The 55,690-nt window shown below is 69.3% G+C and carries 57 protein-coding genes (1 of these 57 cut by a window edge); 33 read left to right on the plus strand and 24 right to left on the minus strand.

Going from position 1 to position 55,690, the window contains the following annotated elements; genetic code table 11:
- The first annotated feature begins 155 nt into the window (after positions 1-155).
- Complete coding sequence (locus B7R24_RS12745; RefSeq protein ID WP_116419357.1) at positions 156-1,523, plus strand: 8-oxoguanine deaminase; 1,368 nt, start codon at positions 156-158, stop codon at positions 1,521-1,523.
- A 66-nt stretch (positions 1,524-1,589) separates the two neighbouring features.
- Here B7R24_RS12745 and fbaA read toward each other — a convergent pair whose 3' ends face one another.
- Together fbaA and B7R24_RS12755 are read right to left on the minus strand one after the other, a co-directional pair.
- Positions 1,590-2,615, minus strand: a complete 1,026-nt coding sequence (gene fbaA, locus B7R24_RS12750) for a class II fructose-bisphosphate aldolase (RefSeq protein WP_116419358.1) — start codon at positions 2,613-2,615, stop codon at positions 1,590-1,592.
- 42 nt (positions 2,616-2,657) lie between these two features.
- A complete protein-coding gene (locus B7R24_RS12755) occupies positions 2,658-3,653 on the minus strand; it encodes a LacI family DNA-binding transcriptional regulator (protein WP_253259463.1) in 996 nt (331 codons plus the stop codon).
- Between the two features lie 168 nt (positions 3,654-3,821).
- On the opposite strand from B7R24_RS12755, the gene B7R24_RS12760 reads away from it, so the two are divergent.
- From B7R24_RS12760 to B7R24_RS12785, 6 genes are all read left to right on the plus strand, one after another.
- Entirely contained in the window at positions 3,822-4,847 is a 1,026-nt protein-coding gene (locus B7R24_RS12760; protein ID WP_116419360.1) for a substrate-binding domain-containing protein, read from the plus strand.
- A 126-nt stretch (positions 4,848-4,973) separates the two neighbouring features.
- Positions 4,974-5,969 carry an ABC transporter permease gene (locus tag B7R24_RS12765; protein ID WP_116419361.1) on the plus strand — a complete coding sequence of 332 codons (996 nt, stop codon included), beginning with the start codon at positions 4,974-4,976 and terminating at the stop codon, positions 5,967-5,969.
- Positions 5,966-6,760, plus strand: a complete 795-nt coding sequence (locus tag B7R24_RS12770) for an ATP-binding cassette domain-containing protein (protein WP_116419362.1) — start codon at positions 5,966-5,968, stop codon at positions 6,758-6,760. The genes B7R24_RS12765 and B7R24_RS12770 overlap by 4 nt, the downstream gene beginning before the upstream one ends.
- On the plus strand, positions 6,753-7,667 hold the full coding sequence (locus B7R24_RS12775; protein WP_216363690.1) for a PfkB family carbohydrate kinase: 915 nt from the start codon (positions 6,753-6,755) through the stop codon (positions 7,665-7,667). Before B7R24_RS12770 ends, B7R24_RS12775 begins: the two co-directional genes overlap by 8 nt.
- Entirely contained in the window at positions 7,664-8,326 is a 663-nt protein-coding gene (locus B7R24_RS12780) for a nucleoside/nucleotide kinase family protein (protein WP_116419363.1), read from the plus strand. Before B7R24_RS12775 ends, B7R24_RS12780 begins: the two co-directional genes overlap by 4 nt.
- A complete protein-coding gene (locus tag B7R24_RS12785; protein ID WP_172582815.1) occupies positions 8,323-9,264 on the plus strand; it encodes an aldose 1-epimerase family protein in 942 nt (313 codons plus the stop codon). Before B7R24_RS12780 ends, B7R24_RS12785 begins: the two co-directional genes overlap by 4 nt.
- A 19-nt stretch (positions 9,265-9,283) precedes the next feature.
- Here the strand turns inward: B7R24_RS12785 and B7R24_RS12790 are convergent, their stop codons facing one another.
- The 3 genes from B7R24_RS12790 to B7R24_RS12800 are packed head-to-tail and all read right to left on the minus strand — an operon-like array spanning position 9,284 to position 12,594.
- On the minus strand, positions 9,284-10,651 hold the full coding sequence (locus tag B7R24_RS12790; protein ID WP_216363691.1) for an alpha-amylase family protein: 1,368 nt from the start codon (positions 10,649-10,651) through the stop codon (positions 9,284-9,286).
- On the minus strand, positions 10,648-11,673 hold the full coding sequence (locus B7R24_RS12795; RefSeq protein WP_116419366.1) for an NADPH:quinone reductase: 1,026 nt from the start codon (positions 11,671-11,673) through the stop codon (positions 10,648-10,650). Before B7R24_RS12795 ends, B7R24_RS12790 begins: the two co-directional genes overlap by 4 nt.
- Before the next feature lie 42 nt (positions 11,674-11,715).
- Positions 11,716-12,594, minus strand: coding sequence for a LysR family substrate-binding domain-containing protein (locus tag B7R24_RS12800; protein WP_116419367.1), 879 nt, complete (start codon positions 12,592-12,594; stop codon positions 11,716-11,718).
- Positions 12,595-12,647: 53 nt separating this feature from the next.
- Here B7R24_RS12800 and B7R24_RS12805 point away from each other — a divergent pair, with 53 nt between their 5' ends.
- Together B7R24_RS12805 and B7R24_RS12810 are read left to right on the plus strand one after the other, a co-directional pair.
- Positions 12,648-13,094: a DUF5997 family protein gene (locus B7R24_RS12805; protein WP_116419368.1), complete on the plus strand. Its 447-nt coding sequence runs from the start codon at positions 12,648-12,650 to the stop codon at positions 13,092-13,094.
- A 112-nt stretch (positions 13,095-13,206) separates the two neighbouring features.
- Positions 13,207-14,373, plus strand: a complete 1,167-nt coding sequence (locus tag B7R24_RS12810; protein WP_116419369.1) for a VIT1/CCC1 transporter family protein — start codon at positions 13,207-13,209, stop codon at positions 14,371-14,373.
- On the opposite strand, the gene B7R24_RS12815 is transcribed toward B7R24_RS12810, so the two are convergent.
- On the minus strand, positions 14,370-14,861 hold the full coding sequence (locus B7R24_RS12815; RefSeq protein ID WP_116419370.1) for an FBP domain-containing protein: 492 nt from the start codon (positions 14,859-14,861) through the stop codon (positions 14,370-14,372). The genes B7R24_RS12810 and B7R24_RS12815 overlap by 4 nt on opposite strands.
- A 5-nt stretch (positions 14,862-14,866) precedes the next feature.
- Positions 14,867-16,762, minus strand: a complete 1,896-nt coding sequence (nhaA, locus tag B7R24_RS12820; RefSeq protein ID WP_116419371.1) for a Na+/H+ antiporter NhaA — start codon at positions 16,760-16,762, stop codon at positions 14,867-14,869.
- Between the two features lie 138 nt (positions 16,763-16,900).
- Here nhaA and B7R24_RS12825 point away from each other — a divergent pair, with 138 nt between their 5' ends.
- Together B7R24_RS12825 and B7R24_RS12830 are read left to right on the plus strand one after the other, a co-directional pair.
- Complete coding sequence (locus tag B7R24_RS12825) at positions 16,901-17,887, plus strand: LacI family DNA-binding transcriptional regulator (protein WP_116419460.1); 987 nt, start codon at positions 16,901-16,903, stop codon at positions 17,885-17,887.
- A gap of 110 nt (positions 17,888-17,997) precedes the next feature.
- A complete protein-coding gene (locus tag B7R24_RS12830) occupies positions 17,998-18,657 on the plus strand; it encodes a PadR family transcriptional regulator (protein WP_116419461.1) in 660 nt (219 codons plus the stop codon).
- Positions 18,658-18,730: 73 nt separating this feature from the next.
- Here B7R24_RS12830 and B7R24_RS12835 read toward each other — a convergent pair whose 3' ends face one another.
- Complete coding sequence (locus tag B7R24_RS12835) at positions 18,731-19,219, minus strand: glutathione peroxidase (RefSeq protein ID WP_116419372.1); 489 nt, start codon at positions 19,217-19,219, stop codon at positions 18,731-18,733.
- 75 nt (positions 19,220-19,294) lie between these two features.
- Here B7R24_RS12835 and B7R24_RS12840 point away from each other — a divergent pair, with 75 nt between their 5' ends.
- Together B7R24_RS12840 and B7R24_RS12845 are read left to right on the plus strand one after the other, a co-directional pair.
- Positions 19,295-20,104 (plus strand): thymidylate synthase, encoded by an 810-nt coding sequence (locus B7R24_RS12840; RefSeq protein ID WP_116419373.1) that lies wholly within the window; start codon positions 19,295-19,297, stop codon positions 20,102-20,104.
- A gap of 67 nt (positions 20,105-20,171) precedes the next feature.
- Complete coding sequence (locus B7R24_RS12845) at positions 20,172-20,777, plus strand: dihydrofolate reductase (protein WP_116419374.1); 606 nt, start codon at positions 20,172-20,174, stop codon at positions 20,775-20,777.
- A 20-nt stretch (positions 20,778-20,797) separates the two neighbouring features.
- Here the strand turns inward: B7R24_RS12845 and B7R24_RS12850 are convergent, their stop codons facing one another.
- Positions 20,798-21,664: an HpcH/HpaI aldolase/citrate lyase family protein gene (locus tag B7R24_RS12850; RefSeq protein ID WP_116419375.1), complete on the minus strand. Its 867-nt coding sequence runs from the start codon at positions 21,662-21,664 to the stop codon at positions 20,798-20,800.
- Between the two features lie 303 nt (positions 21,665-21,967).
- Here B7R24_RS12850 and B7R24_RS12855 point away from each other — a divergent pair, with 303 nt between their 5' ends.
- From B7R24_RS12855 to B7R24_RS12870, 4 genes are all read left to right on the plus strand, one after another.
- Positions 21,968-23,134 carry a LolA family protein gene (locus tag B7R24_RS12855; RefSeq protein WP_116419376.1) on the plus strand — a complete coding sequence of 389 codons (1,167 nt, stop codon included), beginning with the start codon at positions 21,968-21,970 and terminating at the stop codon, positions 23,132-23,134.
- Positions 23,131-24,234, plus strand: a complete 1,104-nt coding sequence (locus B7R24_RS12860; RefSeq protein ID WP_116419377.1) for an ABC transporter ATP-binding protein — start codon at positions 23,131-23,133, stop codon at positions 24,232-24,234. Before B7R24_RS12855 ends, B7R24_RS12860 begins: the two co-directional genes overlap by 4 nt.
- Positions 24,221-25,075, plus strand: coding sequence for an ABC transporter permease (locus B7R24_RS12865; protein WP_253259457.1), 855 nt, complete (start codon positions 24,221-24,223; stop codon positions 25,073-25,075). Before B7R24_RS12860 ends, B7R24_RS12865 begins: the two co-directional genes overlap by 14 nt.
- Positions 25,076-25,142: 67 nt before the next feature.
- On the plus strand, positions 25,143-25,856 hold the full coding sequence (locus B7R24_RS12870) for a hypothetical protein (protein ID WP_367302626.1): 714 nt from the start codon (positions 25,143-25,145) through the stop codon (positions 25,854-25,856).
- 47 nt (positions 25,857-25,903) lie between these two features.
- Here B7R24_RS12870 and B7R24_RS12875 read toward each other — a convergent pair whose 3' ends face one another.
- On the minus strand, positions 25,904-26,815 hold the full coding sequence (locus tag B7R24_RS12875) for a LysR family transcriptional regulator (RefSeq protein ID WP_116419463.1): 912 nt from the start codon (positions 26,813-26,815) through the stop codon (positions 25,904-25,906).
- Between the two features lie 187 nt (positions 26,816-27,002).
- Here B7R24_RS12875 and B7R24_RS12880 point away from each other — a divergent pair, with 187 nt between their 5' ends.
- The 6 genes from B7R24_RS12880 to B7R24_RS12905 all read left to right on the plus strand — a co-directional run bounded on the left by B7R24_RS12880 (position 27,003) and on the right by B7R24_RS12905 (position 35,245).
- Positions 27,003-30,452 (plus strand): bifunctional proline dehydrogenase/L-glutamate gamma-semialdehyde dehydrogenase, encoded by a 3,450-nt coding sequence (locus B7R24_RS12880; RefSeq protein ID WP_116419379.1) that lies wholly within the window; start codon positions 27,003-27,005, stop codon positions 30,450-30,452.
- Between the two features lie 102 nt (positions 30,453-30,554).
- Entirely contained in the window at positions 30,555-31,571 is a 1,017-nt protein-coding gene (locus tag B7R24_RS12885) for a hypothetical protein (RefSeq protein WP_116419380.1), read from the plus strand.
- A gap of 9 nt (positions 31,572-31,580) precedes the next feature.
- A complete protein-coding gene (locus B7R24_RS12890) occupies positions 31,581-32,159 on the plus strand; it encodes a hypothetical protein (protein ID WP_116419381.1) in 579 nt (192 codons plus the stop codon).
- 99 nt (positions 32,160-32,258) lie between these two features.
- Positions 32,259-33,890, plus strand: coding sequence for an ABC transporter substrate-binding protein (locus B7R24_RS12895; protein ID WP_116419382.1), 1,632 nt, complete (start codon positions 32,259-32,261; stop codon positions 33,888-33,890).
- Positions 33,891-33,974: 84 nt separating this feature from the next.
- A complete protein-coding gene (locus B7R24_RS12900) occupies positions 33,975-34,724 on the plus strand; it encodes a LysR family transcriptional regulator substrate-binding protein (protein ID WP_116419383.1) in 750 nt (249 codons plus the stop codon).
- Between the two features lie 5 nt (positions 34,725-34,729).
- Positions 34,730-35,245 (plus strand): GNAT family N-acetyltransferase, encoded by a 516-nt coding sequence (locus B7R24_RS12905; protein ID WP_253259458.1) that lies wholly within the window; start codon positions 34,730-34,732, stop codon positions 35,243-35,245.
- Positions 35,246-35,344: 99 nt separating this feature from the next.
- Here B7R24_RS12905 and B7R24_RS12910 read toward each other — a convergent pair whose 3' ends face one another.
- From B7R24_RS12910 to B7R24_RS12940, 7 genes are all read right to left on the minus strand, one after another.
- Complete coding sequence (locus B7R24_RS12910; protein WP_116419384.1) at positions 35,345-35,932, minus strand: YdeI/OmpD-associated family protein; 588 nt, start codon at positions 35,930-35,932, stop codon at positions 35,345-35,347.
- Positions 35,933-36,091: 159 nt separating this feature from the next.
- The gene (locus B7R24_RS12915) at positions 36,092-37,744 is read right to left on the minus strand and encodes an MFS transporter (protein ID WP_216363692.1); all 1,653 of its coding nucleotides are present in this window, start codon (positions 37,742-37,744) and stop codon (positions 36,092-36,094) included.
- Positions 37,737-38,477, minus strand: coding sequence for a PadR family transcriptional regulator (locus B7R24_RS12920; protein WP_116419385.1), 741 nt, complete (start codon positions 38,475-38,477; stop codon positions 37,737-37,739). The genes B7R24_RS12915 and B7R24_RS12920 overlap by 8 nt, the downstream gene beginning before the upstream one ends.
- A gap of 42 nt (positions 38,478-38,519) precedes the next feature.
- Positions 38,520-39,368 carry a glycosyltransferase family 2 protein gene (locus B7R24_RS12925; RefSeq protein WP_116419386.1) on the minus strand — a complete coding sequence of 283 codons (849 nt, stop codon included), beginning with the start codon at positions 39,366-39,368 and terminating at the stop codon, positions 38,520-38,522.
- Entirely contained in the window at positions 39,365-40,510 is a 1,146-nt protein-coding gene (locus B7R24_RS12930; protein ID WP_116419387.1) for a glycosyltransferase, read from the minus strand. The genes B7R24_RS12925 and B7R24_RS12930 overlap by 4 nt, the downstream gene beginning before the upstream one ends.
- Complete coding sequence (locus B7R24_RS12935; RefSeq protein WP_116419388.1) at positions 40,507-41,709, minus strand: glycosyltransferase; 1,203 nt, start codon at positions 41,707-41,709, stop codon at positions 40,507-40,509. The genes B7R24_RS12930 and B7R24_RS12935 overlap by 4 nt, the downstream gene beginning before the upstream one ends.
- Positions 41,706-42,902: a glycosyltransferase gene (locus B7R24_RS12940; protein WP_116419389.1), complete on the minus strand. Its 1,197-nt coding sequence runs from the start codon at positions 42,900-42,902 to the stop codon at positions 41,706-41,708. Before B7R24_RS12940 ends, B7R24_RS12935 begins: the two co-directional genes overlap by 4 nt.
- Positions 42,903-43,097: 195 nt before the next feature.
- Between B7R24_RS12940 and B7R24_RS17625 the strand changes: the two genes are divergently transcribed.
- The 3 genes from B7R24_RS17625 to B7R24_RS12955 are packed head-to-tail and all read left to right on the plus strand — an operon-like array spanning position 43,098 to position 46,752.
- Positions 43,098-44,234 carry a WcbI family polysaccharide biosynthesis putative acetyltransferase gene (locus B7R24_RS17625; protein WP_172582816.1) on the plus strand — a complete coding sequence of 379 codons (1,137 nt, stop codon included), beginning with the start codon at positions 43,098-43,100 and terminating at the stop codon, positions 44,232-44,234.
- Entirely contained in the window at positions 44,231-45,346 is a 1,116-nt protein-coding gene (locus B7R24_RS12950) for a hypothetical protein (protein WP_116419390.1), read from the plus strand. Before B7R24_RS17625 ends, B7R24_RS12950 begins: the two co-directional genes overlap by 4 nt.
- A complete protein-coding gene (locus B7R24_RS12955; protein ID WP_116419465.1) occupies positions 45,343-46,752 on the plus strand; it encodes a glycosyltransferase family 2 protein in 1,410 nt (469 codons plus the stop codon). Before B7R24_RS12950 ends, B7R24_RS12955 begins: the two co-directional genes overlap by 4 nt.
- A 28-nt stretch (positions 46,753-46,780) precedes the next feature.
- On the opposite strand, the gene B7R24_RS12960 is transcribed toward B7R24_RS12955, so the two are convergent.
- From B7R24_RS12960 to B7R24_RS12970, 3 genes are read right to left on the minus strand one after another with little or no spacing between them, the layout of a single operon-like run.
- On the minus strand, positions 46,781-47,491 hold the full coding sequence (locus B7R24_RS12960; protein ID WP_253259459.1) for an AAA family ATPase: 711 nt from the start codon (positions 47,489-47,491) through the stop codon (positions 46,781-46,783).
- Between the two features lie 23 nt (positions 47,492-47,514).
- On the minus strand, positions 47,515-48,024 hold the full coding sequence (locus B7R24_RS12965; protein WP_116419391.1) for a GNAT family N-acetyltransferase: 510 nt from the start codon (positions 48,022-48,024) through the stop codon (positions 47,515-47,517).
- Positions 48,025-48,081: 57 nt separating this feature from the next.
- A complete protein-coding gene (locus tag B7R24_RS12970; RefSeq protein WP_116419392.1) occupies positions 48,082-48,687 on the minus strand; it encodes a dihydrofolate reductase family protein in 606 nt (201 codons plus the stop codon).
- Positions 48,688-48,817: 130 nt separating this feature from the next.
- Between B7R24_RS12970 and B7R24_RS12975 the strand changes: the two genes are divergently transcribed.
- The gene (locus B7R24_RS12975) at positions 48,818-50,125 is read left to right on the plus strand and encodes an aminotransferase class V-fold PLP-dependent enzyme (RefSeq protein WP_116419393.1); all 1,308 of its coding nucleotides are present in this window, start codon (positions 48,818-48,820) and stop codon (positions 50,123-50,125) included.
- Positions 50,122-50,583: a Fe-S cluster assembly sulfur transfer protein SufU gene (gene sufU / locus B7R24_RS12980; RefSeq protein WP_116419394.1), complete on the plus strand. Its 462-nt coding sequence runs from the start codon at positions 50,122-50,124 to the stop codon at positions 50,581-50,583. The genes B7R24_RS12975 and sufU overlap by 4 nt, the downstream gene beginning before the upstream one ends.
- A 25-nt stretch (positions 50,584-50,608) precedes the next feature.
- On the opposite strand, the gene B7R24_RS12985 is transcribed toward sufU, so the two are convergent.
- Positions 50,609-51,295: an esterase/lipase family protein gene (locus tag B7R24_RS12985; RefSeq protein WP_116419395.1), complete on the minus strand. Its 687-nt coding sequence runs from the start codon at positions 51,293-51,295 to the stop codon at positions 50,609-50,611.
- Positions 51,292-51,465, minus strand: a complete 174-nt coding sequence (locus B7R24_RS17630) for a hypothetical protein (RefSeq protein ID WP_172582817.1) — start codon at positions 51,463-51,465, stop codon at positions 51,292-51,294. Before B7R24_RS17630 ends, B7R24_RS12985 begins: the two co-directional genes overlap by 4 nt.
- 226 nt (positions 51,466-51,691) lie before the next feature.
- On the opposite strand from B7R24_RS17630, the gene B7R24_RS12990 reads away from it, so the two are divergent.
- The 4 genes from B7R24_RS12990 (at position 51,692) to B7R24_RS13005 (ending at position 54,623) form a co-directional block, all read left to right on the plus strand.
- The gene (locus B7R24_RS12990) at positions 51,692-52,504 is read left to right on the plus strand and encodes a hypothetical protein (RefSeq protein ID WP_216363694.1); all 813 of its coding nucleotides are present in this window, start codon (positions 51,692-51,694) and stop codon (positions 52,502-52,504) included.
- On the plus strand, positions 52,501-52,917 hold the full coding sequence (locus B7R24_RS12995; protein ID WP_116419396.1) for a phage holin family protein: 417 nt from the start codon (positions 52,501-52,503) through the stop codon (positions 52,915-52,917). The genes B7R24_RS12990 and B7R24_RS12995 overlap by 4 nt, the downstream gene beginning before the upstream one ends.
- Positions 52,914-53,492: a DUF3618 domain-containing protein gene (locus B7R24_RS13000; RefSeq protein WP_116419397.1), complete on the plus strand. Its 579-nt coding sequence runs from the start codon at positions 52,914-52,916 to the stop codon at positions 53,490-53,492. The genes B7R24_RS12995 and B7R24_RS13000 overlap by 4 nt, the downstream gene beginning before the upstream one ends.
- Before the next feature lie 66 nt (positions 53,493-53,558).
- Positions 53,559-54,623 carry a YihY/virulence factor BrkB family protein gene (locus tag B7R24_RS13005; protein ID WP_116419398.1) on the plus strand — a complete coding sequence of 355 codons (1,065 nt, stop codon included), beginning with the start codon at positions 53,559-53,561 and terminating at the stop codon, positions 54,621-54,623.
- 116 nt (positions 54,624-54,739) lie between these two features.
- Here the strand turns inward: B7R24_RS13005 and B7R24_RS13010 are convergent, their stop codons facing one another.
- Both B7R24_RS13010 and B7R24_RS13015 read right to left on the minus strand, forming a co-directional pair.
- A complete protein-coding gene (locus B7R24_RS13010; protein WP_116419399.1) occupies positions 54,740-55,177 on the minus strand; it encodes a hypothetical protein in 438 nt (145 codons plus the stop codon).
- Positions 55,177-55,449 carry a hypothetical protein gene (locus tag B7R24_RS13015; RefSeq protein WP_116419400.1) on the minus strand — a complete coding sequence of 91 codons (273 nt, stop codon included), beginning with the start codon at positions 55,447-55,449 and terminating at the stop codon, positions 55,177-55,179. Before B7R24_RS13015 ends, B7R24_RS13010 begins: the two co-directional genes overlap by 1 nt.
- A gap of 214 nt (positions 55,450-55,663) precedes the next feature.
- Here B7R24_RS13015 and B7R24_RS13020 point away from each other — a divergent pair, with 214 nt between their 5' ends.
- On the plus strand, positions 55,664-55,690 hold the 5' portion of the coding sequence (locus tag B7R24_RS13020; RefSeq protein WP_172582819.1) for an HNH endonuclease signature motif containing protein. The gene runs 1,545 nt beyond the window's last position; only the first 27 of its 1,572 coding nucleotides appear in the window; the start codon lies at positions 55,664-55,666; its stop codon lies off the right edge, out of view.

The raw sequence follows: 55,690 nt of genomic DNA on the forward strand, positions 1-55,690 counted from the left end.
CGCGGTGTCGACTTCGGGTGGTGTGGCGGGTGGTTTCATGACTCCAGTCAAACACCAACCACTGACATTACCTCAACAAAAACACCCCGAAACAGACCAATCCAGAAAATACTTTCTGAGAGTTTTCAACGACCCCCGACCGCTACCGTGATCTCATGACTAACCGGCGCACGATCATCCACAGTGCCCACATCGTGACGGTCGATGCGGCCGACAGCGAGTTCAGCGACGGCCACCTGATCATCGATGACGACACGATCGTGGCGGTCGGCCCCGGCATGCCCTCCGGGCAGTGGAGCAGCCACCCCCACACCACGACCATCGACGCGCACGGCCATCTCATCACCCCCGGGCTCATCAACACCCACCACCACCTCTACCAGTGGCTGACCAGGGGTTACGCTCAGGACGCTATTCTCTTCGACTGGCTCACCTCGCTGTACCCGCTCTGGTCGCGAATCGATGCTGAGCTCGTCGAGGTCGGTGCACTGGGCGCGATGGCGGTGGCAGCACGCTCCGGATGCTCGACCGTCGGTGACCACCACTACGTCTTCCCCAGCGGTGCCGGCGACATTCTCGGCGGAATCGTGAGCGCCGCGACGCAGCTGGGCGTGCGGCTGCACGCCACCCGCGGCTCGATGGATCTGGGCAGGAGCGCAGGAGGCCTCCCTCCCGACTTCGCGGTGGAGACAATCGACGCAATCCTCGCCGCGAGCGACCTCGCGATCGACCGCTACCACGACGCCGGCCCCGGCTCGATGACGCAGATCGCGCTCGCCCCGTGTTCGCCTTTCTCGGTGACGGCCGATCTGCTTCGCGAGTCCGCGGCCCTGGGTCGTGCCCGCGGGGTGCGGTTGCACACACACGGTTCCGAGACCGTGGAGGAGGACGAGTTCTGTCGGTCGACGTTCGGCAAGACGCCCACGCAGTACCTCGAAGACCTCGGCTGGCTCGGCGCCGACGTGTGGATGGCGCACTGCGTTCACCTCGACGAGCACGCGATCGGCCGTTTCGCCGCAACGGGCACGAGCGTGGCGCACTGCCCGTCGTCGAACGCCCGGCTCGCCGCCGGAATCGCCCCTGTGCCCGCAATGCTCGATGCGGGTGTCACGGTAGGGCTCGGTGTCGACGGTGCCGCGTCGAACGAGTCCGGGCAGCTGGGAAGCGAGATCCGTATGGCCGTGCTGATGAACCGGCTCGGTTCGGGTGCGACCCGGATGACCGGCCGAACCGCGCTCCGCATGGCGACTATGGGCGGCGCACGAACGCTCGGTCGAGACTCCGAGATCGGGTCACTCGAGGTGGGAAAGCTCGCGGATGTCGCCGTCTGGAAGGTCGATGGGGTCGAGCACGCGGGAATCCTCGACCCCGTGGCCGCGCTCACCCTGGGTGCGCAGCCGCCCCTGGCACTGCTGCTGGTGAACGGAGAGACGGTGGTTCAGGATGCCCGCCTCACCCGAGTGGACGAAGAGCGGGTTGCGCGAGCGGTTGCCCGGGAATCCGCGAGCCTGCGCCTGCGCTGACCCGGGCTCTCGGCGAGCAACGCGGCGCCGAGAGGACCCAGCATGAGAGTGGGTGCGGTGCGGGGGCTACCGACCCATCGAGCGGCCGGCCGAACCGAGCATCTCGGTCGCCTCGACGACGCGTGCGGCCATCGCGTGCTCGGCGGGCTTGCCCCACGAGCGCGGGTCGTAGGCCTTCTTGTTGCCGAATGCCCCGTCGATCTTCAGTACCTGGTCGTATTTCGAGATCATGTGCCCGGCGATCGAGCGCGTGAACGCATACTGCGTGTCGGTGTCGATGTTCATCTTGATGACGCCGTTGGCGACGGCAGCGGCGATGTCTGAACGCGATGACCCCGACCCTCCGTGGAACACCAGGTCGAACGGCTTGTCACGCCCGACTTCGGAACCGATCACGCTCTGGATCTCGCCGAGGATCTCCGGCCGGAGGTTCACGGCGGCGGGGTTGTACACGCCGTGCACGTTGCCGAAGGTGAGCGCCGTGAGGTAGCGCCCGTTCTCGCCGGCCCCCAGGGCGGCGATCGTGGCCCGGGCGTCCTCCACCGTGGAGTACAACTTGTCGTTGATCTCGTTCTCGACGCCGTCTTCCTCGCCGCCGATCACGCCGACCTCGATCTCGAGGAGGGTGTTCGCTTTCACCGAGTCGTCGAGCAGTCGCTTGGCCACCTCGAGGTTCTCGTCGAGAGTGACAGCGGATCCGTCCCACATGTGCGACTGGTAAAGCGGCTCGAGACCGCGCGCGCGGCGCTCGATGGAGTCGTGGATGAGCGGCCGAACCCAGTCGTCGAGGTTCTCGGCCGGGCAGTGGTCGGTGTGCAGCGCCACGGTGACCCCGTACTTCGCTGCGACCTCGTGGGCGTAGAGCGCGAGGGCCTTGGATCCGATGGCACGGTCCTGCACGTGGTTGCCCGAGAGGTACAGCGCCGTACCGACCGAGACCTGGATGATGCCGTCGCTCTCGGCGTCGGCGAAGCCCTGCAGGGCGGCGTTCAGCGTCTGCGAGCTGGTGACGTTGATCGACGGATACGCGAATCCGCCCTCTTTGGCACGGTCGAGCATGGCGAGGTAGGCATCTGGTGTTGCGATGGGCATGGTGCGTCCTGTTCTGGAGGGGGGATCAAAAAGAAGGGCCGGTCAGTCCAACCCGCAGCCGCAGGAGTTGCGGTGCTGGAACGTCGTGGCGATCGTGACGCGCTGTGCGGGCGACGTGTCACCGTCGATGCGCCTGAGCAGCAGTTCGACAGCGGTCTCGGCCATCAGTTCGACGTTCTGGGCGATCGAGGTGAGTTTCGGGCGGATGAGCTCCGACCAGTCGAAGTGGTCGTACGAGACGAAGGCCACGTCATTCGGAATCGAGAGATCGAGGCCGACGAGCGCTTCGAGCGCGCCGATGGTCATCGAGTTGTTCAGAGCGACGAGGGCGGTCGGATGATCGGGGCCGGCGAAGACGCGACGAACCTCCCGTTCCGCATCATCTCGGTGCCCCTGACCGTTCAGCACGATGCTCTCGTCGAGGGGCACGCCGTTGGCGGCGAGGGCGTTGAGGTAGCCCTGGTACCGCTCGGGAGAGGATCCGATGCCCATGAGTCCGCGGAGCACGGCGACCCGACGATGGCCGAGGGCGAGGAGGTGGTTGGTCAGCAGGAACGCCGACTCGGTGTTCTCGGGTGTGATCTGGTCGCAGTCGAGGGGCAGGTTGCGGTCGACGAGCACGAACGGGGTACCTGCCGCCACGATCTGCGGAATGGTCGTGTGTTCGGAATCGATGGCGGGTGTCACGATGATCCCGTCGACCCGGCGGCTGAGAAGAGCGTCGATGATGCGGCGTTCCGTGGGGCCGTCGTCATTCGAGTCACCGACCATCAGCATGTAGCCGGCCCCGCTCAGGCGTTTCTCCATCGCGTTCACGATCGCGCCGAAGTATGGCGTCTGCAGAGCGGATGTCGCGAGACCGACGGTGAACGTCTTGCCGGCGGCGAGCGCCCGGGCGTTCAGGTTGTTGCGGTAGCCGAGGGCCCGGATCGCCTCTTCGACGCGGGTTCTCGTCGATGCGCTGACAGGGCGGGTTCCGTTCAGCACGTGCGACACCGTCGAACCGGAGACACCCGCGTGCCGGGCGACATCGTCCATGGTTGACACTCAGCACACTCCGTTGGATTGCCGCGACCGAATCGCGATGTTCTCAATCTAGCGATCATAACAATCCGATACAAGCGCTTGCGTAAGCGCTTGTATCGCGCCTATGGTGATCCAGCGGGCAGAGGCGTCCGCACTGTCACAGGCCAAAGGAGTCCACAGATGTTCACTCGTACCAAAAAGCGATCACTCACGGTCGGAGCGGTTCTGCTCGCGTCCACCGTCGCCTTCACCCTCGCCGGATGCTCCGGCTCCTCCAGCTCCGGCGGCTCGACCGGCGGCTCCGGCGGAGACGTGAAGATCGGCCTCATCACCAAGACCGACTCGAACCCGTACTTCGTCAAGCTGCGCGAAGCCGCGCAGGCCCAGGCCACGAAAGACGGCGCCACACTGATCGCTCTCGCCGGCGCCTTCGACGGCGACAACGAGGGGCAGGTCGCAGCGATCGAGAACCTCGTGAGCCAGGGCGTCAAGGGCATCCTGATCACACCCAACTCCTCGTCGGGCATCCTGACCGCGATCAAGTCCGCCCGTGACAACGGCGTCGTCGTGATTGCCCTCGACACCGCCACCGACCCCGAGGATGCCGTCGACGCGACCTTCGCGACAGACAACACGGCCGCCGGCGTCACCCAGGGCAAGTGGGTCAAGGCGACCCTCGGCACCACCGCCCCCGCACTCGTCATGCTCGACGGAACCCCCGGCGGCACCGTCGACACCTTCCGCCACGACGGCTTCCTCACGGGCTTCGGCATCGCCGAGGGCTCGAGCGAGATCGTCGGCCAGGAGAACACGAACGGCGACCAGACCAAGGCCCAGACCGCCATGGAGAACCTGCTGCAGCGCGCCCCCGGCGTGAACGCGCTCTACACGATCAACGAGCCTGCCGCCGCCGGCGCCTATGAGGCCATCAAGGCCGCGGGCAAGACGGCCCAGGTCACGATCGGATCGATCGACGGCAGCTGCACCGGTGTCGCAAACGTCAAGTCGGGCATCATCGGTGCCACCGTCATGCAGTTCCCGGCCAAGATGGCCGAGTCCGGCGTCGACGCCGTCGTCAAGTTCGCGGCCGACGGCACCAAGCCGAGCGGATTCAACGACACCGGGTCACAGCTCATCACCGACAAGCCGGTCACGGGCCTCGACTCGAAGGACACCACCTGGGGTGCGGAGAACTGCTGGGGCTGATCCGCCCGCGGTAGCGACCCGCTTCTGTCCGCCCCACGCGGCCGGGAGTAACACCACTCACAATTGTCGGTTCTACCCGGGGCGGGTGCTTTCACGCCCGCCCCGGTTCCGCACGGAGGTGCACCCATGAGTTCAGCAACAACCGCAGGTCTGAGCGGCTCAGACCTCACCCGCGCCCGAGTGGCGCGAATACTCCGAGAACCGCTGCTCGGCCCCCTGGCCGCCCTGATCGTTGCGATCATCGTCTTCAGCGTCGTCTCCCAGACCTTCCTCAACCCCTACAACCTCTCGCTGATCCTGCAGCAGTCGGTCGTGGTGGGCATTCTGGCGATCGGCCAGACCCTCATCATCCTGACCTCGGGCATCGACCTGTCGATCGGTTCGGTCGCGGTGCTCGGCACCATCGTCATGGCCCAGCAAGCGGGCGCGGGCGGCCCCATCCTCGCACTCGGCGCGACGTTCATCGTCTGTGTCGTTCTCGGCGCCGTGAACGGTGGGTTGGTGACAGTTCTACGTCTGCCACCGTTCATCGTGACGCTCGGCACGTTCACCGCCATCCAGGCAGCAACGCGGCTGCTGGCCGGCTCGCAGACCTACCAGGTTCCCGACGGGGTTCTGACCCTGCTCGGCACGTCGTTCAGGATCGGCGGCTTCGCCACCACCTTCGGCGTGGTCGCCATGCTGCTCGTCTACCTCTTCGTCTGGTACGCGCTGTCGCAGACCGCCTGGGGCAAGCACGTCTACGCTGTCGGTGGCAACATCACTGCATCGAAGCTGTCGGGTATCAAGTCGAACCGCACGCTCTTCTCGGTGTACGTCGTCACCGGTGTCATCGCGGCGATCGCGGCCTGGGCGGCCCTCGGGCGCATCCCGAATGCCGACCCCAACGCCTACCAGACCGCAAACCTCGACACGATCACCGCGGTGGTCATCGGCGGCACCAGCCTCTTCGGCGGCCGGGGCAGCGTGATCGGAACCCTCATCGGTACGCTGATCGTCGGTGTGCTGCGCAACGGCCTCACCCAGGCGGGCGTCGACAGCCTCTACCAGAACATCGCAACAGGAATCCTGGTCATCGTCGCCGTGGCGGTCGACCAGTTCGCCCGGAGGAGATCAGCATGACAACCACGACAGAGACGTCGGTTCTGCAGGCCCGCAACCTCGTCAAGAAGTACGGTAACGTCACGGCGATCAACGGCGCCGACTTCGACCTGCGGGCCGGCGAGGTTCTCGCGGTCGTCGGCGACAACGGCGCAGGAAAGTCGAGCCTGATCAAGGCCCTGGCGGGTGCGCTGGTTCCCGACGCGGGCGAGATCTCGATGAACGGCGAGAAGGTCAACTTCCGAAACACCCGGGATGCCCGGGCCGCCGGCATCGAGACCGTCTACCAGGATCTCGCGGTGATCCCCGCGCTCGACATCGCCACCAACGTCTTTCTCGGGCGCGAGGTGCGCCGCAGGGGCATCATGGGAACCGTCTTCCGCCGGCTGGACATGCCTCGAATGCGCGCCGAGGCATCCGGTCACCTCGCCGACCTGAAGATCGGCATCAAGTCGGTGAACCAGGCCGTCGAGACCCTCTCGGGCGGGCAGCGCCAGGGTGTCGCTGTCGTGCGCGCCGCGGCATTCGGTCGCGGCGTCATCATCATGGATGAACCGACCGCCGCACTCGGTGTCAAGGAGTCGGGCCAGGTCATCGACCTGATCCGCTCGATCCGTGACCGCGGAATCCCCGTCGTGCTGATCAGTCATGACATGCCGCACGTGTTCGAGGTCGCCGACCGAATCCACGTGCACCGGCTGGGCAAGCGGGCCGGGGTGGTCAACCCGAGAGAGCGCACCATGAGCGAGGTCGTGGCACTGATGACGGGTGCAGAACAACCGTCGGAAGCGGAACGTGCGGGCGGTGTTTGACGGCGGTCGGCCCGACGGCGTGTTCGTCGGGCTGGCCACCCTCGACGTCGTCCACCGCGTCGCCGCCAACCCCGGCATCAACCAGAAGATCACGGCGACGGCGCAGTTCGTGGCCGCCGGCGGGCCCGCCGCCAACGCGGCAGTCGTCTTCGCTGCGCTCGGCGGCCGCGCCCGGCTCATCACGGCGCTCGGCGGATCGCCCGTCGCCGACCTGATCCGAGCGGATCTGGCGGCCCACGGCGTGACGGTGATCGACGTCGATCCGGAACGCCCAACCGAAGCCCCGGTGTCAGCCGTCGCGGTGACCGAGTCGACGGGCGACCGTTCCGTCGTCTCGATCGACGCGGTCGGCGATGAGGTCGTTCCGCCCTCCCCCGACGAGCTCGCAGCGCTGATCGACGGCGTCGATGTCGTGCTGGTCGATGGTCACCACCCCCGGCTCGCCGTAGCCGCTGCCGAGGCCGCCCACGCCCTCGGCGTGACGGTGGTGGTGGATGCAGGACGGTGGAAGCCCGTCATGGCAGAGCTCGTCCCCTTCACCTCGGCGATGATCTGCTCGAACGACTTCCTCGTTCCGGGAACACCCGATTCCGAGGCGACCGCTGCCGCGCTGGTCGAACGGGGCGTGCAGACGGTCGCCACCACCCACGGCGGCGGCGACGTTCTGTGGTGGAGCGACTCCCGGCTCGGGGCCGTCCCTGTTCCCCACATCGCGCCCGTCGACACGCTGGGTGCGGGCGACGTCTTCCACGGCGCCTACGCTTACTTCCAGTCGCTCTCCGGGGCGACGATCGCCTCCAGCCTCGGTGATGCGGCTCGCGTCGCGGCACTCCGGTGCTCGATCGTCGGCCCCCGGGCCTGGCTCCGCGAGCTGCCCACCCTCGACCTCACGAAAGACCCACGATGATCGAACCAGACCTCGAAGAACTCAGCCTCGAGGAGGTCTTCGCGCAGGCGCGCGACCTCGCCACGACGGGGGAACGCCACATCCTCGGGTTCACAGGCGCACCGGGAGCGGGGAAGTCGACAGTCGCCGAGCAGGTCGTCGCCGCACTCGGCCCCGAACTCGCCGTGCTGGTGCCGATGGACGGCTTCCACCTGGCGAACGAGGTGCTGCTGGCGCTCGGTCGGCGCGACCGCAAGGGGGCCCACGACACCTTCGACGCCGCCGGGTACGCCTCGCTGATGCAGCGCATCCGCAACCAGCCGAGCACCACGCTGACCGGCGACGAGGCGATCGTCTACGCACCCCGCTTCGCCCGTGAACTCGAGGAGCCGATCGGGTCTTCACTGCCGATCCGGCCCGAGACTCCCCTCATCGTCACCGAGGGCAACTACCTTCTGCTCGACAGCGGATCATGGCCGGCCGCTCGCGAGTGCATCGACCAGGTGTGGTTCCTCTCCCCCCTCGAGAGCGTTCGCCACGACCGTCTGGTGCGTCGGCACGAGGCCTTCGGCAAGTCGCATGAAGACGCCGAACTCTGGGCGCTGGGCAGCGACCAGCGCAACGCCGAGCTCATCGAGTCGACCGCCGGGCGCGCCGAGCGCGTGCTGAGGCTGCTGTGAGCGGAGTGGCCGCGCCGACTCTGCCGACCGGCGCCCAGTACGTGATCAGCGGTACGACCTCCTTCGGGCACGCCGTCGTCACCGTCACCGAGGTCGCCGCATCCCTCCGCTCGTTCACCGTCGACGGGCTCGACATCGTGCAGCGCTACCCGCTCGACGAACCGCCTTCCCGCGGGGCCGGTATCGTCATGGCTCCGTGGCCGAACCGTGTCGACGGCGGAAAGTGGACGTACGATGGCGAAGAGCAGCAGCTCGACATCACCGACACCGAGTTCACCAATGCGTCGCACGGGCTGCTCAAGAACACCGCCTACCGCCTGGTTGCGCACAGCGAGACGTCGATCACCCTGGGCGCGACCATCTTCGCGCATCCCGGCTACCCCTTCGTCGTCGACAGCCTGGTGACGTACACGCTCGGCGACGGCGGGCTCGACGTGCGCCATACCTTCACGAACCTGGGCACCTCGCGGGCCCCGGTCGCCGTCGGTTCGCACGCGTACTACAGGCTCGAGGGTGTCGCGACGGGTGATCTCCTGCTGAGCTGCTCGGCCGATACGGTCTACGAGAACGATTCGCGCAAGCTGCCGCTGCACACCCGAGCGGTGAGTGGGCAGTTCGACCTGCGCGAGGGGCGCCGCGTGGCTGACGTCGAACTCGACGACTGCTTCACCGACCAGACGCTCGTCGGAGGGCGGTACGTGACGACGCTGACTGCTCCGGATGATCGTTCCGTCAGTGTCTGGGGCGATCAATCGTTCGGGCACTTGGTGATCTGCACCACCGATGTCTTTCTCGACGACTCCCGCCGGCTGGTGGACGCCATCGCGATCGAGCCCCAGACGTCGGCCGTGAATGCCCTCAACAACGGCATCGGTCTCACCTGGCTGCAGCCCGGTGAGACGTGGGCGGCGAGCTGGGGCGTGACCGCTTCGCTGTAGCGAAGCCCGCCGAACGCCGCTAGGCCGGCTGCAGCACCGCCCACCCGTGCGGCGGGACGGTGACTGTCGTGCCGCTCTGCGCGGCCGCGCCGGCCACCACCGCCCAACGCCCGTCGAGGGCCTGCCTGTACTCCGAGTCGGCCAGGTTCAGCAGCACGACCAGGCGCCCGACGCCCTCCCGCGCCGCAACCTCGTAGGCGAAGAACTCATTCGTGAGGGCGAGCCCCGTCGTGCGGGCCGAGTGCAGCCACACGTGTCTGCGCCGCAGCCCGATGAGGCTCTGGTGGAGGTGGTAGACCGTCCAGCCCTCCGGCGCGAGTGTCGACGGGCCGCCCTTCCCGAACTCGGGCCGAACGACGTCGTCGCCCCCCGCTCGTTCCTCCTTGACACCGGTGAAGCCCTGCTCGTCCCCGTAGTAGAGGGTCGGGGTGCCGGCCACGGTCATCAGCACGACCAGCGCGTGCTCACGGTGCCGCTCATCGCCGATCGTGCTGGCGAGGCGGGTCACGTCGTGGTTGCCGACGAACGTGACCGGCACGAAGTGCTGCACGAAGCTGTCGTGCCGGTCGAGCGCCGCGCTCAGCTCGAAGAAGTTCGCGTCGGAGATCGAGCTCCAGACCGCCTTCCACAGCTCGTACTGGGTCACGGAATCAAGGGTCGACTCCGCCACGATCGCGGGGTAGTCGCCGTGGATCACCTCTCCGAAGAGAAAGGCCTCCGGATGCCCGTTCCGAACGCGCGGCAGCACGGTGGCCCAGAACGCCGGGGGCACTGCGTAGGCCGCGTCGAGGCGCCAGCCGTCTGCGCCGCGGTCGAGCCAGTACGACATGACCCCGGCGACGAAGTCGGCGACCCTCGGCTCATCGTGGTCGAGCAGCACGAGGGCATCGTGCCCCTCGAAATTCTCGAACCGCTGTTCGCCTGGGTCGGCGGCCTCACCGATGGCCCGGAACCAGCCGAACTCCGGCGCGGACCGCCCCTCCTCCAGAGCGCGTTGGAACGGGGCGAAGCTCCGCCCCACGTGGTTGAAGACGCCGTCGAGCACGACGCGGAGGCCGCGCGCATGGGCTTCGGTGACGAGCCGGTCGAACACGTCGGGTGAGTCACCGAGCCGCGGATCGATGCGACAGAAGTCCGTCGTGTCGTACCCGTGCGTCTCCGAGGCGAAGATCGGGCCGAGCAGCAGCCCCGAGACGCCCAGTTCGACGGCATAGTCCAGCCAGACGATGAGTCGCTCCAGGGAGTGCACCGACGGATCGTGCCGCTGGGCTTCGGATGAGACCGGTGCCCCCACGAAACCGAGGGGGTAGACCTGCCACCAGATGGCGTGGGCCACCCAGTCGGGCGCAGCGGGCCTCCCGCTCTGCCCGGCGGAACTCCCGCTCACAGCGCCGCCACGTCGATCCGTACCTTGCCGACAGCGCCATCCTCGACCGCACGGTGGGCCGCGGCGGTGTCGGTGAGCGCGAAGCGCACGAGCGGCAGTCCGTGCCCCTCGCCGACCTCGAGCGCGCCCGCTGCCGCCGCTGCGCTGACCGCGGCGATGGCGTTGCTCTTCTCCGCCTCGCTCGTCGTGTAGGTGAGCACGAACTGGAAGCGGATGTTCTTGGTCATGCTCGCGCGCGCGGGCACCGGTATGCCGTCGGGTTCGCCCGACACGTAGATCGCGATGGTTCCCCCGCGTGCGACGACGGCGACGTCGTCGTCGATGTTCTCGAGCGGGTTCACGTCGACGACGGTCTCGACACCGCCCGGTGCGATGTCGTTCACCCGGGCGACCACATCTTCGCTGCGGTAGTCGATCACGTGGTGGGCTCCTGCCGCCGCCGCGAGCGCAGCCTTCGCCGGGCTGCTCACGGTCGTGATGACGGTGGCGCCCGCCCAGGCGGCGAGCTGGATCGCGGCGTGGCCGACTGCTCCCGCTCCCCCGGTGACGAGAACCGTCGTTCCCGCCAGCGACCCCGGCGACAGGCGTGCGGGGCCGGCGTCACGCGCGGTGAGGGCGCGGTGCGCGGTCAGGGCGGGAATGCCCAGTGACGCACCCACGTCGAACGAGACACCGTCGGGCAGCGGGTTCACGAGATGGTCGGGCAGCACGGTGTACTCGGCCGCGGTGCCGGTCGGGCGCTGGAAGGCCGTGTCACGCACCCAGACCCGGTCGCCCACAGCGAAGCGGGTGACGCCCAGCCCGATCTCATCGACGATGCCGGCACCGTCCTGGTTCGGTACCTGTTCCACGTCGAGCTCCCGCCCGTCACCGGACCCGGCCCGTGACTTCCAGTCCGTCGGGTTCACCCCCGAGACGGCGATCCGAACCCGCACCTCGCCCGCCTCGACGCTTGGAACCTCACGGTCCACCAGCTGCAACACCTCGGGCCCGCCCGTGCGGGAGTAAACAACGGCTTTCATGGCCTGCCTTTCGTTCTGCCTCCAGCCTGCCACGCGTGGCTGCTAGCGCTTGCCGCCGAACTTGCGCCGCCGGGCCTGGGCGGCATTCGCCGCGTCGGACTGTTTCTTCTTACGAACGACCTGGCCGGCAGCGGGCTTCTTCACACCGGCACGTCTGGCGGCGGCCTCCTCGGCCTCGAGCGCCGCCCTGGCCTTGGCCTTCGCCTTGGCGACCGGTCCGATCTTCTTGGCCCGGGCATCCGGAGCAGCCTGCTCTTCGAGTGCAGCCGCGGCCCGCGAGCTCGACGCCGACCGGCCCCGCACGATTCCGACGAACTCCTCGATGAGCGGGGTCGTCTGCTCGGCGACCCAGACCAGCGCCACCTGCGTCTCGGCGACATCGGTCACGGGCCGGTAGACGGTGTCTTTGCGACTGTTCAGGCGCGCGATCGCCTGCGGCAGGATGACGATGCCGACCCCGGCGGCGACCTGTTCCACGGCGTCTTCCATGCTCCGGATGCCCACCAGCGCCCGACGCGTGCCCGACGCGATCTCGATCGCCACGTCGCGCCACTCCGGCACCAGATCGGGTTCCTGCAGGAGGTGTTCGTCGGCCAGGTCGGCGACGGTGACGGATTCGACGGCCGAAGCAGGATGGTCTCTGGGCACCACGACGACCTGCACCTCGGAGTACAGCGCGATCACACTCAGCCCCGCCTGGTCGACGGGCAGCCGCACGAAGCTGACATCGGCGGTGCCGTCGAGTACTGACGCGACCTGCTGGGCGGGCTCGACCGGGAAGACGTTCAATCCGACGGCGGGCTGGCGCTCGGCCCACAGCCGCGTCCACTTCGTGACGGTGACACCGGTGGCGAACGCGATGGAGAAGGGCCGGATGCCGGGCGTGGCCTGCGTGGCCGGCGTGGCCTGCTCGTCGCCCATCGTCTCGCCCCGATCATCCGCCTGCTGTAGAGGTGTCAGGATACGCTGGCCTGATGACGCCCGCGAAATCCCCCCAGACCATGAAGCCCGCCACCGCCGCGAAGAAGCTGGGCATCTACCTGCCCGCCGCGCCGGCCGCGTTTCAGGAGGGTGACCTGACGCGAACCGATTTCAACGCACTGCAGGAGTCTCCCCCGGAGTGGCTGGTGGAGCTGCGACTGAACGGGCCGTTCCCCCGGCAGGAGGTCGCCAGGAAGCTCGGCGTCTCGATCTCCGGGCTCACCCGGGCGGGCGTCGACGACGCGTTCACCACGCCAGAGATCAAGGCCCTGCTCGAGGCGCCGCCGGAGTGGCTGGTGCTCGAACGTGCCCGCCAGGCCGGCGTGATGGAGGAGAACGCCCGCGTCAAGACCGAGCGCGCCGAGAAGACTGCCCAGCGCGAGCGCGCCGAGCGTCACGCCCGTACGAACCCCAACTCGATCGCGCCCAAGCCCCGCTGATCCGCCCGGGCGGGCGGGATGACCGGGCGGGCGGGATGACCGGGCGGGCCGGATGACCGGGCGGGCCGGATGACCGGGCGGGCCGGATGCCCGGCTCCACGATAATGGGAGCATGAGCCCGATCTCCGAGCCGACGACCACAGCCCCTGCCACCGCTCCTTCACCCGCAGACATCCGGCGCTGGCGTCAGTACCTGTCCGACGAACGTGCCGAAGCGGCCGTCTACCGCGACCTGGCCGAACGTCGCACCGGCGAGGAACGCGCCATCCTGCTCGCCCTGGCCGAGGCCGAGGTGCGGCACGAGGCGCACTGGCGCCAGCTGCTCGGCGACCACGTCGGCAGCACGCACCGCGGCGACATCCGCACCCGCATCCTGGGTTTTCTCGCCCGACGTTTCGGGTCGGTGTTCGTGCTCGCGCTCGCGCAGCGCGCAGAGACGCGATCTCCCTACTCGCACGACTCGGATGCGACGGCGGCGATGGCGGCCGACGAACAGGTGCACGCGGAGGTGGTTCGCGGGCTCGCCGCCCGCGGGCGCAACCGGCTCTCGGGCACGTTCCGCGCGGCGGTCTTCGGGGCGAACGACGGGCTCGTGTCGAACCTCGCCCTCGTGATCGGCATCTCGGCGAGCGGCGTGCCGAATGCGGTGGTGCTCGTGACAGGGCTCGCCGGGTTGCTCGCGGGTGCCCTCTCGATGGGAGCGGGCGAGTACGTGTCGGTGCGGTCGCAGCGCGAGCTGCTCGAGGCGACGACCCCGAACCCCGATGCGACGAGCGCCGTACCGCACCTCGACGTCGATGCGAACGAACTCGCGCTCGTCTATCGGGCACGAGGGATGACCGAGGAGGAGGCCGGGACGCACGCCCGCGACGTGCTGCGTGGGCACGCGGTCATGACGGGCGCGATCGACCTGTCGACGGTCGATGCGTCGGCAGCCGGCACCGGGGCTGCAAGCATCGCCGACCCTGCAGCGAACGAGGAGGTCGACGAGCACGAGGCCGTCGGAACCGGCCTCAGCGCCGCCATCTCGAGCTTCTGCTTCTTCGCATCCGGGGCCGTGATCCCGGTGCTGCCCTACCTCTTCGGGCTGCAGGGCCTCCCGGCGCTCATCGTCGCAGCGGTGCTCGTGGGAATCGCTCTGCTCGGTACGGGTGGGGTCGTGGGCATCCTGTCGGGCGGACCGCCCCTGAAGCGCGCCCTCCGCCAGCTCGCGATCGGTTACGGCGCGGCAGCGGTGACCTACCTTCTCGGCCTGCTGTTCGGAACCGCCGGGCTCTAGTCGAGCGGGCGCATCACATCGCCGATGAAGCCGCTCACCCGCGACTCGAGCCCCTCGACCTTCTTCTTGAGAACGCTCTGCGGGTCGGAGTAGTACGACGCCTGCGGAACCTCGACGCGGATGTTCGTCGAGCACCCCAGGTTGGCGCAGATGTAGGTGCCGACGGTGTTGCCGTTCAGCCCCGCCTCACCGGAACGCTTGGCACTGAAGAGCGAGACGCCGTGCTCGGTGTGGGTCGCGCGGCAGAGCTGGCACATCATCATGCGCTGCCTCGAGAGCGGCCCGTCGGACTCCCGCACGATGATGCCCACCGGTTCGTCGCCGTTCCAGCGGATGATGTAACCGAGGTGGGGCGAGTGCGAGTCACGCCAGCCGAGGTAGTCGAGGTTCTCCCACTCGAGTTCCACGAAATTCGACGGCAGCACCATGTTCGCCACCTCTGCTGCCGAACCGTTGACGATCGAATGCCGAACCTGCATCCCGGTCATCCTCTTCACGCGCGCTCCTCGCTGTGGCCTGGCATCAAGCCTAAGCCAGCATCCAGTGCCCTGATGAGCGCCGGAGCGTCGTAGGGCCCCACGTGCCGCTTGCCGCCGATGAAGAACGTCGGGGTCGAGTGGACGTCCATCAGCTCGGCGTCGATCGCGTCGTCGCGCACCCGGTTCACCACCTCGCTCGAGCGCATGTCCTCCTCGAAGCGGTCGAGGTCGAGGTCGAGCGATGCCGCGTAGCCGAGCAGGTCGTCGAGCTCGAGGTCGTTCTGGTGAGCGAACATCAGCGGCGCCAGCTCGAAGAACCGGCCCTGGGCCGCGGCCGCCTCGCTCGCCCGGGCGGCGAGAAGCGCGTGTGGATGCACGCGAGTGAGTGGCAGGTGACGCCAGACATACTGCAACTGGTCGCCGAAGTGCGCTCGTACCTCATCGATCGAACCGGTGGCGCGACTGCAGAAGGGGCACTCGAAGTCGCCGTACTCGACCAGCGTCAGGGGGGCATCCACGGGGCCCCTGATGTGGTCGCGCTGCGGGTCGATGGGCCGGGCGAGCACGAGACTCATGCGTGACGGCGGCTGCACTCTGTCGACGATGCGGAAGATCGCCGAGCCCAGTGCGAACGCGATCACTGAAGCGGCCAGAACGCCGACGCGGGCCTCATCCTGCAGCACGGGATCGTCGATCGCGAGGTCGATGATGAACAGCGAGATCGTGAACCCGATCCCCGAGAGCGCGGCGCCGCCGGCGACCCGCCCGAGGGTGAGCCCGGGGGCCAGAACGCCGACCCTCAGCATCCTGATCAGCGCGGTCATGCCGGTGATTCCGACCAGTTTGCCGATGACGAGCCCCGCGACGACACCCCAGGTGAGCGGAGAGGCCACGGCCGCCGCCAGGGTGTCAGCGCTGAGGTGCACGCCGGCGTTGGCCAGCGCGAAGACCGGCAGGATGAGGAAGCTCGTGTACGGCGTGTAGAGCGTGTGCAGTCGATCGTTGACCGAGACGGAGTTCAGCAGACCGCGCACCGCAGCCTGCGCGTAGACCGGGTTCGGCGACTGGCGGAAGGCGCGGCTGAGTTCGGCTGCGCGTTCCACCTCCCTGCGCCGCGGCGCGTAGACGGGGATGAGCAGGGCGATCGCGACGCCACCGAGCGTGGGCTGCACGCCCGAGGCGAGCAGCGCGACCCAGACGATCACCGAGAACACGACGTAGAGCGGACCCTGGGCGACGGTCACGAAACGCAGCGCCCAGATCACCGCGAGGGCCAGCGCTGCGACCACCAGCGGCAGAATGTGCACCTTGTCGGTGTAGAAGACGGCGATGACGGCCAGTGCCCCGATGTCGTCGACGACGGCCAGCGCGAGCAGAAAGGTGCGCAGGTGGCCCGGCAGCCGCGGGCCGACGATCGCGAGCGCCCCCAGGAGAAAAGCGGTGTCGCTCGAGATGACCACGCCCCACGCACGACTCGTCTCGCCCGTGTGGTTGATGAGCAGGAAGATCACGGCGGGGATCGCGAGCCCGGCGACGGCGGCGGCGACCGGTACGACGGCCCGCGACCAGACGCTCAGCTCGCCGAGGGCGAATTCCCGCTTCACCTCGAGTCCCACCACGAAGAAGAACAGGGTCATCAGACCCTCGTTGACCAGGGAGCGCAGGTCGAGCTCGAGCGTGTTGGTGCCGATCTGCAACGACACCGTCGAGTGCCAGAAATCGTCGTACGAATGGCCTAGCGGGATGTTCGCCCACACCAGCGCGACGACGGTGGCGACGAGCAGCAGGGCTGCAGCGGTCTTCTCGCTGTCGGAGAACCCGCGCCGGTGGTGCAGGATGGCGCGCAGCCGGGGGAACCGGGGGGCGCTGTCGCCTTCGGATACGTCTGGATCGGGGTGGGCCAGCTGCATCCGCCCAGTCTGGCAGCATCCGCCCGCCCGCGGCGCGGAGGCGTGCGCGGGGCGCAGGTGGCAAGCGTTTACACTGGTGACACGTTCGAGGTGGAAGGTACCGCAGTGTCCGACGCCACACCCGCGCCCACGCTCGAGATGGTCGCCGCGCTGGCCGGTGTCTCCCGGGCTACGGTCTCGCGGGTCGTCAACCAGTCGCCCAAGGTCACTCCCCGGGTGATCGAGGTCGTCAACGACGCCATCGCGACCCTGAACTACGTGCCGAACCGCGCCGCACGAACGCTGGCCAGCCGGCGCGCCCAGGCCATCGCGCTGGTCGTACCCGAGTCGACCGCCAAGCTCTTCACGGATCCGTTCCTCGCCAGCGTGACACAGGGTATCGCGCTCTACCTCGCCGACACCGACTACACACTGACCCTCCTGATCGCGTCGGAGTCGACCCCCGACAAGACGCTGCGCTACCTCCTCGGCGGCAATGTCGACGGCGCCCTCGTCGTCTCCCACCACAGCGGCGACCATTCGCTGAGCCAGCTCAGCAGGTCGCTGCCGGTCGTGTTCGCCGGGCGGCCGCTCGACGCCTTGGAGAACGAGACATACTTCGTCGACGTCGACAACCGCGCGGGGGCCCGCGAGGCCACGGAACACCTCATCGGCCTCGGCCGCACGCACCACGCGTCGATCGGCGGCCCGCAGGACATGCCGCCCGGGCTCGACCGACTCACCGGCTGGTGTGACGCGTTGGCCGCGCACGGTCTCGACTCCTCCCTCGTCGAGTGCGGCGACTTCACTCCCGAGTCGGGGGCGGAGGCGATGCGCCGGATGCTCGCCCGCGGCATCCCGATCGACGCCCTCTTCGTGGCCAACGACCAGATGGCCGCCGGGGCATACTCCGTCATCCACGAGAGCGGGATGAGCATTCCGGGCGACATCGCAGTAGTGGGGTTCGACGACAACTACTTCGGTGCGACCGCGACCCCTCCGCTGACGACGGTGAGGCAGCCGTCGAGTGAGCTCGGCGCCAAGATGGCCGAGGTGCTGGTGCGGGTGATCGAGCGGCGGCAGGTGGATCGGGTGACGATGATGCCGACCGCGCTGCGGGTTCGGGGCTCGACCATCCCCGCGTAGGACTTTCTGGCCCAGTGGGTTGACATCACGATATTCAGCGATATATCTTTAACACATCGCCGAATATCGGCGAAACCTCATACCCTAAGACAGGAAAGGTGGACGCACTCATGCGTAACCACACACACAACCACAACACTTCTGACAATCACGAGTTCGGCGGCCGGGCATTCGGCGGCCGTTCGTTCGAGGGTCGCGCCTTCGGCGGCGGCCGCGAGAACTTCGGCGGCGGCTTCGGGCCCGGCGCGGGCGGATTCGGCCCCGGCGGCCCCGGTTTCGGCGGCCCTGGCTTCGGCGGCTTCGGGCCGGGCTTCGGCCCCCGCGGACAACGTCGTGCCGGCAAGGGCGACGTTCGCTCCGTCATCCTGTCGTTGCTCGAAAGCGGACCTTCGAACGGCTACGGCCTGATCAAGGCCATCGCCGAGCGCACCGGCGGCACCTGGCGGCCGAGCCCCGGCTCGGTCTACCCCACCCTGCAGCAGCTCGTCGACGAAGAGCTCATCGTCTCGAAGGGCGACGGTCGTCGTACCGAGTTCGAGCTGACCGACGCCGGTCGGGCCTACCTGGAGGAGCACGCCGACGAGCTGAAGAAGGCCTGGGAGGCGACACCCGGTCGTTCAGCGAGCGATGCAGCGTTCCACGAGAGCGTCGCCAAGCTGGTCGGCGTCGTGCAGCAGTTCCGGGGCGGAACGAGCGAGGCACAGCGAACCGCTGCCGCCGAGAAGCTCGACGAGGCGCGCCGCGCGCTGTACCTGATCCTGGCCGACTGAGCGGCCCCGATCATCCGGAGCCGCCGATCATCCGGAGCCGCCGATCATCCGGAGCCGTCGGCCGCGGGGCACTTCAGCTCGCGGGCAGCGACTTCTCGATCAGCTCGACGATCGCCGGGTCATCCGGTTCGGTGCGGGGGCGGAAGCGGTGCACCGCTCCGTCGGGCGTGACGATGAACTTCTCGAAGTTCCACTTGACGCGCCCGGCCTTGCCCTCGGCATCCTGGGCCTTCTTCAGCTCGGTGTAGACCGGGTGCTCAGCCCTGCCGTTCACCTTGACCCTCTCGAAGATCGGGAACGTGATCCCCCACGTCGTGGAGCAGTACTCGCTGATCGCCTCAGCTGATCCGAGCTCCTGCAGAAACTGGTTGCTCGGAAATCCCAGCACCGTGAAACCGCGCTCGCCGTAGGTCTTCTGCAGCTGCTCGAGTTTGCCGTACTGCGGCGCGAGCCCGCAGCGCGAGGCGACGTTCACGATCATCTTCACCTTGCCGTCGTAGGCGGCGAGGGAGGTCTCGGCTCCGTCGGTGGTGGCGATCGGAATGTCGTTCAGCGCAGTCATGGTTCGAGCCTATTCCGGTTTCGACCCCCGTGGCGCCCTCGCGACACCCGGCGCCGAAGCACTACCCTCGAAGGCGTGACGACTCCGATCGAGACCCCCTACGAAGACCTTCTGCGGCACACCCTGGCGACCGGTACCGCGAAGTCCGATCGCACCGGAACCGGCACGACCAGCGTGTTCGGAGCCCAGCTGCGGTTCGATCTGTCGGCCGGTTTTCCGCTCATCACCACGAAGCGCGTGCACTTCAAGTCGATCGCCTACGAGTTGCTCTGGTTTCTCCGCGGGGAGTCGAACGTGCGGTTCCTGCGTGACAACGGGGTGACCATCTGGGACGAATGGGCCGATGCCGCCGGCGAACTCGGCCCGGTCTACGGCGTGCAGTGGCGCTCGTGGCCCTCCCCCACCGGCGAGCACATCGACCAGATCAGCCAGGTCATCGAGACCATCGGAACCGACCCCGACTCCCGCCGCATGATCGTGTCGGCGTGGAACGTCGCCGAGATCCCCGCGATGGCGCTTGCGCCGTGCCACGCGTTCTTCCAGTTCTACGTGGCCGACGGCAAGCTCTCCTGCCAGCTGTACCAACGCAGTGCCGACCTCTTTCTCGGGGTGCCGTTCAACATCGCGTCGTACGCGCTGCTCACGCACCTCGTCGCCGCCCAGACCGGCCTCGAGGTCGGCGACTTCATCTGGACCGGTGGCGACTGCCACATCTACGACAACCACCGCGACCAGGTGGCCCAGCAGCTCTCACGGGAACCGTTGCCGCTGCCCACGCTGGCGCTCCGCCGCACGCCCGCGAGCATCTTCGACTACACCTACGACGACCTCGAGGTGGTCGGGTACCAGCACCACCCCGCCATCAAGGCGCCGGTGGCGGTGTGATCGGCGGGGTGCGCGGGATGTGCGTGGTGCCGGCGCCTCGCGTTCTCCGCGGGTTCCGGATGCCCGCATGAGCCTCTCGCTCATCTGGGCCGAGGCGCGGGGCGGCGTGATCGGGTACGGCGGGGCGATGCCCTGGCACCTGCCGGAGGATCTCGCGCACTTCCGCGAGCTGACGAGCGGCGCGGGCGGCTCAAATGCTGGCGATGCAGGCGCGGATGCCGGGGCTGCGGTCGTGATGGGTCGGCGCACCTGGGATTCGTTGCCCGAACGATTTCGGCCGTTGCCCGGGCGACGGAACCTGGTGCTGACGCGTGACCCCGACTGGACCGGGGAGGGTGCCGAGCCGGTGTCGTCGCTCGACGCCGCGGCCGCGGCCGCGGGTGCAGGCGGGCCGCCCGGCCCGGGTTCGCGCGGTGCGGGGCCCGGCGCATCCGGAGCCGGCGCAAGCGCAGCCGGCGCAGCCGAACTGTGGGTGATCGGCGGTGGGCAGCTCTACCGCGAAGCCATGCGCTCGGCACTCGCCACCCGGCTCGAGGTCACCGAACTCGACCTCGGCGTCAAGGGCGACACCTTCGCCCCAGCCGTCGACGCCACCTGGGACCGCCTCGCGGCCACCCCCTGGCTCGAGTCGCGCACGGGCATCCGCTACCGCTTCGTCACCTACGCCCGCTGACCCGCGCGAGGCGCTCGAAGTCAGAGGGGCAGGATGCCGAAGGCGGTGGCGAGGCGGTCGATCTTCTGGGCCCGGCCCAGGCGTGGGAGGTCGCTGCCGTCGCGGATGACCCTGCCGCGCGACTCGAAGTCGGCGAGGAAGTCCCTCGCCCAGGTCGCGTCGGAACGGGTCGGGCTGATGACCTCGTTGATCACCGGGAGCTGTTCCACGTCGAGGCAGAGCTTGCCCGTGAGACCCAGCGACACGGCGAGCGCCGACTGCTCGCGGAGCACCGGATGGCTCGAGCCCACGGTGGGGCCGTCGATCGGGCCGGGCAGCTTGCCGATGCGGCTCGCCACGACGAGGCGCGAACGCGGATACGCCATCGCGAGGTCGTCGGCGCCGGTTCCGGTGTCGCGCCGGTAGTCCCCACTGCCGAACGCGAGCCGGAATGCGCCGCGGGCTTCCGCGATGGTGCGCGCCTCCTCGATGCCGAGCGCCGACTCGATGAGTGCGATGACGGGGGTGCTGCCGCCGAGCCGGTCGAACGTCTCCGTCACGTGGGCACCCGACTCGGTCTTCGCCAGCATCACGCCGCGGAGTCCCGGGATGCCTTTCAGAGCATCCACATCCCCCGACCAGAAGTCGGTGGTGCGATCGTTGATGCGCACCCAGGTCCTGCCGCCGCGGCTCAACCAGTCGGCGACGTCTTCACGCGCCGACGGCTTGGCCGCGGGGTCGACGGCGTCTTCGATGTCGAGGATGACCTGGTCGGCCCGCGACTCGGCGGCCGCATCGAACGTCTGCGGCCTGGTCGCGTTGACCAGCAGCCACGACCGGGCGATCTCGGCCGAGACGGCTCCGGTGGACGTGTCGTCGGTGGTGGCGTTCTCGGGCAGATACGTCATGTGCAGCTTCCTGTCGCGGTGCGCCGGCCGTACTCGCGGCGGTCTGTGCACGAGCGATGCCGGGTGGGGCGGGTCTGGCCCGCCGTTTGGCCGGTTCGAGCCTACGGCAGTTGCCCACACGCGCGCATCCCGGCCCGGGCGCCCGGATGAGTCCGCGGCCCCACCCGCACGCCACTGCCGAGCATCCGGAACCCCTTTTCTGACCCAGCCAAATCGCGGAAATCAGGTGTAGTGTCCCACTCGGAATCGGGCGCCGCACGGCGTCGGTTCGGTATGCACTGCAGCACTATGAGGAGCAGTTCCATGGCACAGGTTTGGAAGCGCTGGATTCCCGCCGCCGTCGGCGTCGTCGTAGTCGCGGGTGTCGCCGCGACAGTACCGCTGGCGGCCAATGCATCGGCGGGACTGCCCACGAAATCCGCGCAGGATGTGCTCGCACTGGCTGCGAACAGCTCCGTCTCGGCGTTCTCCGGAACGGTTGAGCAGACCTCCGACCTCGGCCTGCCCTCTCTGCCTGCGGGCGTCGGGTCGTCGAGCTCCGGCTCCTCCGGCTCCGGCTCTGGTTCCACCGACTCGGCCTCCGATGGCAGCGCCGCCGTCTCGTCGGCGCTCGAACTGCTCACGGGCACCCACACCGCCCGCGTCTTCGTCGACGGCCCGAGCAACCTGCGTGTTCAGGTGCTCGACCAGCTGGCCGAGCGCGATGTCGTCAAGCAGGGCGATTCGCTCTGGCTGTACGACTCCAGCAAGCAGACAGCGGTGCATGCCACGGCCGCGAAGCCGGCTCAGGATGCTCTGCCCACGAGTCCCGAGCAGACCGCCACCCCCGAGCAGCTGGCCCAGAAGTTCCTCGACGCGGTCGACCCGACCACCGTCGTCTCGGTCGGCGGAGACGTCACGGTCGCCGGCCGCTCGGCCTACGACCTCGTTCTCACCCCCCAGGTCACCGACTCCCTCGTCGGTGCGGTCTCGATCGCTGTCGACTCGGAGACGGGCCTCGCCCTGCGCGTCGAGGTGACGGCCCGTGGTGCCGCCGATCCGGCGTTCTCCACCGCCTTCACCGACCTCAGTCTCGCCATTCCGTCGGCAGACCTCTTCTCCTTCACCCCTCCGGCCGGCACGACCATCACCGAGAAGACCGTCACCGAGAAGACCGCCCCCACCGCAGCCGACGGGTCTTCGGCAGCCGCTCCGCACAAGACGCCCGACAATGACTCCGCGACGGATGCCGTGCCCGCCGACGCCAAGCCCATCGTGACCGGCACCGGCTGGAGTTCGATCGTCGAACTGCCCGCCGGATCCGACACCCAGGCGCTGACCTCGTCGCCTCTCCTCTCCCAGCTGACCACCGCCGTCGACGGCGGCCACCTGCTCTCGACCACCCTCGTGAACGTGTTCGTCGCGAGCGACGGTCGCGTGTTCGCCGGGTCGGTGTCGGCGGAGGCCCTCGAGGCTGCTGCCGTCCAGTGACCGAACCGGCGGTGCCGACCCGGCTGGCCATCCAGACCACCGGGCTCACCAAGGTGTTCGGCAAGCAGACGGTCGTGAACGGCATCGATCTCAGAGTGCCCAGCGGGTCGGTGTTCGGTTTTCTCGGGCCCAACGGTTCGGGCAAGACTACGAGCATCCGGATGCTGCTCGGGCTCGCCTCGGCCACCCGCGGCGAGATCTCCCTGCTGGGAGAGCAGATGCCACGGCAGGCGCAAGCGGTGCTGCCGCGGGTCGGAGCACTCATCGAGGGCCCCGGCTTCTACCCGTTCCTGTCGGGCACGGCGAACCTGAACCGGCTCGACAGCGCTGACCGCTTCGCCTGCAGCGCGACCCGTAGGACGCGTGTCGCCGAGGCGCTCGAGCGGGTCGGCCTCACCCACGCAGCCGACAAGAGGGTGCACGCGTACTCCCTCGGCATGAAGCAGCGCCTCGGGATCGCCAACGCTCTGCTGACCCCGCGCGAACTCATCGTGCTCGACGAACCGACCAACGGGCTCGACCCGCAGGGCACGCGCGAGGTGCGCAATCTCGTGCGCTCGCTGACGGCCGAGGGAACGACCGTCTTCGTGTCGAGTCACCTCCTCGCCGAGATCGAGCAGATGTGCACGCACGCCGCCGTCATGCGCGCCGGAACCCTCGTTGCGCAGGGCAGCCTCGACGAGCTGCGGCGCGAGGGGCAGGCGCGCGTGCGCGTGCTGACGCCCGACGCGGCCGCGGCGCGCCGTGTGCTCGCGGAGCTCGGGCTCCGTCCCGATGCGCCGGGGGGCGGGATGCCCGGCGGCACTTCGGCCTCCGGGGGCGGTTCAGTCGGGCCGGAGTCTGCTGACGCGGGCGGAGCAGCCGGGCATCCGCTCGACGGTGAGGTCGTCACCGCTCCCCTCACCGCCCCGGGCTCCCACGAGGAGGGCGCGGAAAGCGCAGCCGGCACGGCCGACGGGGCCTACGGCCCGGCGCCCGACGTGATCGTGGCTGCACTGGTTGCGGCAGACGTGCGCGTGCGCGGATTCGCGGTGGAGCGGGCGACGCTCGAGGACCTCTTCGTCGCGCTCACCGGGGAGGGATTCGATGTTGCCCAGTGAGTCGAGTGTGGCCACGCGCCGGAAGTCTGCCGGGTGGGCGCTGATGGGGTCGGAGCTGGCGGTGCTGTTCCGGCGTCGCCGCACGTGGGTGATGCTCGCTGCGCTCGCGCTGATCCCGGTGCTGGTGGCGGTGGCCGTGAGACTGTCGTCGGCCGGAAGCTCGGGGCGGGGGCCCGCGTTCATCGGTCAGATCAGTGAGAACGGTCTGTTCGTGGCGCTGGTGGCGCTGACCATCTGCATTCCGCTCTTCCTGCCACTGACCGTCGGTGTGGTCGCCGGCGACACCATTGCCGGCGAGGCGAGCCTCGGAACGCTTCGGTACCTGCTCGTCTCACCCGTGGGGCGCACCCGCCTCCTCGTCGTGAAGTTCGTCGCGGCCATGGCCTTCTGTCTCGCGGCCACGATCATGGTCGTGCTGGCGGGGGTGCTGATCGGGGCGGCGCTGTTCCAGATCGGGCCGGTGACGCTGCTGTCGGGCGACACGATCGGGGTGGGCGACGCCCTGCTGAGAGCGCTGCTCATCGCGGCCTACGTGACGGTCTCACTGCTCGGGCTCACCGCGATCGGGATGTTCATCTCGACGCTGACGGATGTTCCGGTGGGAGCCATGGCAGCGACCGTGGTGATCTCGATCCTGGCCCAGGTGCTCGACTCGCTGCCCCAGCTGGACGGGCTTCACCCGTGGCTGTTCAGTCACTACTGGCTGAACTTCGCCGACCTGCTGCGGCAGCCCATCGAGTGGTCGTCGTTCGGGTCGAACGCGCTGCTGCAACTCGGCTACGTGGTCGTGTTCGGCGCTCTCGCCTACGGTCGCTTCGCGTCGAAGGACGTGCTGTCGTAGGGAGACATTGGCAGATGGTAGCGGATTCAGTGAGACTGTCTCAGTTGAGCAGAAGTGGGCGATCAAAATGATGGGGCGCGTCGAGCGGTTCGAGGGGCGTATCGCGGGATTCGGCACCGGGGTGGGCACGCGGGTCGTGGTCGGAATGTGGGAGACGTCGCCGTTCGGACGGTTCGCCGACGTGATGGTGGAGTTCGAGCCGGGTATTGAGGGCAGCGGCATGGGCGGCGGCCGGGGCGGCGGCCGTGGCGCCGGCCGGGACGCGAGCCCGAGCAGTGGGGCGGGCCCCTCCGGCGGGCACCGGCTGCTGCTCGCGCCCAGCGCGGCGGTGGCCGAGTACGTGGCGGCGACGTACTCGTTCGACGAGGTGCGGGTGGTGGAGGTGCGGTGGGGCCGGGTGCGCGGTGGGCTCCGGGTGCTGGCGGGGCCACTGGAGGTGCGCCTCGCGATCGGTTCTCCGACGGCGATCGGACGGGCACTGCGGAGTGTTCCGCGGGCAGTGGCCGTGCATCCGGCCTGGCTTCGGGTGATCGATCCGGTGGCACGGATGCTCGTTCCGGGCGCGCGCACGAGCGGTTCTGCCGGGAACGGCCGCCGTGAGTACTACGGGGTGACGCGGGCGCGGGCGATCACGTCGATCGAGGCGACCTGGAGTGGAGTCCCGATGGGCGAACTGCGCCGCCTCGAACCCCCGGTGACCTTCGGGTTCGGCTCTGCGCCCGCGACGCCGACCCTCGTCGACATCGTCACGAGCATCCGGATGCCGCGCCGCCGCCCCTGACCCCCCGCAGGGATCGACAGGCGGCAGCAGGTCAGCGCGGCGGCAGGTCAGCGCGGCGGCGCGGGCTGGGCCGCCGCGATGCGCGCCAGCACCTCCCGGCAGGCGATGATGCCCGGGCGGGCCGCGCTCGCCCGGCGCACCGAGGTGAAGACGGTGCGGTGCGGTGCACCCGGCAGGTCGATGAGACGGGCGGTGGTACCGCGATCGGTCCAGACCAGGTCGGGCATCAGAGCGACGGCGTTGCCCGATTCGATGAGGCGCATCTGGGCTTGCAGGTCGGCGGTCTCGAACCGCACATCGGGCTCGAAACCCGCCTGGCGGCAGGCCTGTTCCGCCCAGTGTCGTGAGGCGGCGCCGCGCGGCTCCATCACCCAGGCCGCTTCGGCCGCGGCTTGGAGCGAGGTGATCGCTCTGAGATCGCCGTCCAGCCCCGGCACCGCGAGCCGCAGAGCGTCGGTGGTGAGGTTGAGCCGGTCGAGCTCGGGCAGCCGCGGGGCGGTGTGGCCGGGGTACTGCTCCGCGATGACCAGGTCGTAGTCGCGAGCCCACGTCTCGTAGAGCGCCGTCTCGGGCTCGCGCTGGGTCATCTCGACGCGGAGCCTGGGATGCTCGGCGGCGAGCAGGCTGAGGGCCGCCGGCATGAGGGCGAGGGCCGCGGACTGGAACACCGCGATGCGCACCACGCCGGTGGCCTGGCTGAGGGAGTCGGCGAGCTCGGACTCCGCGAGTTCGAGCCGCTCGAGCACAGCGGCGGTGTGCCCGACGAGGATCTCGGCCTGGGCGGTGAGCTGCACACGCCGACCGCTCTTGCGCAGAAGCTCGACCCCGACCTCCGCCTCGAGCTGGGCGAGCTGCTGGGAGACCGACGAGGGGCTCTGGTTGAGCGCGGCGGCGACGCCCGCGAGAGTGCCGCGGAGCGCGAGCTCGCGCAACAGGCGGAGCCTTCGAACATCGAGCACGGGCATCCTGTCGTCGGCATGTCGTTCGGCGCTGGGATGTCACGAGCGCAGCCGCCTGTGGATAAGTTCGGTAAGCACAGCTTATCGCTACTGATAAGTAAAGATCGCTTTATCTTATGAGACTTGCCTTGCAGAATGGTCGGGACCGGAACCCTCAGACCCACCCGATCCCGCTGGAGAGCCCCCCATGACCGACCTCGACACGACACCAGGTTCGACCGCCGGAGCCGGCTCTTCCGAGCCCGACGCCCTTCGCATGGAGGCCGCCGGCCTCATCGATGACGTCGTCGCCCTGGTGCGTCGCTGGCTTGCCGCGTCGTCGAACCAGCCCGTCGACTCCTCGGCGACCCAGCTCGCCGGCGTGCTGAAAGACCCGAACGGCCTGGCCTTCACCGTCGGCTTCGTCGACGGTGTCGTGCGTCCCGAAGACCTCAGGGTCGCTGCGCGCAACCTCGCCGAGCTCGCCCCGAAGGTACCCGCTTTCCTGCCGTGGTATCTCAAGGGACTCGTACGGCTCGGCGGCGTCATGGCGCCCGTGCTTCCCGGGCTTGTCGTACCCGCCAGCCGCACCGTTCTCCGACGGATGGTCGGGCACCTCATCATCGACGCGACCGACCAGAGGCTGGGCACCGCCATCGCGAAGATCAGAACCGATGGCGTGCGGCTCAACATGAACCTGCTGGGCGAGGCGGTGCTGGGTGAGCACGAGGCCGAACGACGCCTGCACGGCACACACCGGCTGCTCGCCCGTGACGACGTCGACTATGTCTCGATCAAGGTCTCCTCGACCGTCGCTCCGCACTCCGTCTGGGCATTCGACGAGGCCGTCGACCATGTCGTCTCGAGCCTCACCCCTCTGTTCGAGCGGGCCGCCTCCTTTGAGAAGCCCAAATTCATCAACCTCGACATGGAGGAGTACAAAGACCTCGACCTCACGATCGCCGTCTTCACACGCATCCTCGACCTGCCGCACCTGAAGCACCTCGAGGCGGGAATCGTGCTGCAGGCCTACCTGCCCGACGCGGTCGAAGCGATGGTTCGCCTGCAGGAGTGGGCCGCCGCGCGCCGCGCCGACGGCGGAGCCGCGATCAAGGTACGCATCGTGAAGGGCGCCAACCTCTCGATGGAGCTCGTCGAGGCTTCGCTGCACGACTGGCCGCTGGCCACCTGGAGCACGAAGCAGGATTCCGACACGAACTACAAGCGGCTCGTGGGGTACGCCCTGCACCCCGACCGCATCGGCAATGTGCGCATCGGCGTCGCCGGTCACAACCTGTTCGACCTCGCCTTCGCCTGGCTGCTCGCGAAGAAGCGCGGCGTCGAGAGCGGAATCGAGTTCGAGATGCTGCTCGGCATGGCCCAGGGCCAGGCCGAAGCCGTCAAGAAGGATGTCGGCGGACTGCTCCTGTACACACCGGTCGTTCACCCGAAGGAGTTCGACGTCGCCATCGCGTACCTCATCCGCCGGTTGGAGGAGGGCGCCAGCCAGGAGAACTTCATGTCGGCGGTGTTCGAACTCACCGAGAACGAGGCGCTGTTCGAGCGCGAGCGGGAACGCTTCGTCGACTCGCTGGCCGACCTCGACGAGAGCGTTCCGGCGCCGCGGCGGGGTCAGAACCGGGCGGCAGAGGCATCGCACCACGGCGCCCCGGCGGAGGCCCTCGCCCCAGCCACCGCCGACGCCCCCTCGATCCCTCCGTTCGTGAACACCCCCGACACCGACCCTGCGCTGCCCGCGAACCGGGTGTGGGGCCGCGAGATCCTGTCACGGGTGGAGGGCTCGACCCTCGGCGCCGGCGGGGTTGCCCGCGCCGAGCTCACCTCTGAGGCCGAGCTCGACGCCGTCATCCAGGATGCGCGCGACAGCGCCGCGGGCTGGGCCGCCCTCAGCGGGCTGGAGCGGGCGGTCATCCTGAACCGCGCGGCAGACCGATTGGCCGAACACCGCGGCGACCTGCTCGAGGTGATGGCCAGCGAGACGGGCAAGACGCTCGACCAGTCCGATCCCGAGGTCTCCGAGGCCATCGACTTCGCCCGGTTCTATGCCGGTTCGGCCCTCGAACTCGACCAGATCGACGGAGCGCGCTTCGTTTCCGCCGCCGTCACGGTGGTCTCCCCGCCGTGGAACTTTCCGGTCGCCATTCCCGCCGGGTCGACGCTCGCCGCTCTCGCCGCCGGGTCGTCGGTCATCATGAAGCCCGCACCGCAGGCCGCCCGCTGCGGTGCGGTGCTGGTCGAGGCGCTGTGGGAGGCCGGGGTGCCGCGCTCCGTTCTCAAGCTCGTCACCCTCGACGAGCAGCGACTCGGCCGCCAGCTGGTCTCCGACCGCCGCGTCGACCGGGTCATTCTGACCGGGGCCTTCGAGACCGCGGAGCTGTTCCGCTCGTTCCGCACCGACCTGCCGCTGCTCGCGGAGACGAGCGGCAAGAACGCCATCATCGTCACCCCCAGCGCCGACTTCGACCTGGCCGTCAAAGACGTGGTCTCGTCGGCCTTCGGCCACGCCGGCCAGAAGTGCTCGGCAGCATCGCTCGTCATTCTCGTCGGCTCCGCGGCGACCTCGGCCCGCTTCAACAACCAGCTGGTCGACGCGGTCAGGGCCCTCAAGGTGGGCTACCCCGCCGATCCGACCACGCAGATGGGCCCGATCATCGAGAGGGCGACCGGCAAACTGCTGGATGCCCTGACCACCCTGAAGCCGGGCGAGACCTGGGCGGTCGAGCCCCGACAGCTCGACGACAGCGGTCGGTTGTGGAGCGCCGGGCTGCGCACGGGCGTCGCCCGGGGGTCGGAGTTCCACCTGACCGAGTACTTCGGGCCGGTGCTCGGCATCATGACCGCCGAAACGCTGGAAGAGGCGATCGCCCTCCAGAACGAGGTCGACTACGGCCTGACGGCGGGGCTGCACTCCCTCGACCCCGACGAGTTGCGCCTGTGGCTCGACACGGTTCAGGCGGGCAACCTCTACGTGAACCGCGGAACGACGGGCGCGATCGTGCGACGCCAGCCGTTCGGCGGCTGGAAGAAGTCGGCCGTCGGCGCAGGCACCAAGGCCGGCGGGCCGAACTACCTGTTCGGTCTGGGCTCGTGGGTTCCCGAGGAGGACGCACCGGCCGACGTCTTCCTGGCCCGCTCGAAAGAGAGCGACCGCGCTGCATGGGCGACCGAGTTCGGCACGGCGAAAGACGTCTCGGGCCTCACCGCTGAGCGCAACATCTTTCGCTACCGCCCCCTGCCGGTGACGATTCGCCTGAGCGAGGGCGAGCCGGTCGAACTGCTGGTGCGCGTGCTGTCTGCGGCCCAGACGGCTGGGGCCCCCGTAGAGGTCTCGAGCGCGATCGCGGTTCCCGCTGCCGCAGCCGCGGGCCTCCCGCCGATCGCACAGCTGACGGTCGAGACTGATGCAGAATGGCTCAGGCGGGCATCCACTCTGCCCCTGCAGAGAGTGCGGCTCATCGGGGGCAGCCGCTCCGCACTGGCCGAGGCCACCGGCGGGCGACCGGATCTCGCGGTGTACGACAACCCCGTGACATCCGCGGGTCGTCTCGAGCTGCTGCCGTTCCTGCACGAACAGGCGATCAGCATCACGCGTCACCGGTTCGGGGCACCCAGCACACTCTCTGACGGGGTTGTCTGAACGCGAGGGAGAATTGCCGCAAAAAACGTGGCATCGGGGCAGACAGCGACTAGGTTGGGCACGAGCGTGGTGGTCCCAGACCTGGTCACCGGTAGGGCCCCAATGACCGCGAGCACCCGTGCACACTTCGATCTGTCGGGTGCCGAAGGGCTGTCCCTCGCCGAAGGAAATGTCTCCTCCGACGATCCTGAGGGATTCTGGATGCGCGGGGCGCACTGGTCGTTCGGAGATGTACTGCTCTCCGACCTGAGCTTCTCGCCGGCGATGTTCGGGCCAGCGGCCGTGCGCGACGGCGGTTTCGAGAACAGCAGCACCTACCTGAGCGTGGCCTTCCTCCTGGAGGGTGAGTTCACCATCACCGACGGAGAGGCGCACCTGCGCTTTCTCGAAGGTACTGCCGCGTACCTGACCGGGCACTACGCCATCGCCGCAGCCAATCCAGCACCGTCGCACGTTCTGATCGTCAGTGTCACCTGCGAGGAGCTCGCCAACCACGGCATCCATCCCCGCGGCACCTTCGGCGGGCTCAGTTACTCGGCCCTCCTCCGCGACCCGCTCCTGCCCTTTCTGCAGACCCTGCTGCCGATCATCCAGCACAATTCGATTCCGACCGAGCCCACCGCGACGATCCTCGCCCAGCTCGTGGCGGGGCTGTTCATCGCAGACGAGGGGCAGGTGAGCTCAGGGCGGCTCGACGAACGTCGCCTTCGCAACCGCGCCGAGTCCGTCATCTCACGATCGTTCACCGACCGCGCGTTCACACCGGCCGTGCTCGCCCATCGGCTCGGCATTCGTATCGACGAGCTGAAGACGGTGTTCGACGACACAGGAAGCGGCGAGACCATTGCGGCGACCATCGAGTCGAGGCGCCTCACCAGCGCCATCTCGAAGCTCAGCACACCCAACACCGACGCCGCACCCTCCATGGTCGCGGCAGCGACGAGCTCGGGGTTCTCGGGGCTGGCCGCCCTCGAGCGTGCGGTGCAGGCGACATACGGTGTGTCGACCATCCGGTTGCTCACCGGGTTTCGGCGCCTGAACGAGGCCGACTACCTCGACCAGGGCGGTGTGCAGCAATTCGTCTCACGCGTTCGCGGCAACGACGGGTTCGGCACGTAGGCTCTCGTCATGGGGAGCACACGCAGCACCACACTCGTTCTGGTCGGCACTGAGTCGGCCGCAGCGATCGGCGCCCTCAGCCGGCTGAAGAACGTACGGGTCACGAGTTTCACCGGTGACGCGGGTGTCGGCGGTGGGGTCACCGACGAAGACGTCGAACGCTGGGTGAGCCAGTCCGATGCACCCTACGTCGTTCACGACCGCGACCCGCTGGGACATGTCGCCGCCGCCTGGGTGGAGTTCTTCGACGACCTCTCGACGCTGGGCACCCTCGATCTCGAGGTCGACCGGGTGGTCGCCTCGCTCGAGCGCGGCATCCTGAGCCTGCCCGACTACTACATCGTGCTGGAGCCGGAGTCGCTGGCGCCGACCTGGAAGCACTGGTGGCTCGGGGTGCTGCCGCAGGCGGCACCGACGCGGGTGATCCCGTTCACCGAGGGGCGCACCCCGCTGTCGCGGGTGCTCGGCCAGCTGCCGACCGGGCGGGCGTGGCCGAAACCCGAGCCCTGGTTGCACGACGTGGCCCGGTCGGTACCCGACCGGATCGGGCTCGAGCCGAGGGAGGGCGGGCATCCGGAATCACCGTAGGATTGTGGACTGAGTCCACAAATACCCACTGTGTTCAGATCCCCCCTGTGTTCAGATCCCCCCTGAGTTCAATCCCCATTGTGTCAAGAGAGCTTTGCCGTGCGCCGTAGAACCCTGCCCCTCTTCGCGAGCCTCGCTCTCGCCGCACTGCTCGCCGGGTGCACCTCGACGCCGGCCAGCACGTCGTCGACTCCGGTCGCCGGCGGAAAACTCGTCTACGCGAGCGGCGACGCGGAGCCGACCTGCCTCGACCCGCATGTCGGCGGCAACTACCCGCAGGCTCTCGTCGCGACGCAGTACCTCGAGTCGCTCGTTTCGAAAGACACGAGCGGAAAGAACATTCCGTGGCTCGCCGACTCCTGGGTCACGGCCGACGACGGCCTCAGCGTCACCTTCACCCTCAAGAGCGGCGTCACCTTCACCGACGGCACGCCGTTCGATGCAGCGGCTGTCGCCGCCAACGTGGCCCACATCCAGAACCCCGCGACCGGCTCATCGACCGGCTACCTCGCGCTGCAGAAAGTCGCGAAGGTCGAAGCAGTGGATGCCCGTACCGCGCGTTTCGACCTGAGTGAGCCTGACAGCGCACTGCTCGACTCGCTCTCGCAGCCCTGGCTCGCCATGGAGTCGCCCACGGCGATCGCGCGCCCGCAGGCGGACAACTGCGCCTCGCCGGTGGGCACCGGCCCGTTCGTGGTGACGAAGTGGAACCGGCAGCAGTCGATCATCCTGACCCGCAACGATGCGTACACCTCTCCGCCCGCCGATGCCGGGCACACCGGGGCCGCCTACCTCGACGAGATCGACTGGACGTTCCTGCCCGACCCCGCCTCGCGCTTCGCCGCCCTGCAGACGGGGTCGGTCGACATGATCGACAATGTGCAGCCCGACATCCTGTCGCAGGCCGCGTCGAACAACACTCTGCTGGCGATCGATGCACCGCGGCCGGGGGCTTCCAATCGCATCGAGTTGAATTCGAGCAAGGCACCGTTCGACGACGCGAAGGTGCGTGAGGCGTTCATCCGTTCGTCCGATGTCGACAGCGGAGTGAAGAGCCTGTTCTTCGGAACCGCCACGCGCTCGTACTCGGCACTGTCGAGCGTGGAGCCCGACGCAGTCTCGGAGCCCGATCTCTTCACCTACGACCAGGCCGCCGCCGCGTCGCTGCTGGATGCCGCGGGCTGGACCGCGCGCAACAGCGAGGGCTACCGCACGAAAGACGGGCAGGTGCTCGAACTGGCGTTCCCGGTGTCGACGAACCAGTCCATCCCGGCCGAGCAGTCGCTGTTCGAACAGATCCAGGCCACCTCGAAGGAGGCCGGGTTCAAGGTCGACCTCGCTCCTCTCGACCTCTCGAGCTGGTACGCCGCTCTCGGAACGAACGACTACAACCTGGTGAGCGCGCCCTACACAAAGGTCGGCCCTGACGTGCTGCGCATTCTGTTCGACAGCTCGGGAACGGTTCGGGCACCCAGTGGGTACTTTGCCAACCATGCCCAGGTGAAGAACCCGGCCCTGGATGATCTGCTCACCCGCGCCGCCCAGAGCACCGATGCCGACCAGCGTTCGTCGTTCTATGCGGATGCGCAGAAGATCGTGCTGGAGGGGTTCTACATCCTGCCGCTGTACGACCAGCAGAACCACTTCCTGCTGCGCTCGGCCGTGCAGGGGGTGCGGGCGTTGCCGACCGTGTCGACGCCGACGCTGTACGACGCGTGGGTGCAACGGTAGGAGCGCAGCGGTAGGAGCACAGGAGGGTGCGGGCGGGCTCGTTGCGGCGTACGCTACGGGAGTCGAAGCAGTCGAGGGAGACGCATGATCCGCAGTATCGTCGAGCTCGACCGGCTCGTCGCCCTGGCCGAACAGCACTCGGGCACGCCGGAGGGTGACGCGCTGGTCGCCGCGGCGCGGGCGCTGCGCGCTGCGGCCTCGGCACCGGCTCCGGCTCCGGCTCTGGCCGATCGGGGTGCCTTCTTCACCATTGCAGCGGCCCCGGGCATCCCGCTCGACGACCTCGTCGATGCCTTCGGCGGCCAGAACCCCCACCTCTCGGTGACCGTCACGCGTTCGCAGTCGGCCGCGCGGGCGGTGCGGACAGGGGCTGCCGATGTCGGCGTCGTGCGCCTGCCGGCGCACCTCCACGGGCTTCGAGTCGCCTCGTTCGGTACCGAGCAGCACGTCGCTGCGCTGGCGGCCGGGGATGCGCTGGCGGGCCGATCCTCGGTGTCGTTGGACGACCTCGCACACCACCACCTGCTGCAGAACCCCGACGCAGTGCCCGAATGGCGTGAGCGTGCCCACGAGCTGCGCGGACCCACCATCGGCACCCGTGCGAGCCTCGCGTTCGGTGTGCTTCCGACGCTGGCGCTGCAGCTCGAGCAGGTTGCGCGCGCGAACGGGATCGTGATCGTTCCGCGTTCCACCGCCGACGCCGAGGGGCGCACCGACGTCGCGTATCTGGCCGTGGAGGGGCTCGACGATCGTCGCCTCGCGCTGGCATTCGCACCCGGGCCGCCCCGCCAGGCTGTCGTGGCGTTCACGGAGCTGGCGGCCGGGTTACGCTGAAACCCGTGCCTGCATCCCTCGCTCCTCGGCCTCCGTTCCACTTCGAGCGGGTGGAGTACGACGACCCGCGCGCCGTGGCCCTCCGGGCGCGGATGGACGTGGAGATGGGCGCCCGGTACCACACGCCCGGCGTTCCGATGGATCCGGCCGTCCAGGCCGTGCTGACGCTCGACCCGGCCGAGGTGAGCGCCACGGTACTCGTCATCGCCGACGGTGCGGGCGCCGGCGTTCCGATCGCTCACGCGGCCCTGCGGATGCTCCGTGGCGAGTGGGAGGTCAAACGCGTCATCGTCGACGGCGGCCAGCGCGGTCTCGGCGTGGGCCGTGCCCTGATGAACGAACTCGAGCGAATCGTGCGCGAAGAGGCTCCGGGAGCCCCGCGGATGATCCTTCAGACCGGCGATCGCCAGCCCGATGCGGTCGCGCTCTACACCCGTCTCGGGTACACCCCGATCCCGATCTACGAGCCCTACATCCGCGCGATCCCGAACTCCCTCTGCTTCGAGCTGCGGCTCGACTGAGAGCCGCGGAGGCACGATCCGCACTTTCGCGGGCCAGGAACGAGGCCGTCCGAACCCACGCTTCCCGCACGCCCGGGCACGCCGCCCAGACGAGCGCGCTCAGCGCTTCGGGTAGAGGGTCTCGCCGCGCTGCAGCATGTCGACGTACTGGGCGATCTTGCGCGCCCGCGTCTCGGCCCGCGTGACCGACCCGATGCGGAACAGGATCGCGTAGCGGTTCACGCTCGACAGCGTCCCGAAGAAGGCCTGGGCCTCGGGATTCGCGGCGAGCGCGGCGGCCAGATCATCCGGAACCTCGATCGACTTCGACCCGGCGTAGGCGCGCTCCCAGCGCCCGTCACGCTGCGCCTTCTCGATCTCCGCCTGCCCGGCGGGCTGCATGCGCCCCGACGCGACAAGCGCCAGCGCCTTGTCGCGGTTGATCTGCGACCAGATGCTGCGTGCCCGGCGGGGCCCGAAGTTCTGCAGGAAGTGGTCGTCGTCGAGCCTGTTCTTCTGCCCGTCGATCCAGCCCACGCAGAGGGCCTCGTCGAGAGCTTCGGCGTAGCTCACGCCGTGGTGGGCGCCGCCCTTCTTCGCGATGGCGAGCCGGATGCCGTCACTCGCCTCCGCATGCTCCGCCAACCACGTGCGCCACGCGTCGACCGACCCGCAGTACACGATCTCGCGCTCGACCTTCTCCGCCATGCCCCCCACACTATTGACTCGCACACCACTTGTCGGGCCGGAACCCCGCAGGGCGGACGAAAACTGCCTGCACACCGGTCAGGAGTCTCGGGTGCAGGCAGTTCTCGGGGTTCCGCGCGCCGGGCGGGGCAGGCTGGGGTGGGCGGAGGCTGGGGTGGGTCAGGCGCCGGTGGGGGCTCCGGATGTCGCGGCGGGGGTGCCCGCGTGGGCACCGCCTCCGGCGGCTGAGGCAGGCGCGCCGGCACCGGCGGGAGCCGCCGAACCCGCGTGGGCACCCGCACCAGCACCAGCACCAGCAGGCGTGCCGCCCGCGCCGCCCGCTGCGGGCGCACCGCCGCCACCACCCCACGTGTTGACGCGCTTGGGCAGAGTGAACACCAGCGCGAACGCCACCACCGCGAAGATGGCGCTGACCATCATCGCCGAGGCGGCGGCATTGGTGAACCCGGTGGCCACGGCGCCCGCATCACGGCCGGTGATGGTGAGCGAACCGAACAGCACGCTGCCGATGATCGCGATGCCGACCGCGCTGCCGATGCGCTGCACGGCCGAGATGACACCACTGGCGGCACCCGCGTCCTGCTTCGAGACGGTGGCGACGATGAACTGCGCGTTCGGTGCGATGAAGAACCCGTTGCCGACGCCGGCGATGAACAGCGGAGCGATGAGCTCCCAGTTCGTCAGATCGGAGGCGGGCGTGAGCAGCAGCACGAGCCAGAGCCAGATCAGCCCGATCGCGACGAGTGCCGTACCGAGCACCAGCACGTTGCGGCCGAGCTTCTGCGACAGGCGGTTGCTCTGCGACGAGCTCACGATGCTGCCGATCGCGAACGGAATCGACACGGCACCCGACTCGAGGGCCGTGTGTGCGAGACCACTCTGCCAGAGCAGCGAGATCGTGAAGAAGATGCTGGTGAAGGCCGCGAAGTAGACGAGTGCCAGGATGACGCCGCCCGTGAACGCGGGGTGCGTGAACAGGCTCGGCGGAACCAGCGGCGACTTTCCGCGCCGCGTGTAGCTGACCTCCCAGAGGCCGAAGACCGCGATCAGCACGATTCCGCCGGCGATGGAGAGGTAGGTCCAGAGCGGCCACCCCTCGTCCTGGCCCTGGATCAACGGCACCAGCAGCGCCACGAAGGCGCCGGAGATCAGCACGAGACCGATCCAGTCGATGCCTCCGCGCGGTGCAGCATCCGACGCATTCTTCTTCGGCAGCAGCATCGCGGCGGCGATCAGCGTGACGACACCGATGGGCAGGTTGACGAAGAACACACCGCGCCACCCGTTCTCTTCACCGAAGGCCTGGATGATCAGGCCGCCGATGATCGGGCCGAGCGCCGACGACACACCGATGACCGCACCCATGATGGCGAAGGCCTTGCCGCGTGACATGGGCGGGAACAGCAGCTGGATGAACGCGGTGACGGCCGGCACGAAGATACCGCCGGCGAGCCCCTGCACGACACGGGCGATCACGAGCTGCGTGTCGTTCGCCGCGAGACCGCAGGCGAAGCTCGCCACGGTGAACAGCGCGATGCCCGTGAAGAACACCCACTTGTGGCCGATGCGGTCGCCGAGCCGGCCGGCCGGGATGAGGGCGAGACCGAAGGCCAAAGCGTAGCCCGAGATGATCCACGACAGAGTCGATTCGCTGGCGCCGAGGGTCTGCCGGATGGTCGGCAGAGCGACATTCACAATGGTGGTGTCGAGCAGGGCGATGCACATACCGAGCAGCAGCACGACGAGCGCCTGCCAGGCGTGCTTGGGAATGGCGGGCGCGGGCTGCCCGGCCCGGGTGGTGGCTTCAGACATGGGTGGTGGCCTTTCGAGGCGGAGTTTCGGGAGGAGTGTGGGTGGAAGACGTGGGCGAAGGGAGGCCCGGGGCCGATTTCGGCACAGACGCCCGGTCGGCGGTCGCCGGCCGGCTGCCCGCCTCAGGGTTGTCGGCATGCACCGGCGTCACGGTCGGCAGGGGTGCGCGCCCCTGCTCGTTGTGGCGCCGTTCGTCGGCGACGATGTCGGGCATCGCCGCCAGCAGTTCGCGTTGCCAGTCGAGCTCCCCGCGCATGCGATGCGCGCGATGCTTCATGGCGAAGCTCTCGCTGAGCGTCAGATGGGGCAGTGCCCGATCGTTCGCTGCCTCAGTGTCGGCGAGAAGCGCCTGCAGCGCGGCGATGCGGCCCTCGATGACGTGCGGCATGTCATCCAGTCGTTCACCGTCGAGCCGGGTGAGCGCCAGGTCGAACGGATCGGGCTTGAACGTGACCGACGTCAGCTGGTCGAGCCGGATGCCCGCCAGCGCGTCGCGCCCCGAAGCGCTGATGGCGTAGATCTGACGCTCCGGAAAGTTTCCCTCGCGTTCGACGCGCACGACATCGATGAGCCCCTCGGATGCCAGGCGCTTGATGGCGCCGTACACCGACCCGACGGTGATGTCGGTCCAGAGGTGCACGTGCTCCTCTTCGGCCAGCAGGCGCAGCTGGTGGCCGTGCATCTCGCCGTGCTGGGCGAGGGAGCCGAGGATGAAGAGCCGGATGGATGACACTCAGGTACTCTTGCAAAAGTAGTCATGCATGTCAATCTCCGTTCAGGGCCTTGTTTTCTCCCACGAACCATGCCTCAGACGGATGACATCCGCCTCTTCGAAGGCCTTCAGCCACCCCTCCATCGGCCACGAACCCCAGCGATCGCGGTACAGGGCGCCGTTCCGCAGAATGTCGTCGAGATGCTGGATCGGCGGCGACGAGGTCGGATGGTACTGGTGATAGGCGTGCGCACCGCCCACCCAGCGCAGCTCGATGCCGCGCTGCTGCAGACGCGAGGCGAAGTCGGTGTCTTCGGCTCCGTACCCCTCGTAGGTCTCGTCGAAGCCCTGCGAACGCACCCAGGCCTGCGGCGAGCAGGCGAACGAGAGCGACCAGAACAGCCGTTGCTCGTCGGAGGTCGCCGCCCGGGTCTCGCCCGGTGGGAGGCTGGGGCGGGCGGCGTGGGGAGCGGTGGCGGCGCGCAGCCCGTCGGGGGTTCGCGGGGCGGCTCCCTCGGGCAGGTAGGTCACGGGCCCGCAGAGCACGGACTCCGGATGCTCGTACCGAGCCTCGGCATACCTCTCGAGCAGCTCGGGGCCGGGCAGACAGTCCGCGTCGAGAAAGACGAGCAGCCGCGCACCGCGCCGCAGCGCCTCGGCGGCACCGGCGTTCCGCCCCGCGGCCAGTCGCAGCCCCTCCCGCCCGGGCGGCACCCGGATGACCGTGACCCCGTCGACCACCGGAGCCTCGGCCTCGTCGAGCCACACGGCCACGACGAGCCGGCCGGTACCGCCGGCGAGCAGGGTGAACTGGTTAAGGGCGTGGGTGAGTCGCGCGGCCGAGAAGAGCGTGATGACGGCGACCTCGACCGGTGCCGCGAGGGGCCCGGTGGCGGGCGGATTCTCGCTCATCCGGCGGCACGCAGGGGGGCGGCGCCAGGGGCGGCGCCGGAGGCAGTGCCAGAGGTGGTGCCGGCGGAGCGGGCCGCCACCACTGCGATGGCCTCGGCTGTGCGGGATGCGGCACCCGCGACCTGCCAGGCCGACCAGGCTGGAGTCGACGCGCGGGCGCGGGCGAGCATCCCGGGCCACTCCGACGGCTCGGGCCAGCGTTCTGCGACGATGGCGAGGCCTGTGCGCTCGAGGGTGTCGGCGGTGGCGGCCTGCTCGTCGAAGGGACGGGCCGCGGGAACCACGATGGCCCGCGCGCCGCTCGCCGCGAGGTCGGCGATGGCGTTCTGTCCGGCGAACGACACGACCACCTCGGCCTGCACGAGCTGATCGAAGGGGTCGTCCTGCCAGCCGGTCGAGGAGACGTGTGCTGTCGGCGGCAGGCCGAGGGCGCTCCACGTGGTTCCGGGTGAGGCGGCGATCGTGGCGACAGCAGCCCTCTCGACGACTTCCGACGACACCGCGCCGGGCCCACCGGCACCCAGCACCAGCACCGAACCCGGTACCACAGCGGGCCGCGAGCCCCCCGCGATCCGTGCGCGGCCGTCGAAGCGGCTGATGCCGCCCACGAAACTCACCGTCGAACGGAACGACTCCAGCGCCCGCGGCACGTACAGCGCCTCGGGCCAGGGGGCGATGATGCGCGTGGCGGCACTGAAGGCGAGAGCGTGCGGTGCATCATCCCGCTCGCCCGGCTGCGTCAGAACCACCGTCGGAACTCCGAACAGCCGCGCCAGCAGCGTCACCTCGACCGAGACGTCGACCACGAAGCAGTCGAAACGCTCTGAGGCGAGGCTTGCCGCGATGACGCCGAGGCGTGACGCGTGTCCGCTGTGGTTGAGCGGTGCCCAGTGCAACACTCCCCCAGCCGTCGGATCGGCCAGGGCCGGATCGAGGCGATCACCGCTCTCGGTGCGCTCGACCTGGTTGTCGTGATCGAGCATGACCCAACGGGTGCGATCCGCCAGCACCATGGGCGGCGGCAGGGTCGAGAAGACGACCACGTCGGCGTCGAGCTCGCGGCGCACGGCGTCGAACCGGGTTCGGTGCCCCGCGCCGTGGCTGTGCACGTACCACCCGACGAGCGGTCGCCGGGCGGTCACGCTGACGCCGCAGGGTACCCGGGCGTCTCGCGCACACCGTCGACCCCGAAGGGCGCAGCGTCACCGACGGCGACCCCGTCGACCCCGAGTGTTCCGTCGAGCATCAGCTGCCGGTACATCACCTCGAGTTCGAGCACCCGCATCTCGAGTGAGAACCGTGCCACCGCATCCACGCGGGTGCGGCGACGGATGCCCGCATCGCGCTGTTCCGCCCGAATCAGCTCGTCGGCTGCACTCGCGAGCCCCGCGACATCCCCCATCGTCACCAGACGGGCGCCGGGCATCGTGCCCACCACCTCGGAGACCCCACCGGTGTCGAAGCAGGCCACCGGTGTTCCCGTCATCATGGCTTCGGCGATGATGAGGCCGAACGGCTCCTCCCACACGGGGGTGACGAGCGCGCAGCTGCTGCGCCCCACGAGCTCGGCCAGCTCGGGCTGGCGCAGCTCGCCGAGATAGACGGCGTTCGCACCGAGCAGCGGCCGCACCTCGTTCTCGAAGTACTCCGGGTCGCCGATGCGGCCGGCGATGGCGATGCGCCTGCCGAGACCGAGTGCCGCCCGAATGGCGAGGTGCGCACCCTTCTCCACGACGATCCGCCCGAACCACACGAGGTCGGGGCCGCCGGGGCCGAGGGGCCAGCGCGACGCGTCGACCGCGTTGGGAACGACGGTCGATTCGATGCCGGCCGGCATCCATTCGCTCGCGGTGTGCGTACTCACGGCGATGAACCGGCTGGGCGACGAACTGTCGACGGCGTGCCCGGCCACGAGGTCGGGCAGAACCGGCGTGTGCAGTGTCGAGACCATCGGAACCCCGAGCCGCCCCGACCACGCGAGCGGCGTTCCATGCAGGCTGTGGTTGTGCACGACGTCGAACTCGTCGGAGTGCGAAGCGATGTACGAGAGCGCACCCTCGAGCGCGCGCAGGGCGCCCGGCAGATACCCCACGGGGTAGTCGACGTCGTTCGGCGCCTCCCCCGGGCCCCACACAACGGGCGGCAGCACGAGGGCGTCAGGGCTGTTGTCGAGAAAGTCCGACCCGGCGACCGCGGCGAGCGTGACGTGGTGCCCGCGGGCACGCAGGGTGTCGACCTGGTGCCACACAGACGACTCGAGCCCTCCGGCGTGCGGCTCGGTGATGGCGTAGCGCATGGGAGCGATGACGGCGATACGGAGGGGGTGCGAGGCCGGCCTCATACGCGCACGCCCGCCAGAGCGCGCCGGTAGACGGCGAGGTGGGCGGCGTGGATGCCTCGTTGCTGCTCGATTCGGAATGCGGCACGCTCGAGGCGCAGCTGGGCCCGGCGGGCAGCGCGTGCGCCCGCCCCCGCCAGGGTGAAGGGCTCGAGCAGTTCGAGCAGCGTCCGCGCCAGCGAGTCGGCCGATCCGCGCTCGTAGGTCGCGACCTCACCCCGAACCGGATGCTGCTCGGAGTAGAAGCCCACATCGGGCGCCGCGACCGCCACGCCGAGATCCCAGCACAGCTCGAGCCAGCCCGAGTGCGTGCCGTGCGCGTAGGGCATGACCGATACGTCGGTGGCGAGCAGGGCCGCACTCAGTTCGTCGTCGCTGAACCGCGGATGCTCGAGGAGCCGCACGAACCCGACACCCTCGAGCCGGGTCCGGAGCTCGCGGCGCACGGCCTCATCGCGCACCCGGTCGTTGAGGTCGACCCGCACGGCGAGGTCGAATCCGCTCTCGCGGAGCGTGCCGACCGCCGTGAGGAGGGTGTCGATGGCTCCCAGTGCGTCGATGTTGGGGCGCAGGTCGCGCAGGTGCACGCCGATCGTGAGGGCAGCATCCTGAACCGGCGCGCCCGACGGGCCCACAGCATCCTGAACCGGCGCGCCCGAACCGGCGAGCGAGGCCGCGTGCGTCGGCGCGGGCGCGGGCAGCGCCGCCAGCCGGGGGTGCGCGATGACGGTCGCCTCGCGCGCCCAGCGTGCGCGCACCTGGTCGGCCGCCCCCTCGGTGAGCGTGATGACCTCATCGGCGGCGTTCACCAGCAGTTCGAGCTGGGCGAGGTGGGCCGCCTGGTCGACGAGCTGGGGGTTGGTGAGGTCGTGCACGGTGAAGACCAGGGGGCGGTCGGCGGACCGCAGGGCGTCGACGACCTCTGCCAGGTGCCCGAGGCTGAACGACTCGGTGCCGAAGTGCAGGTGCAGCACGTCGAAAGAGTCGGCGTTGCGGGCGATCCAGCGCGGGTCGAGCATGACCGGAGGCCACCATTGGCCCGCTGCGGCACCGACCGGCTGCGGATCGGTGAGGAGCGTCACGCCGTGGATCGTGCCGCCGGATCCGGCATCGACGAGGTTCTGAACGTAGGGGTGGGCTGCAGGAACAGCGGCGATGCGCAAGGGCCCCGAGACGGCGGGGGCTGAGTCTGGCATGGCGGTAACATTCCTTTTGCGAAGAGGGTTCGAACGGAGCACGGCAGTCACGAGGCCCCGACCCGACAGTGCCTCTAAATGTACGACGGAGAACGATTTGCCCTGAAAACAGTGGCCGGGGGTTGACGCGAGACGAAAATCTTCGGTCTGGAAGGTGCCAATGAACCACACCAAGGTGTACAGCAGGGGTCGACGGTGACCGCCGACCAGGGGCGGCGTCGGCACTACGGCGAGTTCTACGGCCTCGAGGGCGACGTCGCCGAGGGAGCGGGTGCCAGCGGCTCCGCGGGCTCCGCGGCGGGCACCGACGCTCCCCTCGCCATCGTCTTCGGCAACTGCCAGGCCGAGTCGCTGCGCATCATGCTCGACGGTCCCGACCTCCGCACGGTTCGCGTGCCGCCCGTCTTCGAGCTCGAGCCCGATGATCTGCCGCACCTCGAGCGGCTGCTCTCCCGCACCGCGGTTCTGATCAGCCAGCCGGTGCGCGACGACTACCACGACCTGCCGCTCGGTACCGCCCAGCTCGCCGCACTGCTGCCCGCGTCTGCCCGAGTGGTGCGGATGCCGGTGGTGCGGTTCGCGGGGCTCTATCCGTTTCACGTGATCGTGAGGCCACCCGAGGACGCGTCACTGGTTCCGCCGGTGGTGGAGTACCACGACCTCCGCACGATCGCGCGGGCGTGGCGGGAACGGTTGCGGCGGGCTTCTCCGCTCGATCAGGCGCTCATCGGGCGAAACCGCTTCGTCGAGACCACCACCGGCGTGCGCATCCGGGAGATCGCCGCCGAGTCGATCGCCCAACTGCGTCGGCGCGAGCTGCACCACGACACGGTGAGGGTCTCCGACCTCTTCGCCGCTCCGGGTTTCGAGCAGATGCGAACGATCAACCACCCGGGTAACCCGGTGTGGACGGCCGTCGCCGCGCGGCTGCGCGAGCGACTGTCGCTGGGCGAGCACGTCGTCGACCCGGGCCGTGAGCTGCTGAACGAGGTGCACGCGCCCCGGGAGCCCGACGTGATCCGAGCCTTCCAGCTCGACGCCGAGCCTCGCGCCGACTGGATCGTGCGCGGGCGCGCCGTTCCCCCGGAGGAGGTCGAACGCGCCCACCTCGCCTGGTACGCCCAGCACCCCGACGTGATCGACGCCGCCATCGCGCGCCACTCGACCGCGCTCACGACGCTGGGGCTCCTGCCGCCCGACGTCGTCGCCAACCCTGCCGCCGCAAGCGCTGCCGCCGCCGCCGCCGCTGCCGCTGCCGCTGCCGCCTCCTCCGCTGGCGCCACCCCGCCGCACCCGACGGGTCGCGCCGGCGGCGCGGGCTTCGCTTCGTGACGGGCTCCACCGGCATCCCGACGCAGCTCGTGGTCGGGTCGCCGCGGCACGCCGTCACGCGCTACGCCGAGGCGCTCTGTCGTGCGATCGCCGCCTGTGATGCTCCGGATGCCGCTGGGCCCGCACGCGACCCCGTCGAGCCGGTCGGTGCCCACGCGCCCGTCGTCCGGGTGCAGAACGCCCGCGATGCGCTGGAGGCGGTGGCGGGCATCCGCACCCTGCACGTGCAGTTCACCGACCGACTGTTCGGCGCGACCCCGGAGCACGCGGCGGAGCTCATCGAAGAACTCGCCGCCCGCACGCGGCTCACGGTGACACTGCACGATCTGCCGCAGCACTCCGACGGCGAGGGCAACCTGCCGCGGCGGGCGGCGGCGTACGCGCGGGTCGTACGGGCGGCGCGCGGGGTCGCGTGCAACAGCAGGCACGAAGCGCTGCTGCTCGGGGAATTCAGCCTGCCCGGATGGGAGTCTCCGGTCGCGGTGATCCCGCTGCCGGTGGAGGGTGCGCCCGCCCGCAGCCGCGACGCCCGTGCGGAAGACACCGTGCCCGGCACCCCCGCGGATACCGGCGCCCCCGCGGGCACCGGCACCCCCGCCGAAGCCGCCATCCTCGGCTACTTCTACCCGGGCAAGGGCCACGCCGAGGTGATCGGCGCCGTCGCCGCCGGGCGGCTCCCGCTCGCCGTCACGGCACTCGGAACCGCCGCCCCCGGGCACGATGACGACCTCGCCACCGTCGTCGCCTCGGCCGCCGGACTCGGCGTCACCTTCACCTCGACCGGCTATCTCGACGACCACGCCCTGGCGTCGCGCCTCGACGATGTGGCCGTTCCGGTGGCGGCTCACCAGCACCTCTCGGCGTCGGCCTCCATCAACACCTGGATCGCCTCGGGCCGTCGCCCCCTCATCCCCGACGGCCGGTATTCCCGCGAGATGGCGGAGCTCCGCCCCGGCACTGTCACGGTGTACGCCCCGCACGAGCTCGCCCGCGCGCTCGAACATGCGGCGCGGCATCCGGAGACCACCCGCCTCGCGCCCGGCACGAGCGTGCGCCCCGACGTGAACGACGTCGCCCAGCTCTACCTCACCTGGTGGGCGGGCCTTCGATGACCGGCGGCCCCCGCGCGGGCATCCCCCTCCCCGGCAACGACTGGAGCCTGCTCGACGGCGTCACCCCCGACGAAGCCCCCACGGTCTCGGTCGTCGTCGTGCACTTCGAGCAGCAGGCCGAGCTCGACCGCACCCTCGCCGCGCTCCGTCGCCAGACCCACCCCGCCGACCGCCTGCAGCTCATCGTCGTCGACGACGGATCGCGCACCCCGCCCGTCGTTCCCGCCGATGTGCGGGTGCTGCGGCAGGCCGACCTCGGGTTTCGGGCATCCGCCGCCCGCAACCTGGGCGCGGCCGCAGCGACCGGCGAGGTGCTGTGCTTCCTCGACGCCGACACCGCACCCGAACCGGGGTACGTCGAGGCGATCATCCGCCTGCCCGCCCTCGCGCCCGACGTGGTCACCGTCGGCCGACGCCGCCACGCCGACTTCAGCGACCTGCCCGCCGACGCCCCCGTCGAGACGGTGGTGGGCACAGCCCCCGAGCGGGAATACCCCTCCCCCGAGTGGTTGCTGAGCGCCTACGCCGACTCCCGCGACCTGCTGGTTTCGGATGATCGCTCCTACCGCTTCGTCATCGGCGCCGTCGTCGCCTGCAGCCGCGCCCTCTTCCGCGCGACCGGCGGCTTCGACGAGACCTTCACCACGTACGGCGGCGAGGACTGGGACTGGGCCTTCCGCGCCTGGAACGCCGGTGCGCTCCTCGCCCACGTTCCGTCGGCCGTAGCCTGGCACGACGGCCCCGAATGGGCCGGCCGGGCCGACGACCCCGGTCGCATGGCGCGCAAGAACGCCGAGACGCTGGCGCTGGCAGCACGCATCCCCGTCGCCGGGTCGCGTCCGCTCGCGCTGCGGTCGAGCGCCGACGTGGTCGCCCCCCTCGATCCCGCTTCTGCGGCGAACCCGGGCGCCCCGGGTAGGACCTCGGGGCCGCAGACCGACCACGCCCCGGGCGAACGCACCCCGACGACCGACACTGTGGCGAGCATCCATTCGGCCCCCTCGCTCGCCGCCCTCGTTCTCTCGGTCGACACGGTGCTCGACGCCCTGCCCGGTGCGGTTGTGCGTGTTCCCGCCGAGTTCGCCGACGCCCTGGCTGCGGATGCCCGCATCACCCCTCTCGGACAACCCGTTCTGGCGCGGCTGCTCATCGACGTGCCCGTGGCGGCGCGCTTCGACGTGGCCGAGCTGCGGGCGGCGGCGGAACGGATGACGACCGACTCGCTGGGCTCCCTCGACCTCCTCCACGGCGGCGACCGAGTCGCGCGGCTCGAGGCGCAGCGCGCCGTCGCCCGCGAGACCCGCTGGGGCCGCACCGACCTCTTTCCCCACCTCACGGCCTCCTGCATCTCGATGCGGATCGTCGGCGAGCCGGATCTGGGCGCCTACTTCGGCGGCTGGGGCTGACGCCTGACCCTGCGCCCAGCCCCGGCCCTCAGCGGTCGAGGGCGATGTGCCGCAGGTACCGCTCGGGCGAGTCGAGGAAGGCACGCCAGGTGCGAACGAGATCGAGGTCGTCGTAGTCGCACGCCCGCAGCCCCCACTCGCCGACCTCGAGCACGTCGGCCCCGGGGTATGCGGCGAGAATCGGGGAGTGCGTCGACAGGATGATCTGCGAACCGCCCGCGACGAGCTCCTGAATCAGACCGATCAGCGCCAGGCAGCCGGGCACCGACAGCGCGGATTCGGGCTCGTCGAACACCCAGAGTCCGCGAACCCGCGACCGGGCCATCACGAGGTCGATGAACGATTCACCGTGGCTGCGCTCATGGAACCCCTGGCCGTCGCCGATCGATTCGAGGTAGGTGAAGAACCCGTGCATGGTCTCGGCGCGCAGGAAGAAGCCCTTCTTCGACGCTCCGCCACCGCGGACGAGCTGCAGGTGTTCCGCGAGCGGTGACTCCGACCGACGCGTTCGCGACATGGCGCCCGTGGAGCCGCCCTCCGCATTGAGCCCGAACGCGATGGCGATCGCCTCCACCAGTGTGGACTTGCCCGCTCCGTTGTCACCGACCAGAACGGTCACCGCACCGAAGTCGAGCCCGTCGTCGAGCAGCTGGCGCACCGGCGCGAGGGTCGCCGGCCACACCGTGCGGTCGAGCGACGCGGGAATGCGCTCCTCCACGCGCCGCAGGGGCAGTGTCACAAAGGGCTCCTGCGCCTCCCCGGTCACGGTTTCCGCGTCTCGAGCACGAAGGTCTGCATGGGGCGTTTCAGCAGGGAATGCTCGAAGACCTCCCCGAACGCTCGCCAGCCCCGGCCGGTGTAGAGGCGCACCGCGGCGCGGTTGTCCAGGAGCGCGTGGAGCACAGCGCTCTCGTGTCCCCTCCTCCGCAGCTCATCGGCTGCAGCATCCATCAGCCTGGCGCCGAGCCTCTGCCCCTGAGCCGAAGGTGCGACGGCGAGCAGGCCGATCACGGCTGCGCCCGCGGGGTCGCTCGGCAGTCCGCTCCCCGGCTCGGTTGCGAGCACGAATCCCCGGATGTCGCCGGTGGGTGCCTCGGCAACGAGAAAACACTCCGCGCGGTCGAACTTCGGCCGGGCCCGCTCGGCCACCCCCGCGACCGCGGTGCCGTCTCGCGCAGCGCACGCCTCCACCCACAGCGCCACGCACTCCGCCACGTCACCCGGCCGGCCCTCCCGCAGCACAGACTCGACCACCCCGCTCGCCTGCTGCATGCAACGAGTATTCCATCCCGCCTGCAACCCGTGCGCGCCCTGCCGCTCGTGCTGCACTCAGGGGGCGCGGCGGTAGCGGATGTGCGTGGCGAGCGGCGAGTGCAGGGTCTCGACGGGCTCCATGTCGAAGGAGCCGATGCCGTCGAAGAGGCGCTCGCCCGAACCGAGCAGAACGGGTGCGATGTCGAGGGTCAGCTCATCGATGACCCCGGCGAGGAGAGCCTGGCGCACGGTCGAGGCGCCGCCGGCGATGTCGACGCCCCTGTCGCCGGCCGTCTCGCGTGCCAGGGCGTAGGCAGCGTCGAAGCCGTCGGTCACGAAGTGGAAGGTGGTGCCGCCACCGAGCTCGAGGGGTTCCCGGGCGTGATGGGTGAGCACGAAGACCGGCGCATGGTACGGCGGTTCGGCACCCCACCAGCCGAGCCAGTCACCCTCCCACTCGCCCCGGATCGGCCCGAACATGTTGCGACCCATCACGTACGCACCGCGCGGCCGCATCAGCCAGCCGGTCGCGACCGCGTCGGCCTCGGTGGCGCGCGCGTCACCCATGTGCCAGGCGTGAACCGCGTGTCCGCCCCTGCCGAGCGGATGCTCGAGGCTCTGTTCGGGCCCGGCGACGTATCCGTCGAGAGAGATCGACATGTGGCAGGTGGTGTCGGTCATCGGCAATCCTTCCGGGCGGGCATCCTGTGGCTGAGAATCTATCGGAAGATGATCTCCCGCACACCAGAAAGGTCGGTGCCCGCGGGCGCTGTCTAGACTGGAAGGGCATCAGAAAGCAGAGGTCCGGTCGATGACCACCACCCCCGTCGCCACAACCGCACGGCCGTTCAGCGCCAGCGAGCTGGAGGCTCTGCGCGCGGACTTCCCGATTCTCATGCAGGAGGTCAACGGGCATCCGCTCGTCTACCTCGACTCGGGAGCGACCTCGCAGAAGCCGCTCGCCGTACTCGACGCCGAGCGCGACTACTACCTGCACCAGAACGCTGCCGTGCACCGCGGGGCGCACACGCTGGCCGCCGAGGCGACCGAGATGTTCGAGGAGGCCCGGGCCTCGGTCGCGCGCTTCGTCGGCGCCGATGACGACGAGATCGTCTGGACGTCGAACGCCACCGAGGCGATCAACCTCATCGCCTACGCGATCTCGAACGCGACCGCGGGGCGCGGCGGGGAGGCAGCGCGGAGGTTCGCACTGGCGCCGGGCGACGAGATCGTCGTGACCGAAATGGAGCACCACGCGAATCTGCTGCCCTGGCAGGAGCTGGCGGCGCGCACGGGAGCCGTGCTGCGGTTCATCCCGCTCGCCGGTGACGGCACGCTGCGGCTCGACCTTCTGCCCGACCTCATCGGCGAACGCACCCGCATCGTCGCGTTCACGCACGTGTCGAACGTGCTCGGAATCATCAATCCCGTCGCCGAGCTCGTCGAGGCCGCGCACCGCGCCGGGGCCCTCGTGGTGCTCGACGCCTGCCAGTCCGCGCCGCACCTGGCCCTCGACCTGCATGCCTCGGGCGTCGACTTCGCCGTGTTTTCGGGGCACAAGATGCTCGCACCGACGGGCATCGGCGTGCTCTACGGCCGCCGCGAGCTGCTGAACGCGCTGCCGCCTTTTCTCACCGGTGGCTCCATGATCACGACGGTCACGATGGAGGGCGCGGAATACCTGCCCGCCCCGCAGCGCTTCGAAGCCGGTACACAACGGGTGTCGCAGGCGATCGCACTGGGCGCCGCGGTCGACTACCTCAGCGCCGCGGGTGTCGACCGCATCGCCGCCCACGAGGAGCGCCTCGGACAGCGACTCGTCGAGGGGCTCAGCGCCATCGACTCCGTCACCGTGCTGGGCCCGGGCCCGGGCCGTGAGCGGGTGGGGCTGGCGAGCTTCGATGTCGCGGGCGTCCACTCGCACGACATCGGCCAGTTCCTGGATGACCGGGGCATCGCCATCCGCGTCGGACACCACTGCGCACAACCGCTGCACAGGCGCTTCGGGGTCACGTCGAGCACCCGCGCCAGCACCTACCTCTATACGACCGACTCCGAGGTCGACCAGCTGCTCGAGGGCGTCTCCGATGCCATCGCGTTCTTCGGGGCGCACGCGTGAGCACGGGCGATCTGCAGGGGCTCTACCAGCAGGTCATCCTCGACCACGCCCGCGAGAAGCACGGGTTCGGGCTCGGCAATGGGCAGGCACCGGATACCGCATCCCACCAAGTCAACCCGACCTGCGGTGACGAGATCACACTCCACCTCCACCTCGAACCGGGTGACGGGTCGATCGGGTCGGTGCGGTGGGAGGGGCAGGGCTGCTCGATCTCGCAGGCGTCGGCCTCACTGCTCGCCGACCTCGCGCCCGGAATCGACGTGCCGGGGATGCGCCAGCGCATCGACGCCTTCCGTCTCGCAATGCGCTCGAAGGGCACGATCGAACCCGACGAAGACCTGCTCGGCGACGCCGTCGTACTCGGCGGCACCTCGAAGTACATCGCCCGCGTGAAGTGCGCCATGCTCGCCTGGGTCGCTCTCGAAGACGCTCTGCTGAAGCTCCCCGCAGCGCCCTGACCCGGCCGGCTGGCTCGCCGGGCGGTCAGGCGGCGGCCCGGGCCAGCACTGTCGAGACGGTGACGGGGTCGGCGAGCACGCGGAAGTGCCCGCCGGTGTCGAGCTGCACGTTCTCGGCACCGATCAGCGCGCTCCCCTCCGGGATGTGCGGGTCGAAGACGCCGAACACCGACGTGATGCGGGCGTTCACGCTCACATCCACGTTCAGCGCCGAGAGTCCGGGGTCGGATGCCGAGAACGCGCGAAGCGAGCGCAGCGGAAGGTAGCGGGCGTACCGCGACCCGCCGAAGGGTGCCGCCACCGCGACCATCTGCGACACGCGGGCGCCCGAGCCCGGCTGAAGCATGACGTATTTGCCGACTAGACCGCCCTTGCTGTGCGACACGATCACCACATCGTCGAGGTCGTGCTGGTCGAGGTAGTCGGCGACGAGGTGCGCCGCAGCCACCAGCGGAACGCGGTTGTTCTGCAACAGAGTGACCACGTGCACCGGATGCCCGGCCGCGTGCAGCGCCTCGATGGTCGGCCGGAGGAACTGCCACGTCTCGAAGATGCCGGGGATGACCAGCACCGCCCGCCCCGAACCACTGAGGTACTGGCGGGAGTTCGCGCCCGAGAATGCCGCTCTGACCTGCCAGTGCACCGCATAGACGTAGTCGAGAAACCACCACCGCGCGTCTGACAGCACCCGCGACGCGCGAGATCCGGTCACGCGGGACGGCCGGGGCGGTACTTCGCATCGTCGCGCACGTCGACGCGGGTCACGTGCTCCGAGACCTCGGTCACGTCGATGCGCGGCTCGGCATCCGACTCGTCGGCCTTCGGCGCGGTCATCAGCTGGTCACGGCGTTTCTCGGCGGCATCGTCTGTCTCAGGGGGCATGCCTTCACGGTATCGCCCCGGGAAGCTGCCCGCGGGGGCTTGCGCTGTCGGGCCCTGCTCCGGGCCCGCCGCCGCCGGAGCCTCCGCACTATAACCCCAGTCCTCCGGCTTGCATAGTCCTATTCAGCGACGCTCAGAGCAGGAAGCGTTGCTGCCGTCAACGACACCGCCCCAGCAGCCCTGCGGGGCAGCCTTGAACGCTGTGGCTTCCAAGAAAGGCATGATCATGACAGATAGTTCCTCCCCGAAGGTCGAGGCTGCGAAAGACCAGGCCTCGCAGCTGAAAGACCAGGCCGTCTCCTCCGGCCAGCACGTCGCCGAGACCGCAGCCGACCAGGCCGGCTCCGTCGTCGGCGAAGCGAAGGTGCAGGCGAGAGATCTCCTCGGCCAGGCCCAGAGCGAGCTCCGCGACCAGGCCGGGTCGCAGCAGAAGCGCGTCGCCACCGGCCTCCGCGCGGTCAGCGATGAGCTGAAGGGCATGGCGGAGAGCCAGTCCGACGGCGGAATCGCCACCGACCTCGTGCACCAGGCCGCGTCTCGCGCCAGCGGCATCGCCACCTGGCTCGAGGACCGCGACCCCGGAACCCTGCTCTCCGACGTGCGGTCGTACGCGGCCCGCAAGCCCGGCACCTTCATCGCCATCGCCGCGATCGCCGGCGTCGTCGCCGGTCGCCTCACCCGCTCCCTCGCCGGCAATGCCACAGACGAGAAGGCAAAGGAGCAGGCGGCGACCCCGGCTCGCGTCTCCGACGTCACGACCACTCCGGGCTACGTCGACCCGGGCTACGTCGATCCGGGCTACGTCGATCCGGGCTACGTCGATCCGGCCCCCGTCGACCCGGCTCCCACCTCCCCGGCCCCTGTCGACCCGCTGTATGCCGATGCCGCTCCGATCGACGACATCAGCCTCCGTTCGCACAACGTCGACGACGAGTTCGGCGACCGCGCGACGGTCGAATCGCTCTTCGGCGAGGACGCTCCGACGCGCTCGTTCGACGAGACCGCCCAGGGCGACGACTACCGCGGTGACCGCTCGTGACCGACGGACACACACCCTCGGAGGAGAAGGCCGCGAGCACCTCGCTCGGCGACCTGCTCGGCGAGGTCACGCGTGACCTCTCGACCCTCATGCGCCAGGAGGTCGAGCTCGCAAAGGCCGAACTGAAGCAGTCCGCCTCCAAGGCCGGCAAGGGTGCCGGGATGCTCGGCGGGGCCGGATACGCCGGCATCATGGCCATCCTGTTCCTGTCGATCGCCCTCTGGTGGGGCCTCGGCTACCTCATCGACAACACCTGGTCAGCCGTCGTCGTCGCCGTCATCTGGGCGATCATCGGACTGGTTCTCTACACGCGGGGCCGCAAAGAGCTCAAGCAAATGCAGGGCGCTCCCCGCACTGTCGATTCCCTGAAGAAACTTCCCGAAACACTGAAAAGAAATGAGGAGAACCGATGAGCGACTCACCTGAAGAGATCCGTGCACGCATCGAGGCCAGCCGCCTCGAACTGAGCTCCGACGTCGACGCCCTTGCCGACAAGGTCACTCCCGCGAAGATCGCCGAGCGCCAGACCGAGAAGGTCAAGGGGGCTCTCGGAGGCATCCGCGACAAGGTCATGGGCGCCGCGTCCGACGCGAAGTCCTCGGCCGGCGACGCTGGCGGAAGCGTCGGTGACAGCGTGAGCGGCCAGGCCCAGAAAGTCGCCGACAAGGCGTCGGGCAACCCCTTCGCCGTGGGCCTCATCGCCTTCGGTGTCGGCCTGCTCGTCTCCTCGCTCATTCCGGCGAGCACCACGGAGAAGGAGGTCGCCTCGAACATCAAAGAAAAGGCCGCTCCCCTCGTCGAAGGTGTTCAGGATGCCGCGAAAGAAGTCGCCGGCAACCTGAAGGAGCCGGCCCAGCAGGCTGCCGCCGCCGTGAAGGACTCTGCAACGGATGCCGTCGGCACCGTGAGGGAAGAGGCCACCACCGCGACCAGCGACATCAAGGACCAGGCCGGCCAGGCCCGCCACGTCGTGCAGGACGAGGCGTAACACGTCGACCACGATGCCCGGGGGCGACAGCCCCCGGGCATCCATCGTTCTACCCGTGAGGAACACATGTCAGACATCGGCGCCAGCGAGAAGCTGAAGAACGCCCCCGCCCCCGACGATGCGCGAAAGCCCGACGGGCCCACCGACGTCGACAGACCGGCCTGGAAGTACGTCTTTCGAAAGACCCTCCGCGAGTTCGGTACCGACCAGTGCACCGATATCGCAGCCTCGCTCGTCTACTACTCCGTGCTGGCGATGTTCCCGGCACTCATCGCCCTGCTGTCGCTGCTCGGCGTGATCGGGCAGGGCCAGCAGGCGACGGATGCCCTGCTCGAGGTCATCGGCAGCTTCGCCCCCGCCGACACGGTCGAGACGGTCCGCGGCATCCTGGAGCAGTTCACCAACTCCCCCGCCGCCGGCTTCGGGCTCGTCTTCGGTATCGTGCTCGCGATCTGGTCGGCCTCAGGGTTCGTGACCGCCTTCAGTCGAGCGATGAACCGCATCTACGAGATCGACGAGGGGCGCCCGTTCTGGAAGCTCAAGCCCCTCCAGCTGCTCGTGACGGTGATCGTCATCGTGCTCATCCTGGTCGTACTGGTCATTCTCGTGATCTCGGGGCCGGTGACCGATGCCCTGGGCAGCGCACTGGGGCTCGGCCAGACCGTTCAGATCGTCTGGTCGATCGCCAAGTGGCCCGTACTGGCCCTGGCTGTCGTCTTGATCATCGCGATCCTGTACTACGCGACGCCCAACGCCAAGCAGCCCAGGTTCCGCTGGATGAGCATGGGGGCCCTGCTGGCACTCGTCGTCCTCGTTCTCGCGAGCCTCGCCTTCATCTTCTATGTGACGACCTTCGCGAACTACGCGAAGAACTACGGGTCACTCGCCGGCGTGATCATCTTCCTGCTCTGGCTCTGGATCGCGAACATGGCGCTTCTCTTCGGCGCCGAGTTCGATGCAGAGCTCGAGCGGGGCCGGCAGCTCCAGGCCGGCATCGAGGCGGAAGAGAACATCCAACTGCCGCCCCGCGATACGCGGAAGAGCGAGAAGGCGGCCAAGAAGGAGCAGGACGACGTCGACCGCGGTCGCGAACTGCGCGAGAGAGCATCGGCCCGCACGAACAACGACTGACCAGCGTCGGATCGGGCGTCACGGCTCGGGCGTCACGGCTCGGGCGTCAGCGCGCGGGCATCACCGCTCGGGCGTCACCGCTCGGGCGTCAGCGCTCGGGCATTAGCGCTCGGGCGTCACCGCTCGGGTGGCCGTGCCTCATGGTGCGGCCGCCCGTGCGATCTGCGGTCCTCTTTCATCTCGGCTTCGAAGAGGTGGCGCCTGCCGCCGACGAGGTCGTCGCGGGCTTCCTGCTCGAAACGTCTGAAGGTCTCGTAGTATCCCCGGTCGTACTCCTCGATGACCTGGAACGTCCACCGGCCGTCAATGACGTTGCGGCCGACGAGCTCGGTGTCGATGCGGTCGGCGAGCTCCGGATGCCCGGACTCCCGCAGCAGCGTCACCGCCTCCCCCAGGGCGAGGTCAGCTGTGCCGGTCAGCCGGTGGAAGCCGTAGAGCAGGCCACGGGCGTGCTCCACCACCTCGAGGGCCTCGCTCAGCTTGCCGAGCGCCTCGACCGTCGCGTCGTCGACCCCTGCAGGCCGCTGGTGGGCTTCGTCCGGGCCGTCGATCATCAGTGCGCTTCGAGGAAGGGCACGCAGAACCCGGCGACCGTCGCGACGACCATGCCGACCCCCAGGGCGACCCCGGTATGCAGCCGACGCCGACCGGATTCGCCGCGAGTGGTTCCCCACATGTACGCCGTCACATGCACCCGACGGGCCTCATCGACGAGCGCCTGGGTTCCGGGCAGAGTCAGGTCGAGCGCACCGCTCGCCGCCTGCGCCTCGATGCGCGTGGCTTCGTCGAGCGTCATCAGCTCGTTCCTGTTCTGCCGCACGGTCACCGCCTCCCCTTCTCTTCTCTTCCAGCCTAACCGCGCCATGCCCCGAGTGGCAGGGCCAGGCCGCGTCGACTTCCTCTCCTCTCTTCTCCTCCACAACCAGCTGTCTGACCGGTTTGTCCACTGTTCTGGGTGAGTGGCGTCGGGTTTCGGATGCCGGTGGTTGACTATTCGCATGAACCGAGCATTACTCACCAGATTACCGGAGCCGTCGACGGTGCCATCCGCAGTCTCGAGGCGGGAG

It is taken from the genome of Subtercola boreus, assembly GCF_003399645.1.
Classification (GTDB): domain Bacteria; phylum Actinomycetota; class Actinomycetes; order Actinomycetales; family Microbacteriaceae; genus Subtercola; species Subtercola boreus_A.

Coding starts and splice junctions, on each gene's coding strand:
- B7R24_RS12780 (WP_116419363.1), top strand. CDS start 7,664: ATGATCGAACCAGACCTCGAAGAACTCAGCCTCGAGGAGGTCTTCGCG.
- B7R24_RS12830 (WP_116419461.1), top strand. CDS start 17,998: ATGCGTAACCACACACACAACCACAACACTTCTGACAATCACGAGTTC.
- B7R24_RS12770 (WP_116419362.1), top strand. CDS start 5,966: ATGACAACCACGACAGAGACGTCGGTTCTGCAGGCCCGCAACCTCGTC.
- B7R24_RS12955 (WP_116419465.1), top strand. CDS start 45,343: ATGACCGGCGGCCCCCGCGCGGGCATCCCCCTCCCCGGCAACGACTGG.
- B7R24_RS12800 (WP_116419367.1), bottom strand. CDS start 12,594: ATGGGCGACGAGCAGGCCACGCCGGCCACGCAGGCCACGCCCGGCATC.
- B7R24_RS12755 (WP_253259463.1), bottom strand. CDS start 3,653: ATGGACGATGTCGCCCGGCACGCGGGTGTCTCCGGTTCGACGGTGTCG.
- B7R24_RS12815 (WP_116419370.1), bottom strand. CDS start 14,861: ATGACCGGGATGCAGGTTCGGCATTCGATCGTCAACGGTTCGGCAGCA.
- B7R24_RS12870 (WP_367302626.1), top strand. CDS start 25,143: ATGATGGGGCGCGTCGAGCGGTTCGAGGGGCGTATCGCGGGATTCGGC.
- B7R24_RS12825 (WP_116419460.1), top strand. CDS start 16,901: ATGGTCGCCGCGCTGGCCGGTGTCTCCCGGGCTACGGTCTCGCGGGTC.
- B7R24_RS12965 (WP_116419391.1), bottom strand. CDS start 48,024: ATGCAGCAGGCGAGCGGGGTGGTCGAGTCTGTGCTGCGGGAGGGCCGG.
- B7R24_RS12910 (WP_116419384.1), bottom strand. CDS start 35,932: ATGGCGGAGAAGGTCGAGCGCGAGATCGTGTACTGCGGGTCGGTCGAC.
- B7R24_RS12855 (WP_116419376.1), top strand. CDS start 21,968: ATGGCACAGGTTTGGAAGCGCTGGATTCCCGCCGCCGTCGGCGTCGTC.
- B7R24_RS12935 (WP_116419388.1), bottom strand. CDS start 41,709: ATGAGGCCGGCCTCGCACCCCCTCCGTATCGCCGTCATCGCTCCCATG.
- B7R24_RS12845 (WP_116419374.1), top strand. CDS start 20,172: ATGAGCCTCTCGCTCATCTGGGCCGAGGCGCGGGGCGGCGTGATCGGG.
- B7R24_RS12890 (WP_116419381.1), top strand. CDS start 31,581: ATGGGGAGCACACGCAGCACCACACTCGTTCTGGTCGGCACTGAGTCG.
- fbaA (WP_116419358.1), bottom strand. CDS start 2,615: ATGCCCATCGCAACACCAGATGCCTACCTCGCCATGCTCGACCGTGCC.
- B7R24_RS12810 (WP_116419369.1), top strand. CDS start 13,207: ATGAGCCCGATCTCCGAGCCGACGACCACAGCCCCTGCCACCGCTCCT.
- B7R24_RS12925 (WP_116419386.1), bottom strand. CDS start 39,368: ATGAGCGAGAATCCGCCCGCCACCGGGCCCCTCGCGGCACCGGTCGAG.
- B7R24_RS12940 (WP_116419389.1), bottom strand. CDS start 42,902: ATGCCAGACTCAGCCCCCGCCGTCTCGGGGCCCTTGCGCATCGCCGCT.
- B7R24_RS12880 (WP_116419379.1), top strand. CDS start 27,003: ATGACCGACCTCGACACGACACCAGGTTCGACCGCCGGAGCCGGCTCT.
- B7R24_RS12990 (WP_216363694.1), top strand. CDS start 51,692: ATGACAGATAGTTCCTCCCCGAAGGTCGAGGCTGCGAAAGACCAGGCC.
- B7R24_RS12900 (WP_116419383.1), top strand. CDS start 33,975: ATGATCCGCAGTATCGTCGAGCTCGACCGGCTCGTCGCCCTGGCCGAA.
- B7R24_RS12760 (WP_116419360.1), top strand. CDS start 3,822: ATGTTCACTCGTACCAAAAAGCGATCACTCACGGTCGGAGCGGTTCTG.
- B7R24_RS12915 (WP_216363692.1), bottom strand. CDS start 37,744: ATGTCTGAAGCCACCACCCGGGCCGGGCAGCCCGCGCCCGCCATTCCC.
- B7R24_RS13010 (WP_116419399.1), bottom strand. CDS start 55,177: ATGATCGACGGCCCGGACGAAGCCCACCAGCGGCCTGCAGGGGTCGAC.
- B7R24_RS12835 (WP_116419372.1), bottom strand. CDS start 19,219: ATGACTGCGCTGAACGACATTCCGATCGCCACCACCGACGGAGCCGAG.
- B7R24_RS17630 (WP_172582817.1), bottom strand. CDS start 51,465: ATGCCCCCTGAGACAGACGATGCCGCCGAGAAACGCCGTGACCAGCTG.
- B7R24_RS13005 (WP_116419398.1), top strand. CDS start 53,559: ATGTCAGACATCGGCGCCAGCGAGAAGCTGAAGAACGCCCCCGCCCCC.
- B7R24_RS12765 (WP_116419361.1), top strand. CDS start 4,974: ATGAGTTCAGCAACAACCGCAGGTCTGAGCGGCTCAGACCTCACCCGC.
- B7R24_RS12850 (WP_116419375.1), bottom strand. CDS start 21,664: ATGACGTATCTGCCCGAGAACGCCACCACCGACGACACGTCCACCGGA.
- B7R24_RS12745 (WP_116419357.1), top strand. CDS start 156: ATGACTAACCGGCGCACGATCATCCACAGTGCCCACATCGTGACGGTC.
- B7R24_RS12805 (WP_116419368.1), top strand. CDS start 12,648: ATGACGCCCGCGAAATCCCCCCAGACCATGAAGCCCGCCACCGCCGCG.
- B7R24_RS13000 (WP_116419397.1), top strand. CDS start 52,914: ATGAGCGACTCACCTGAAGAGATCCGTGCACGCATCGAGGCCAGCCGC.
- B7R24_RS12970 (WP_116419392.1), bottom strand. CDS start 48,687: ATGACCGACACCACCTGCCACATGTCGATCTCTCTCGACGGATACGTC.
- B7R24_RS12885 (WP_116419380.1), top strand. CDS start 30,555: ATGACCGCGAGCACCCGTGCACACTTCGATCTGTCGGGTGCCGAAGGG.
- B7R24_RS12795 (WP_116419366.1), bottom strand. CDS start 11,673: ATGAAAGCCGTTGTTTACTCCCGCACGGGCGGGCCCGAGGTGTTGCAG.
- B7R24_RS12975 (WP_116419393.1), top strand. CDS start 48,818: ATGACCACCACCCCCGTCGCCACAACCGCACGGCCGTTCAGCGCCAGC.
- B7R24_RS12865 (WP_253259457.1), top strand. CDS start 24,221: ATGTTGCCCAGTGAGTCGAGTGTGGCCACGCGCCGGAAGTCTGCCGGG.
- nhaA (WP_116419371.1), bottom strand. CDS start 16,762: ATGCAGCTGGCCCACCCCGATCCAGACGTATCCGAAGGCGACAGCGCC.